The 57,671-nt window shown below is 57.6% G+C and carries 50 protein-coding genes, 1 pseudogene and 1 riboswitch; of the genes and pseudogenes, 30 read left to right on the top strand and 21 right to left on the bottom strand.

Annotated elements, in window-relative coordinates; translation table 11 throughout:
- Window positions 1-70: 70 nt before the first annotated feature.
- The 11 genes from AC2FLJ_RS13180 to AC2FLJ_RS13130 all read left to right on the top strand — a co-directional run bounded on the left by AC2FLJ_RS13180 (window position 71) and on the right by AC2FLJ_RS13130 (window position 12,329).
- Window positions 71-904, top strand: a complete 834-nt coding sequence (locus AC2FLJ_RS13180) for an FAD binding domain-containing protein (RefSeq protein WP_496698030.1) — start codon at window positions 71-73, stop codon at window positions 902-904.
- A complete protein-coding gene (locus AC2FLJ_RS13175) occupies window positions 897-3,647 on the top strand; it encodes a molybdopterin-dependent oxidoreductase (RefSeq protein WP_496706183.1) in 2,751 nt (916 codons plus the stop codon). The genes AC2FLJ_RS13180 and AC2FLJ_RS13175 overlap by 8 nt, the downstream gene beginning before the upstream one ends.
- On the top strand, window positions 3,637-5,130 hold the full coding sequence (locus AC2FLJ_RS13170; protein WP_496706181.1) for a 6-hydroxynicotinate reductase: 1,494 nt from the start codon (window positions 3,637-3,639) through the stop codon (window positions 5,128-5,130). The genes AC2FLJ_RS13175 and AC2FLJ_RS13170 overlap by 11 nt, the downstream gene beginning before the upstream one ends.
- A gap of 6 nt (window positions 5,131-5,136) precedes the next feature.
- Window positions 5,137-6,000: a UPF0280 family protein gene (locus AC2FLJ_RS13165; protein ID WP_496698036.1), complete on the top strand. Its 864-nt coding sequence runs from the start codon at window positions 5,137-5,139 to the stop codon at window positions 5,998-6,000.
- Window positions 5,993-6,574 carry an amino acid synthesis family protein gene (locus AC2FLJ_RS13160; protein WP_496698038.1) on the top strand — a complete coding sequence of 194 codons (582 nt, stop codon included), beginning with the start codon at window positions 5,993-5,995 and terminating at the stop codon, window positions 6,572-6,574. Before AC2FLJ_RS13165 ends, AC2FLJ_RS13160 begins: the two co-directional genes overlap by 8 nt.
- Window positions 6,571-7,152 carry an amino acid synthesis family protein gene (locus AC2FLJ_RS13155; RefSeq protein WP_496698040.1) on the top strand — a complete coding sequence of 194 codons (582 nt, stop codon included), beginning with the start codon at window positions 6,571-6,573 and terminating at the stop codon, window positions 7,150-7,152. Before AC2FLJ_RS13160 ends, AC2FLJ_RS13155 begins: the two co-directional genes overlap by 4 nt.
- Window positions 7,153-7,240: 88 nt before the next feature.
- Window positions 7,241-8,455, top strand: a complete 1,215-nt coding sequence (locus AC2FLJ_RS13150) for an ABC transporter substrate-binding protein (RefSeq protein ID WP_496698042.1) — start codon at window positions 7,241-7,243, stop codon at window positions 8,453-8,455.
- A gap of 67 nt (window positions 8,456-8,522) precedes the next feature.
- Window positions 8,523-10,367 carry an ABC transporter permease gene (locus tag AC2FLJ_RS13145; protein WP_282119305.1) on the top strand — a complete coding sequence of 615 codons (1,845 nt, stop codon included), beginning with the start codon at window positions 8,523-8,525 and terminating at the stop codon, window positions 10,365-10,367.
- Window positions 10,364-11,137 carry an ABC transporter ATP-binding protein gene (locus AC2FLJ_RS13140; protein ID WP_496706178.1) on the top strand — a complete coding sequence of 258 codons (774 nt, stop codon included), beginning with the start codon at window positions 10,364-10,366 and terminating at the stop codon, window positions 11,135-11,137. The genes AC2FLJ_RS13145 and AC2FLJ_RS13140 overlap by 4 nt, the downstream gene beginning before the upstream one ends.
- Window positions 11,130-11,831 (top strand): ABC transporter ATP-binding protein, encoded by a 702-nt coding sequence (locus AC2FLJ_RS13135; protein WP_496706176.1) that lies wholly within the window; start codon window positions 11,130-11,132, stop codon window positions 11,829-11,831. Before AC2FLJ_RS13140 ends, AC2FLJ_RS13135 begins: the two co-directional genes overlap by 8 nt.
- Before the next feature lie 72 nt (window positions 11,832-11,903).
- Window positions 11,904-12,329 carry a MarR family winged helix-turn-helix transcriptional regulator gene (locus AC2FLJ_RS13130; protein ID WP_109311142.1) on the top strand — a complete coding sequence of 142 codons (426 nt, stop codon included), beginning with the start codon at window positions 11,904-11,906 and terminating at the stop codon, window positions 12,327-12,329.
- On the opposite strand, the gene AC2FLJ_RS13125 is transcribed toward AC2FLJ_RS13130, so the two are convergent.
- Window positions 12,324-13,436: a CaiB/BaiF CoA transferase family protein gene (locus AC2FLJ_RS13125; RefSeq protein ID WP_496706174.1), complete on the bottom strand. Its 1,113-nt coding sequence runs from the start codon at window positions 13,434-13,436 to the stop codon at window positions 12,324-12,326. The two genes, AC2FLJ_RS13130 and AC2FLJ_RS13125, sit on opposite strands and share 6 nt — an antisense overlap.
- A 268-nt stretch (window positions 13,437-13,704) precedes the next feature.
- Here AC2FLJ_RS13125 and fdxA point away from each other — a divergent pair, with 268 nt between their 5' ends.
- Together fdxA and AC2FLJ_RS13115 are read left to right on the top strand one after the other, a co-directional pair.
- Complete coding sequence (gene fdxA / locus AC2FLJ_RS13120) at window positions 13,705-14,034, top strand: ferredoxin FdxA (protein WP_496706172.1); 330 nt, start codon at window positions 13,705-13,707, stop codon at window positions 14,032-14,034.
- Window positions 14,035-14,043: 9 nt separating this feature from the next.
- Window positions 14,044-14,850: a ferredoxin--NADP reductase gene (locus AC2FLJ_RS13115; RefSeq protein ID WP_496706170.1), complete on the top strand. Its 807-nt coding sequence runs from the start codon at window positions 14,044-14,046 to the stop codon at window positions 14,848-14,850.
- Between the two features lie 76 nt (window positions 14,851-14,926).
- Here AC2FLJ_RS13115 and AC2FLJ_RS13110 read toward each other — a convergent pair whose 3' ends face one another.
- Window positions 14,927-15,697 (bottom strand): crotonase/enoyl-CoA hydratase family protein, encoded by a 771-nt coding sequence (locus AC2FLJ_RS13110; RefSeq protein ID WP_496706168.1) that lies wholly within the window; start codon window positions 15,695-15,697, stop codon window positions 14,927-14,929.
- A 9-nt stretch (window positions 15,698-15,706) separates the two neighbouring features.
- Window positions 15,707-16,468 (bottom strand): SDR family NAD(P)-dependent oxidoreductase, encoded by a 762-nt coding sequence (locus tag AC2FLJ_RS13105; RefSeq protein WP_496698055.1) that lies wholly within the window; start codon window positions 16,466-16,468, stop codon window positions 15,707-15,709.
- 208 nt (window positions 16,469-16,676) lie between these two features.
- Between AC2FLJ_RS13105 and AC2FLJ_RS13100 the strand changes: the two genes are divergently transcribed.
- Genes AC2FLJ_RS13100 through AC2FLJ_RS13085 form a run of 4 tightly spaced genes read left to right on the top strand, consistent with a single transcriptional unit; the run spans window position 16,677 to window position 21,736 of the window.
- Window positions 16,677-18,521 carry a feruloyl-CoA synthase gene (locus tag AC2FLJ_RS13100; RefSeq protein WP_496706167.1) on the top strand — a complete coding sequence of 615 codons (1,845 nt, stop codon included), beginning with the start codon at window positions 16,677-16,679 and terminating at the stop codon, window positions 18,519-18,521.
- Entirely contained in the window at window positions 18,518-20,146 is a 1,629-nt protein-coding gene (locus AC2FLJ_RS13095; RefSeq protein ID WP_496706165.1) for an acyl-CoA dehydrogenase family protein, read from the top strand. The genes AC2FLJ_RS13100 and AC2FLJ_RS13095 overlap by 4 nt, the downstream gene beginning before the upstream one ends.
- 16 nt (window positions 20,147-20,162) lie before the next feature.
- The gene (locus AC2FLJ_RS13090; RefSeq protein WP_496706163.1) at window positions 20,163-20,576 is read left to right on the top strand and encodes a Zn-ribbon domain-containing OB-fold protein; all 414 of its coding nucleotides are present in this window, start codon (window positions 20,163-20,165) and stop codon (window positions 20,574-20,576) included.
- Between the two features lie 11 nt (window positions 20,577-20,587).
- A complete protein-coding gene (locus tag AC2FLJ_RS13085) occupies window positions 20,588-21,736 on the top strand; it encodes an acetyl-CoA acetyltransferase (protein ID WP_496706161.1) in 1,149 nt (382 codons plus the stop codon).
- A gap of 208 nt (window positions 21,737-21,944) precedes the next feature.
- Here AC2FLJ_RS13085 and AC2FLJ_RS13080 read toward each other — a convergent pair whose 3' ends face one another.
- From AC2FLJ_RS13080 to AC2FLJ_RS13030, 11 genes and pseudogenes are all read right to left on the bottom strand, one after another.
- Complete coding sequence (locus AC2FLJ_RS13080) at window positions 21,945-23,114, bottom strand: amidohydrolase family protein (RefSeq protein WP_496706159.1); 1,170 nt, start codon at window positions 23,112-23,114, stop codon at window positions 21,945-21,947.
- A gap of 285 nt (window positions 23,115-23,399) precedes the next feature.
- Complete coding sequence (locus AC2FLJ_RS13075) at window positions 23,400-23,549, bottom strand: hypothetical protein (RefSeq protein ID WP_282119293.1); 150 nt, start codon at window positions 23,547-23,549, stop codon at window positions 23,400-23,402.
- 70 nt (window positions 23,550-23,619) lie between these two features.
- Window positions 23,620-23,979: an LLM class flavin-dependent oxidoreductase gene (locus tag AC2FLJ_RS13070; RefSeq protein ID WP_496706158.1), complete on the bottom strand. Its 360-nt coding sequence runs from the start codon at window positions 23,977-23,979 to the stop codon at window positions 23,620-23,622.
- A 254-nt stretch (window positions 23,980-24,233) separates the two neighbouring features.
- Entirely contained in the window at window positions 24,234-26,003 is a 1,770-nt protein-coding gene (locus AC2FLJ_RS13065; RefSeq protein ID WP_496698067.1) for an acyl-CoA dehydrogenase family protein, read from the bottom strand.
- 12 nt (window positions 26,004-26,015) lie between these two features.
- Window positions 26,016-28,313, bottom strand: coding sequence for a 3-hydroxyacyl-CoA dehydrogenase/enoyl-CoA hydratase family protein (locus AC2FLJ_RS13060; protein ID WP_496706156.1), 2,298 nt, complete (start codon window positions 28,311-28,313; stop codon window positions 26,016-26,018).
- On the bottom strand, window positions 28,314-29,495 hold the full coding sequence (locus tag AC2FLJ_RS13055; protein WP_496706154.1) for an acetyl-CoA C-acyltransferase: 1,182 nt from the start codon (window positions 29,493-29,495) through the stop codon (window positions 28,314-28,316).
- A 23-nt stretch (window positions 29,496-29,518) separates the two neighbouring features.
- Entirely contained in the window at window positions 29,519-31,168 is a 1,650-nt protein-coding gene (locus tag AC2FLJ_RS13050) for a long-chain-fatty-acid--CoA ligase (RefSeq protein ID WP_496706152.1), read from the bottom strand.
- Window positions 31,169-31,206: 38 nt separating this feature from the next.
- Window positions 31,207-32,595, bottom strand: coding sequence for an amidase family protein (locus AC2FLJ_RS13045; protein WP_496706150.1), 1,389 nt, complete (start codon window positions 32,593-32,595; stop codon window positions 31,207-31,209).
- Between the two features lie 26 nt (window positions 32,596-32,621).
- On the bottom strand, window positions 32,622-32,999 hold the full coding sequence (locus tag AC2FLJ_RS13040; protein WP_496698077.1) for a nuclear transport factor 2 family protein: 378 nt from the start codon (window positions 32,997-32,999) through the stop codon (window positions 32,622-32,624).
- Window positions 33,000-33,053: 54 nt separating this feature from the next.
- Window positions 33,054-33,695: pseudogene (gene ribB / locus AC2FLJ_RS13035) on the bottom strand (3,4-dihydroxy-2-butanone-4-phosphate synthase); the annotation flags it as partial.
- Window positions 33,696-33,705: 10 nt separating this feature from the next.
- Window positions 33,706-34,839 (bottom strand): LLM class flavin-dependent oxidoreductase, encoded by a 1,134-nt coding sequence (locus AC2FLJ_RS13030; RefSeq protein ID WP_496706148.1) that lies wholly within the window; start codon window positions 34,837-34,839, stop codon window positions 33,706-33,708.
- A gap of 179 nt (window positions 34,840-35,018) precedes the next feature.
- Here AC2FLJ_RS13030 and AC2FLJ_RS13025 point away from each other — a divergent pair, with 179 nt between their 5' ends.
- From AC2FLJ_RS13025 to AC2FLJ_RS13005, 5 genes are all read left to right on the top strand, one after another.
- Window positions 35,019-35,990 carry a TetR/AcrR family transcriptional regulator gene (locus AC2FLJ_RS13025; protein WP_282169633.1) on the top strand — a complete coding sequence of 324 codons (972 nt, stop codon included), beginning with the start codon at window positions 35,019-35,021 and terminating at the stop codon, window positions 35,988-35,990.
- Window positions 35,991-36,252: 262 nt separating this feature from the next.
- Window positions 36,253-38,349 (top strand): hydantoinase/oxoprolinase family protein, encoded by a 2,097-nt coding sequence (locus AC2FLJ_RS13020; RefSeq protein ID WP_496706146.1) that lies wholly within the window; start codon window positions 36,253-36,255, stop codon window positions 38,347-38,349.
- Window positions 38,349-40,001: a hydantoinase B/oxoprolinase family protein gene (locus tag AC2FLJ_RS13015; RefSeq protein WP_496698084.1), complete on the top strand. Its 1,653-nt coding sequence runs from the start codon at window positions 38,349-38,351 to the stop codon at window positions 39,999-40,001. The genes AC2FLJ_RS13020 and AC2FLJ_RS13015 overlap by 1 nt, the downstream gene beginning before the upstream one ends.
- On the top strand, window positions 39,998-41,065 hold the full coding sequence (locus AC2FLJ_RS13010; protein WP_496706144.1) for a pyridoxal phosphate-dependent aminotransferase: 1,068 nt from the start codon (window positions 39,998-40,000) through the stop codon (window positions 41,063-41,065). Before AC2FLJ_RS13015 ends, AC2FLJ_RS13010 begins: the two co-directional genes overlap by 4 nt.
- On the top strand, window positions 41,062-41,799 hold the full coding sequence (locus AC2FLJ_RS13005) for a maleate cis-trans isomerase family protein (protein WP_496698087.1): 738 nt from the start codon (window positions 41,062-41,064) through the stop codon (window positions 41,797-41,799). The genes AC2FLJ_RS13010 and AC2FLJ_RS13005 overlap by 4 nt, the downstream gene beginning before the upstream one ends.
- Window positions 41,800-41,864: 65 nt before the next feature.
- On the opposite strand, the gene AC2FLJ_RS13000 is transcribed toward AC2FLJ_RS13005, so the two are convergent.
- Genes AC2FLJ_RS13000 through AC2FLJ_RS12990 form a run of 3 tightly spaced genes read right to left on the bottom strand, consistent with a single transcriptional unit; the run spans window position 41,865 to window position 43,929 of the window.
- The gene (locus AC2FLJ_RS13000) at window positions 41,865-42,662 is read right to left on the bottom strand and encodes an iron chelate uptake ABC transporter family permease subunit (protein WP_058272042.1); all 798 of its coding nucleotides are present in this window, start codon (window positions 42,660-42,662) and stop codon (window positions 41,865-41,867) included.
- Window positions 42,662-43,414, bottom strand: a complete 753-nt coding sequence (locus tag AC2FLJ_RS12995) for a metal ABC transporter ATP-binding protein (RefSeq protein ID WP_282169639.1) — start codon at window positions 43,412-43,414, stop codon at window positions 42,662-42,664. The genes AC2FLJ_RS13000 and AC2FLJ_RS12995 overlap by 1 nt, the downstream gene beginning before the upstream one ends.
- A gap of 2 nt (window positions 43,415-43,416) precedes the next feature.
- A complete protein-coding gene (locus AC2FLJ_RS12990; RefSeq protein WP_496706142.1) occupies window positions 43,417-43,929 on the bottom strand; it encodes a Fur family transcriptional regulator in 513 nt (170 codons plus the stop codon).
- 56 nt (window positions 43,930-43,985) lie between these two features.
- Here AC2FLJ_RS12990 and AC2FLJ_RS12985 point away from each other — a divergent pair, with 56 nt between their 5' ends.
- On the top strand, window positions 43,986-44,963 hold the full coding sequence (locus AC2FLJ_RS12985; RefSeq protein ID WP_496706140.1) for a zinc ABC transporter substrate-binding protein: 978 nt from the start codon (window positions 43,986-43,988) through the stop codon (window positions 44,961-44,963).
- A gap of 237 nt (window positions 44,964-45,200) precedes the next feature.
- Here AC2FLJ_RS12985 and AC2FLJ_RS12980 read toward each other — a convergent pair whose 3' ends face one another.
- Window positions 45,201-45,986 carry a HalD/BesD family halogenase gene (locus AC2FLJ_RS12980; protein ID WP_496706138.1) on the bottom strand — a complete coding sequence of 262 codons (786 nt, stop codon included), beginning with the start codon at window positions 45,984-45,986 and terminating at the stop codon, window positions 45,201-45,203.
- Between the two features lie 476 nt (window positions 45,987-46,462).
- Between AC2FLJ_RS12980 and AC2FLJ_RS12975 the strand changes: the two genes are divergently transcribed.
- From AC2FLJ_RS12975 to AC2FLJ_RS12945, 7 genes are all read left to right on the top strand, one after another.
- Window positions 46,463-47,227, top strand: a complete 765-nt coding sequence (locus AC2FLJ_RS12975; RefSeq protein ID WP_496706136.1) for an enoyl-CoA hydratase — start codon at window positions 46,463-46,465, stop codon at window positions 47,225-47,227.
- Window positions 47,228-47,545: 318 nt separating this feature from the next.
- Window positions 47,546-48,034: a CBS domain-containing protein gene (locus tag AC2FLJ_RS12970; protein ID WP_496706134.1), complete on the top strand. Its 489-nt coding sequence runs from the start codon at window positions 47,546-47,548 to the stop codon at window positions 48,032-48,034.
- Window positions 48,035-48,058: 24 nt separating this feature from the next.
- Window positions 48,059-49,423, top strand: coding sequence for an ArsB/NhaD family transporter (locus tag AC2FLJ_RS12965; protein WP_113788495.1), 1,365 nt, complete (start codon window positions 48,059-48,061; stop codon window positions 49,421-49,423).
- 138 nt (window positions 49,424-49,561) lie between these two features.
- Window positions 49,562-49,667: riboswitch (TPP riboswitch) on the top strand.
- Between the two features lie 33 nt (window positions 49,668-49,700).
- The gene (gene thiB, locus AC2FLJ_RS12960; RefSeq protein ID WP_496706131.1) at window positions 49,701-50,681 is read left to right on the top strand and encodes a thiamine ABC transporter substrate binding subunit; all 981 of its coding nucleotides are present in this window, start codon (window positions 49,701-49,703) and stop codon (window positions 50,679-50,681) included.
- A complete protein-coding gene (locus AC2FLJ_RS12955; RefSeq protein WP_496706129.1) occupies window positions 50,657-52,204 on the top strand; it encodes a thiamine/thiamine pyrophosphate ABC transporter permease ThiP in 1,548 nt (515 codons plus the stop codon). The genes thiB and AC2FLJ_RS12955 overlap by 25 nt, the downstream gene beginning before the upstream one ends.
- On the top strand, window positions 52,191-52,883 hold the full coding sequence (locus AC2FLJ_RS12950) for a thiamine ABC transporter ATP-binding protein (RefSeq protein ID WP_496698098.1): 693 nt from the start codon (window positions 52,191-52,193) through the stop codon (window positions 52,881-52,883). The genes AC2FLJ_RS12955 and AC2FLJ_RS12950 overlap by 14 nt, the downstream gene beginning before the upstream one ends.
- A gap of 102 nt (window positions 52,884-52,985) precedes the next feature.
- Window positions 52,986-54,818, top strand: a complete 1,833-nt coding sequence (locus tag AC2FLJ_RS12945; RefSeq protein WP_496706126.1) for an adenylate/guanylate cyclase domain-containing protein — start codon at window positions 52,986-52,988, stop codon at window positions 54,816-54,818.
- 31 nt (window positions 54,819-54,849) lie between these two features.
- On the opposite strand, the gene AC2FLJ_RS12940 is transcribed toward AC2FLJ_RS12945, so the two are convergent.
- The 3 genes from AC2FLJ_RS12940 to AC2FLJ_RS12930 all read right to left on the bottom strand — a co-directional run.
- Window positions 54,850-55,815: a GlxA family transcriptional regulator gene (locus AC2FLJ_RS12940; protein WP_282169647.1), complete on the bottom strand. Its 966-nt coding sequence runs from the start codon at window positions 55,813-55,815 to the stop codon at window positions 54,850-54,852.
- Between the two features lie 250 nt (window positions 55,816-56,065).
- Complete coding sequence (locus AC2FLJ_RS12935) at window positions 56,066-57,043, bottom strand: HpcH/HpaI aldolase/citrate lyase family protein (protein WP_282119228.1); 978 nt, start codon at window positions 57,041-57,043, stop codon at window positions 56,066-56,068.
- Between the two features lie 19 nt (window positions 57,044-57,062).
- Window positions 57,063-57,671, bottom strand: a 609-nt coding sequence (locus AC2FLJ_RS12930; protein ID WP_496706124.1) for a PLP-dependent aminotransferase family protein, incomplete at its 5' end; no start/stop codon positions are given.

Genomic DNA, 57,671 nt, shown 5'->3' with positions numbered 1-57,671 from the left:
GTTGACATTTTTTTTGTTCGCGTAATATCATTTGTGTACTAACGAGAAATTTCTCATCAGGATAGACACTTTGCGGTATCTTTCTCCCAACACGCTCGATGATGCATTTGACTTGCTGACCAGCAATGATCTGACGGTTGTCGCTGGCGGCACTGACTTTTTCCCATCCCGGCAGCGTCATGAGCTGCACACCGACATATTGGACGTCACACGCATCAATGGTCTTTCGGGCATCCAACTTGTGGATGACCGTTGGAGAATCGGAGCCACAACAAGCTGGACAGACATTGCCCGGGCCAATCTGCCCGTAGCATTTAAGGGCCTGCAAATGGCAGCGCGGGAAGTCGGTAGCCTGCAGATCCAGAACAGCGGCACGATTGCAGGGAACCTGTGCAATGCCTCGCCTGCCGCTGACGGCGTGCCACCGCTGCTGACGCTGGAGGCTAGCGTTGAGCTTGGCTCGGCCCGTGGCTTTCGCGAGGTTCCGCTGTCAAAGTTCATCACTGGCGTGCGCAAAACGGCGCTGTCCGGCGATGAGATTGTGACGGCGATCTACCTGCCCGATCCGCCCAAAGGGACTGTTGGACATTTCGAAAAACTCGGCGCGCGACGATACCTTGTGATCTCGATCACGATGACTTCTGTCATCATCGGCCTCGATGAAAACCGCCGGATCAACTATGCGCGCGTCGCCGTGGGGGCTGCGTCAGCCGTGGCACAAAGGCTGGTACAGCTCGAAGCCGATTTGATCGGGAAATCCCCTGAAACGGTTGAAGTTTCATCAGAGCATTTGGCACCGCTTAGCCCCATTGATGACGTCCGCGGGGACGCCGCATTCCGACTGGACGCGGTGGCAGAACAATGTGTCCGGGCAATCGCAGAGGCGGGACAACATCATGGATAAACGCGCTGATGAAATCACGACCGAATTCACCCTGAATGGCCACCCCGTCAGCGCGGTGCCGCGCGTGGGTGAGCGCCTGTCGGAAATGCTGCGCGAGCGGCTGTCAGCACGCGACGTCAAGATCGGATGCAATGCCGGCGACTGCGGTGCTTGCACCGTTCTGGTCGATGGTGATCCGGTCTGTGCCTGCCTGGTTCCGGCGCAACAGGCTGCTGGGCGGTCTGTGGAAACGGTGTCCGGGCTGACGCAAGATGACCAGATTGCCAAACGTCTGGCAGAAAGCTTTCAAAACCACGGTGCGGCGCAGTGCGGTTTCTGCACGCCGGGCATGATGACCGCTGCCGTCGCATTGCTGCGCGAGACTCCTGAGCCAAACAATGAGCAGGTCCAGGATGCCCTAGGCGGCGTTTTGTGCCGCTGCACCGGGTATCGCAAGATTATCGATGCCGTTGTTGCCGCTGGTGCGCCTGCTTTGCCCGAAGCATCATTGGGACACGCGGGCGAAGCCATCTGGCGCGTGGATGGGCACGACAAGGTCACAGGCACAGAGCTTTTTGGCGATGATGTTGCCCCGGCAGGTACATTGGAAATCTATGTCATCCGTTCCCCTTACCACCGTGCCAGGTTTACACTTGGCGATCTGGACACTTGGGCCAATAAGACCCCTGGGATCGAAGCAGTCCTGACTGCGGCCGACATTCCCGGGCGCAACAACTTTGGCGTTATTCCCGACTTTGCCGACCAACCTGTATTCGCGGAGACCGAGGCTCGGTTCCGTGGCGAGGCTGTCGCCGCCATCATTGGTCTGCCCGAGATTCTGGCAACATTCGATCCAGCAGATTTTCCAGTAACGTGGGAAGAAAGACCCGCAGCGCTGGATTCACCGGACGCCATGACACCCCTAGCCGCGCAGCTACACCCAGATCGCGACGGCAACGTTATGTGTGCCGGTTTCGTGAAATGCGGAACACCAGAAACCGCGTTGGATAACGCAGATGTTGTGGTCGAAGGCCATTTCCGCTCGGGCTTTGTCGAACATGGGTATATCGAGCCTGAGGCCGGGTTCGCCGAGATCGTGAACGGGCGGGTCGAAGTCCATGCCTGCACGCAAGCCCCGGTGATGGATCTGGACGCGCTGGAGATCATTCTGGGGATGCCGCGCGATCAGATCCGTATTGCCCCGACCGGGGTCGGCGGCGGGTTCGGTTCAAAACTCGATATCTCGGTGCAGCCTTATCTGGCACTTGCCGCGCTCAAAACCGGCAAGCCGGTGCGACTGACCTATTCCCGAACCGAGTCGATGCAGTCCACCACCAAACGCCACCCTTCCGACCTGCAGGTCAAGATCGGGGCAACCAAAGACGGTCGTATCAGTGGGATGACTTTTGATGGGCTGTTCAACACAGGCGCCTATGCCAGCTGGGGTCCGACCGTGGCCAACCGGGTTCCTGTTCATGCCTCGGGGCCGTACAAAATCACCGACTACCGCGCCGAAGCCAAAGGCATCCATACGCATTGCCCGCCATCGGGCGCATTCCGCGGCTTTGGCGTTCCACAATCAGCCATCGCGCAGGAATGCCTGTTCGACGAGTTGGCGGACAAGCTAGGCATCGACGCGCTTGATTTCCGCATCAACAATGCGCTGGAGAATGGGGTCCCCACCGTTTGCGGGCAGGTCTTCGATCAGAGTGTTGGCATTCGCGCCTGCCTCGAAGCGCTGCGTCCCGCGTGGGCTGAAGAAAACAAAGCAGCTCAGGCACACAACGAACAAAACAATACCTTGATGCGCGGCGTTGGGCTGGCGGCAGGCTGGTACGGGTGCGGCAACACTTCGTTGCCCAACCCGTCGACGATCAAATCGGGTATCCGGTCAGATGGCAGTGTGGTCCTGCACCAAGGAGCGATGGATATCGGCCAAGGGGCAAACACCGTCATCACGCAGATCTTTGCCACGGCGCTTGGTGTCCCGGTTGCGCAGATCGAAATCATCGGGGCCGATACGGATGTCACGCCAGACGCGGGCAAAACTTCGGCCTCACGTCAGACCTATGTCTCTGGCAGCGCTTCACGTCTGTCGGGCGAAGCGATGCGGGCGCAGATTCTGTCCCGCGTGAACGCCGGGCCTGATGCTGTGATCACCCTGAACGCAGGCGCAATTGCTGTGGATGATAACGGACAGCAGCACACGATCGACCTGACCACGCTGGAACCGGACGCCGAAGGGTATGTTCTGCGTTCCGAAGAAACCTATGACCCGCCCACAAAACCGTTGGACGAAAACGGTCAAGGGATACCTTATGCTCAGTTTGGTTATGCTGCGCATCTGGCTGTTGTCGAGGTGGACACAAAACTTGGCACGGTGAAACCGATCAAATTCGTGGCCGCCCATGACGTCGGCAAAGCGATTAACCCGATGCTGGTCGAGGGTCAGGTGCAGGGCGGTATCGCGCAGGGTCTTGGCATGGCACTGATGGAAGAATACCTGCCCGGCCTTACCGAGAACCTGCACGACTATCTGATCCCGACCATTGGAGACATCCCCCCGATCGAAACCCTCATCATCGAGGAAGAGGATGCCCACGGCCCCTACGGTGCCAAGGGACTGGGAGAGCACGTTCTGATCCCGTCGGCCCCGGCCCTTTTCAATGCAATCAATCGCGCCTGCGGCGTTCGGCTGACGCAAGGTCCTGCCACGCCTGCAAAGATGCGCGCAGCAATCAAGGAACTGAAAGATGGCAACTGAACGCGCCACACCAGAGAAAATTCGCTGCGATGCCTGCCCGGTGATGTGCTACATCGCGGACGGTAAAATCGGGGCCTGCGACCGCTATGCCAATCATGGTGGCGACCTAGTCCGTTTGGATGCGTTGACGATCATCGAAAGCACTGAGGACACGCGCCTTGTCCCGTTCCTGAAAGACGGTAAAGACCCCGAAGACTGGGACGGCGACATCGTGCAAGGCAAGCGGCCCTTTGTGACCGCCGTCGGTGCGGGCACGACCTACCCCGACTACAAACCTGCGCCCTTTATCGTCAGCCAGGACGTGGAAGGCGTGGATATGGTTACTGTCGTGACCGAGGGGATTTTCTCGTATTGCGGTGTCAAAGTGAAGATCGACACCGATCGCCATATTGGTCACGAGCGCGATGTCGTCCGCGTGGACGGTGAGCCCGTCGGGCATGTGATGACCTCGGAATACGGGTCCAAGATGTTGTCGCTGGGTGGGGTCGAGCATCTGACCGGCGGTTCAAAGAAAGAGGGGCGGATCACTTGCGACGCCCTACTGCGGCTGTGCAATCGCGAGGCCGTTGAAATGGTGATCGGCGATGAGGGGCACGAAACGACGATTGTGGTTCAGGCCGGTAAAGCGCCCATCATTAATGGGGTCGAAGAGAAACTGATGCGGGTGGGCTGCGGCTCGGCAACGATCGGAATGTTCGCCAAGCAGTGGATTGAACATGTGGATGACGTGGTGGTGGTCGACGACCACATTACCGGCGTTCTGTCCGAGCATCAGGCAGGCAAACTGCTGGATGTCGAACCAACGGGCATCAAGATCAATGGTCGTCGTTCCACCCCGGGTCGCTATTTTCAGGTCGCAGAGCCTGGCACCGGCTGGGGCGGTACGGATATCGAGGATCCGCTAAAAATTCTGGGCGACTTCAATCCAAAATTCGCGCGTAAAGGTATGAGCCTGTTGATGGTATCCACCACTGGTGAGCAATATGGCTATTTTGAACTGGATGCCGAGCTGAAACCTCAGCCCGTCGAGATTCCCCCGGCGCTGAAGGCGTCTGCTGAGCTGATTGCCGAAAACTGCGAACCTTCGGTCTGCTCGGTTCTGTTCATGGGCGGCGCAGGCGGCAGCCTGCGGGCAGGTGTCACGGAAAACCCGGTGCGGCTGACAAAATCGGTCAAGGACTCGCTGACCTTTGTATCCTGCGGCGGGGCCGAGGCTTACGTTTGGCCTGGCGGCGGCATCACCGTGATGGTCGACGTTCTGGGCATGCCCACCGGATCGTTCGGGTACGTGCCAACACCAGCGCTGGTCGCCCCCATCGAGTTCACGATGCGTGTCAGCGACTATGGCACGCTGGGCGGACACATGGATGAGATCAAGCCGGTTTCCGAGGTTGTCTCGGACGAAACCCGCAAGGTGGATCAGTTCGAAAACCAACCCGACCCGATGTCTTCGAAAAATTATCGCTGGGCCAAAGGAGCATAAGGCCGGATGCACCCCACCTCTGCCATATTGCCCTGCGGCCGCAGATTGCATCTGCAACACGGACCGATCGACCTGATCGTCGAGGCAGATGGCGCGCAAGATATCGCATTCGAAGCTGCCCAGTTCCGGTTCCAATCCTTGCTGCAGGGCTTGGTGGATGAACTGGGGTTGCTGAAAATGCCCATGACCGCTGAATGCGCCCGCCCTCAAGGACGGGTAGCGCGCCGCATGGATGAGGCTGCGCGCCCTCATTCCAACGTGTTTGTTACACGCATGGCCGCCGTTGCCGGAGCTGTCGCGGACGAAGTACTGGCGGCCATGCTTCACGCCACACCTCTGGATCGCGCGTTGGTCAACAATGGCGGAGATATTGCTGTTTATCTGGGCTCGGGTCAGGACTATCGCATCGCAATGAGCGGGCTTAACGGATGCGATCTGGGCCGCATTGCTATCCGTGCAAGCGACAAGATTGGCGGCATTGCCACGTCGGGTCGCGGCGGGCGCAGCTTGAGCCTTGGCATCGCCGACAGCGTTACAGTGTTGGCCAGCAACGCAGCAATGGCCGATGTGGCAGCGACGCTGATCGCCAATGCGGTTGATCTGCCCGGGCATCCGGCCATCCGGCGCCTTCCGGCCAATCAACTACGCGATGACAGCGATTTGGGCGACCTGCCCGTTCCGGTTTCTGTCGGCCAACTCTCTGCCCAAGATATTCAAGATGCCCTGTCACACGGCCTGAATACTGCCGAGACCTTGCTTGGACGCGGTTTGATCTCTGCCGCCCATCTGTCTCTTGGCTCCCACTCCCGCCAGACGGGCGCGTCTCGACTGGTGATCTCAACCACTCAAAAGGTTCCACAATATGCCTGACGTTCAACTGCGAAAAAAGCTGTTTTCGCTTGAAGAAATTTATCACGAAGGCGGACCGATGTCCGACGCGCCGCTGGTGCGGGTGGCTGCAATGGCCGTTATCGCCAACCCGTTTGCAGGGCGGTACGAACCCGAAATTCAGGGCTTTATGGAAGACCTCAAACCTCTGGGTCTGGAAATGGCACAAGCCCTGATCGACATGCTGGGCGGTCCGGAAAACGTCCAAGGCTATGGCAAAGGTTCTTTGGTTGGTGAAGGCGGCGAGCTGGAACACGGCGCACTGTGGCACGCCCCCGGCGGCTATGCGATGCGCCAGTTGCTAGGCACGGCAAACGCGATTGTGCCCTCATCCAAAAAAGTCGGTGGCGTGGGTGCGCGGCTGGATGTGCCGATCACGCATATCAACGCCTCATATGTGCGCAGCCATTTCGACAGCATGGAGGTGGGTTGCAATGACGCCCCGCGCGCAGGCGAGCTGGCTTTCTCGCTGGTCATGACAACCGGGCCGCGGGTGCATTCGCGCTCGGGCGGGCTTGAGGCGTGGGACATCAAAGGAGAGGACGGCCTAAGATGACAAAGATCCGCAAAATCGCAGTCAACGTTGAAGAAACCCATATCGAGGCAGGGCGCCCGATCTCGCCCGCCACACGCAAGGCGGTGGCAATGGCCGTGATCGAAAACCCCTTTGCCGGGCAATATGTCGAGGATCTGACACCGCTGATGGAAACTGGTGCTGAGTTGGGCGCTTTGCTGGGCCGCCGCTGCGTCGAGGCCCTTAACATCACACCGGAACAGGCCGAAAGCTACGGCAAATCGGCGATGGTCGGTGAGAATGGCGAGCTGGAACATGCCGCCGCCATCCTGCACCCCAAGTTGGGCGCGCCACTGCGCAAAGAGGTCGAAAAGGGCGCTGCCTTGGTGCCTTCTTCGAAGAAGATGGGCAGTCCTGGGCAGGTACTGGACGTACCGCTTGGTCACAAGGACGCGGCCTATGTGCGCAGCCATTTTGACGGCATCGAAGTGCAGTTGAACGACGCGCCCCGCGCGAATGAGATTATGGTGGCAGTTGCGGTCACCGACAGCGGACGACCGCTGCCGCGTGTAGGCGGACTGACGAATGAGGAGGCAGAAGGCAAAGACGGGCTGCGCTGAATGTAGCAGCTGCGCTCTTTAGGGCTGACAACACATTGAGAAGCCGGGATAACTGGCCGTGAACAATGATCATTGGGAGGAATTTGAAATGAATCTGATCAGACGCACGGTACTGGGCGCGCTTGCGGCGCTGCCCTTCACCGGTTTGACGGCTGGGGTCAGTCTGGCCCAGGACACAATCGTTTTGGGTGAAGTAAACAGCTATACCCGTCTGCCCGCCTTTACCGAGCCCTATAAGAAAGGTTGGCAACTGGCGGTCGAACAGATCAATGCCGCAGGCGGGATCGATGGCAAGCAACTGGAAGTGATCAGCCGGGATGATACCGGTGATCCAGCCACCGCAATTCGGATCGCCGAGGAACTGGTCTCAAAAGATGGTGCAGTTCTGATCTTTGGCACCTTCCTGTCCAATATCGGTCTCGCCGTTTCCGATTTTGCCAAGCAGAAAGAAGTCCTGTTCATCGCGTCCGAGCCCCTGTCCGACGCGATTGTCTGGTCCAAAGGCAACAAATACACCTATCGTCTGCGCCCCTCGACCCACATGCAGGCCGCGATGCTGGCCGAACAGGCCGCCAAGCTCGACGCCGTGAAATGGGCGACTGTCGCGCCGAACTACGCCTATGGGCAGGATGCGGTGAAGGCCTTCAAATCCGAACTGACCAAATTGCGCCCCGATGTAGAATTTGTCGAAGAACAATGGCCACCGCTGTTCAAGATCGACGCGGGTTCCACCGTACGCGCACTTGAGGCCTCGAAACCGGATGCGATTTACAACGTGACCTTCGGCGGCGATCTGGCCAAATTTGTTCGCGAAGGTTCGCTGCGGTTCCTGTTCGAGGATCGCGACGTGGCATCATTGCTGACCGGAGAACCGGAATACCTCGACCCGCTGGGGGCTGAGGCTCCTGAGGGTTGGATCGTCACCGGATACCCCTCGACCGACATCGCAACGGACGAGCACCAGGCCTTTGCTGAAGCCTATATCGAGAAGTTCGGCGAAGCGCCCAAAACCGGCTCTATCGTTGGATATAACTCGATCCTCGCCATCGCCGCAGCACTAGAAAAGGCCGATTCCACAGACACTGACGCCCTGCTGGCCGCGATGGAGGGCCTGACCGTCGACAGCAGCCCGACCGGCCCTTTCACCTTCCGTGCGGCTGACCATCAGTCCACGATGGGCGCCTATGTCGGCAAGACGGGAACAGTCGACGGCAAACCGACTATGGTCGATTGGTCCTATGCCGACGGGGCTGATTACTTGCCCAGCGAAGACGACGCAGCAGCCTTGCGTCCGGCGGAATAAGCCGAATTAGGCGGGGCAATAGCTGCCCCGCCCCACAAAAAGAACACGAACAAGGGACGGTGGCCCGATGGGGTTCTATTTTGCACAGCTACTGACTGGATTGGCGAACGCTTCCTCGCTTTTCCTGATCGCATCCGGGCTTTCGATCATCTTCGGCGTCACGCGGATCGTGAACTTTGCGCATGGCTCGTTCTACATGGTCGGCGCCTATCTCGCTTACACGCTGGTCACACTCTGGAGCGGCAGCATCCTTGGCTTTTGGGTCAGCGTCATTTTGGCCGCTATGATCGTCGGAGTGATCGGCCTGATCATCGAACTCACTATCCTGCGCCGCATTTACCACGCCCCCGAGCTGTTCCAACTGGTCGCAACGTTTGGCGTCGTATTGATCTTTCAGGATGGCACGCTGGCGATCTGGGGCGCAGAGGACCTTTTGGGCCCGCGCGCGCCGGGATTGGATAGCGCAGTTCGCATCATGGGTGAACCAATTCCCGAATATGACCTCGCCTTGATCGCTATCGGGCCGGTCGTATTGCTGGCCATCTGGCTGCTGTTTCACAAAACGCGATGGGGTGTTCTGGTGCGTGCCGCGACCCAAGACCGCGAGATGGTCGGGGCGCTAGGCGTCAACCAAGCCTGGTTGTTTTCGGCAGCATTCGTATTGGGCTCGTTCTTGGCTGGATTGGGTGGCGCACTGCAAATCCCGCGCGAGGCGGTATCGCTGCAGATGGATCTGTCCATCATCGGTGAGGCTTTCGTCGTGGTTGTCATTGGCGGTATGGGCAGCGTGTCCGGCGCGTTTGTAGCGGCGGTTCTGATCTCGGTCCTGAACGCTTTTGCAATCCTGATCTTCCCGCAAATCTCAATCGTTTTACCCTTCGTCATTATGGCGATTGTCCTGATCTTCCGGCCCCATGGCTTGTTCGGCAAACCCGGCAGCGAAAAGGGCGCGCCGGAAGAACCGGACCAACCACTGGCGCTGATGGATCAGAAATCAGCAATGGTGCTGATGGCCGCGCTGCTGGTGCTGGCGCTTAGCCCCTTGTTCACTGCTGATTTCACTTCGGTCCTGATGGTCGATGTGATGGTCGCGACGTTATTTGCCGTATCGCTGCATTTTATGATGGGTGTTGGCGGCATGGTCAGCTTTGGGCACGCCGCTTATTTCGGCGTTGGCGCCTATGGCGCGGCGATGGCGGTCAAATTCCTTGGCCTCGGCATGATCTCGGCTATGCTTTTCGGCCCGGTTTGCGCGGCCATAGCAGCGCTGTTCTTCGGCTGGTTCTGTGTCCGGCTGTCGGGCGTTTACCTCGCCATGTTGACCTTGGCCGCAGCCCAGATCCTATGGGGTGTCACGTTCCAATGGCAGGAATTCACCGGCGGGGATGATGGCATCCTTGGCGTATGGCCTGCCAAATGGGCCAGCTCCGACAAGGTTTATTTCTACATCGCCTTCGTCCTATGTATCGGCGGGATATGGGCTTTGCGTCGTGTGGCCTTCTCTCCATTCGGCTATATCCTGCGCGGCATACGCGACAGCCAGACCCGGGCTGAATCGATCGGCATCGATACCCGGTTTCATCAATGGATGGGCTTTGTGCTGGCGGGTGGCTTTGCCGGTTTGGCCGGGGTCGTCTTTGCATTTTCAAAGGGCAGCGTCTTTCCTGACAGCCTCGGCATCGCGCTGAGCATCGACGGTCTGATCATGGTTCTTCTGGGTGGCATTCACGCGCTGGCGGGTCCGATCCTTGGGGCCGGTGCCTTTGTCCTGATCGAAGATTGGGTCACGCGGTTAGACTACTGGCGCTTTATCTTCGGGGCCATCATTCTAATCGTTGTCCTAGTGGCACCTGACGGGATTGCGGGCGGTGTCCAGCGCCTGCTGCGCGGCTTGAAAGGAGGCCGGGCATGACCAACGTTCTCGAAGTCCGTAACCTGTCCAAATCCTTTGGCGGCGTGCAGGCCGTGAAGGATGTGAATTTCGATCTGAAGGAAGGGGAATTCCTTGCCCTGATCGGTCCCAACGGCGCGGGCAAAACCACATGTTTCAACATGCTGAATGGCTACCTAAAACCGAATACAGGTTCCGTATCCTTGCGCGGCCAGGCCCTGATCGGCCACCCGCCGCGCAAGATATGGCGTATGGGTGTCGGTCGAACGTTCCAGATTACGGCAACCTTCCTGTCGATGACCGTTGTGGAAAATGTCCAGATGGCGCTGATCTCGTATCACCGCTGGGTGTTTGACCTGTTTTCACGCGCAACGCGGATGTATGTGGACGAGGCAATGGCGCTGCTGGAACTGGTCTCGATGCAGGACCAGGCCGGACGGGCATGTTCGGAATTGGCTTATGGCGATCTAAAAAGGCTGGAACTGGCGATTGCCCTGGCGCATGAGCCCGCCCTACTGCTGATGGACGAACCGACGGCGGGCATGGCACCGTCCGAACGGCTAGCCCTGATGGCGTTGACCGCGGAAATCGTGGCCAAAGGCGGCGTGAGTGTGGTGTTCACCGAACATGACATGGACGTCGTTTTTGCCCACGCCCATCGTATTCTGGTCCTGAACCGGGGTGAGTTGATCGCCGAAGGCACAGGGTCTGAAATCCGCACCAACCCATTGGTCCAAGAGGTATATCTGGGCGGCGGCTCAGTCTTTGAAGCGGAGAGCGCCCATGCTTGATGTCAAAAACCTTGGGGCCTGGTACGGCCGTGCGCAAATCCTCAACGGTGTTTCGCTGAGCGTCGGCGAAAACGAGGTGGTTGCGCTGATGGGCCGGAACGGCGCGGGCAAATCGACCACCATGAAGTCCATCATGGGATTGGTGCGTCACATCAATGGCACCATCCGCTATGCCGAACGCGAGGTTCAGGGGAATACCCCTCATGCGATCTGTCGCCTTGGCATGGGTTATGTCCCCGAAGACCGTCGGATTTTCGGGGATCTGACCATCGAAGAAAACCTCGAAGTCGGACGCCGCGAACCACGTCCAGATGCACCCGAATGGACACAGGAACACTTGTTCGAGCTGTTCCCAAATCTGGCTGAGCGTCGCAAGAACCTGGGCAAACAGCTTTCGGGTGGGGAACAACAGATGCTGACCATTGCCCGTACATTGATGGGCAATCCCAAGCTGGTCCTGTTGGACGAACCATCAGAAGGGATTGCCCCCGTCATTGTGGAACAAATGGCCCGCGTGATTGCGGAACTGAAACGAGAGGGGCTGTCGGTGCTGATCAGCGAACAGAACCTACACTTTGCGCGGATCGTGTCGGACAGGGCTTATATCATCGAAAAAGGCGAAATGCGGTTTGAAGGCAGCTTTGCTGACCTCGACGAAAACCCAGAAATTTCAAACACCTATCTTGCCGTCTAATACCTTAGTCTTGTGGGAAGGACTAGGCTTTGTTTATTATAGTACAAACAATTGAATCAGGCGGGAGCCGTCATGACGGAATCGATTGAAAGCTATGCGCTTGACGACCAGGTCGGCTATCTTTTGCGGCTGGCCAATCAGCGCCACGCGTCGATTTTCCAGTCACACACCTTGGACGGCCTGACGCCCACGCAGTTTGCCGCGCTGATCCGTATTGCCGATTTGGGCAAGTGCTCTCAAAACCGGTTGGGGCGGCTGGCGGCAATGGATGTTGCGACGATCAAAGGGGTCGTTGATCGCTTGCGTCAAAAAGGATTTGCGGTTGTCGAGCCCGATCCGGACGACAAGCGACGCACACTGATTTCGCTATCCCCCGAAGGCGAGGCCATGGTCGCGCGGATGAAAGATGTCGGTCAGCAGATCACCAACGAAACACTCAAGCCGCTGACGGCCGCTGAACAGCGCAACCTTATCCGTATTCTGCGAAAAATCTCATGATTTGACGGGCTGTTTGGCCGACGCCTTGTCCAACTGCAATTCAGACCGGGAAAACTGGATCGGAGTGCGCAAACCGGGCACGCCCTCCGGGTTGATCTGCATCTGGCGATGCTGAATCTGCGGGTCGCTTAGTGCCTCGTGCACTGAATTGATCGGGCCACCGGGCACGCCATGTTGTTCAAGGGCCGCCAACAGATCGACCTTGGTCCATTTCAGACAGGAACTCGTCAGCAATTCAGTCAACGCAGCGCGATTTTCCACACGGTCCGCATTGGACATGAATCGGGTATCGTCGATCAACCCCGACAGGCCCAGTATTTCGCACAGGCTTGCATATTGCCGGTCGTTTCCACAGGCGATGATGATGTGCCCATCCGCCACCGGAAACACTTGATAAGGCACGATATTGGGATGGGCGTTACCCAGTCGCGTTGGGCACACACCCGAGGCCAGATAATTCATCGCCTGATTGGCCAGAACGCCCGTCATGCAATCCAGCAGGCTCAGATCCACGTGTTGTCCCTGCCCCGAACGCTCTCGTTCAGCAAGTGCAGCCTGAATGCCGATTACCCCGTAGAGGCCTGTGAAGATATCTGCAAAGGCGACGCCGATCTTTTGCGGCTCTCCCTCGGGGTCGCCTGTCAGGTCCATGATCCCGCTCATACCCTGGATAAGAAAATCGTACCCCGCCCGATGGGCATAGGGCCCATCCTGACCGAACCCAGTGACGGATGCGTAAACAAGTCCGGGGTTGATCTGTTTGACGCTATCATAATCCAGGCCGAATTTCTTCAACCCGCCGACCTTGAAGTTTTCGATCAGCACATCCGCATCGCGGATCAGATCCAGCAACTTGGCCCGATCACCCGCATCCCGGAAATCCAATGCGATACTGTCCTTGCCCCGATTGGCCGCGTGGAAATAAGCGGCTGTCTTATCGCCATCGCGTTCGATAAACGGAGGGCCCCATTTTCGCGTATCATCCCCCTCGGGGCTTTCGACTTTGAGCACATCCGCCCCCAGATCAGCCAATGTCTGCCCGATCCAGGGCCCGGCCAGAATGCGGGCCAGTTCGATCACTTTCAGTCCGTGCAAGGGGGTGCTCATGGGTTGAACCTTTCAAAACTCTGCTACGATCGGCCAACTTGTGTCCGGGATCGAATCCTGCATCTCCCCAACAGCATAAGTCCGATGTTTCGACAACCCGCTTGTCAGTCATGCCACCCTGCCGAAGCGCAGTATTTTCGTTAGTACACTAACTTTTTTCACATTTGGGTCAAGAGTCCGACTCAGGAAGATTTCATTCGTACAGAAACGTATTGACAGGCATGCACTTCTCACAATACTCATTTGCATACTAACGATTAGGCGCTCCATGACTTACGTCGTCACCGAAAACTGCATCAACTGCAAATTCACCGATTGCGTGGAGGTTTGCCCAGTGGATTGTTTCTACGAAGGGGAAAGTACACTGGTCATCCATCCGGACGAATGCATCGACTGCGGCGTGTGTGAACCGGAATGCCCCGCCGACGCAATCCGCCCGGACACCGAGGATGGGATGGAAAAGTGGGTCCAACTAAACGGCAAATACGCAGAGGCTTGGCCCGTCATCACCGAAAAGAAAGACCCGATGCCTGCCGCGGACGACTGGAACGGCAAAGAAGGCAAGCTTGCGCTCTTGTCGGATGCCCCGGCAGAATAGGAGACTCATATGTCGCTGGATTCTACGACCAAAACTGAATTCCCCATTCCGGCGGGCGTGCTCGCCCAAACCGTTACCGAAGTGAAGCACTATACCGACCGGCTGTTCAAATTCCGCATCACGCGCCCGGCTTCATTCCGGTTTCGGTCAGGTGAGTTTGTGATGATTGGTTTGCCGAACGCGGAAAAACCCGTGTACCGCGCCTATTCCATCGCATCACCCAGCTGGGACGAAGAGATCGAGTTCTATTCGATCAAGGTCCCCGACGGCCCGTTGACCGAACACCTGCAGAAAATTCGCGAAGGTGATACGGTTTTGATGCGCAAAAAGCCCACAGGCACGCTGGTCAATGACGCGCTGTTGCCGGGTAAACGGCTTTGGATGTTTTCGACCGGAACCGGCGTTGCGCCCTTTGCGTCGCTGATCCGCGACCCTGAAACCTATGAGAAGTTCGACGAAGTAGTCCTGACCCATACCTGTCGGGAAAAAGGCGAGCTGGACTATGGCAAGGAACTGGTTGCGGCGCTCAAATCCGATCCGCTGGTTGGCGAGATGGCACAGAATTTGCGGCACTATTGCACCCTCACGCGTGAGGACTATCCGTTCAAAGGTCGGATCACCGATCTTATGGCATCGGGCAAAGTGTTCGATGATTTGGACCTGCCGCTAATCTCACCAGAAACAGATCGCGGAATGATCTGCGGCTCGATGGCGATGCTGCAGGATACCAAGGCCGCGCTGGAAGGGTTCGGCCTGGAAGAGGGCGCGAACAACAAACCTGCAACTTTTGTGGTCGAACGCGCCTTTGTCGATTGACCAACCGGGGCTCTGCCCCGCCCTACACCGGGATCTGGTGAAACGCTCTCACACCAGATCCCGCGTGTCTCGGGACTTACTGATTGTCCCGCTTTCCTGTCTTGTTCAGAAACGCCTCCATCCCGGCCCGCGCTTCGGGTGAGGATTGGGCAATCGCAGCAGCCAGGCTTTCGGTAAAGAAGCCATCACTGGCCGACATGTCATTGATGCGCGTGATCGCCTGCATCATCATGTAATTTGACAGTGGCGCATTCTCGGTCACACGCCAGGCCAGCTCCATCGCTTTGTCAAACACGGATCCGTCCGGCTCAACATAATGCGCCAGCCCCAGTTGCAACCCTTCGTCCGAGCCATAGCGGCGACCGGTCAGCATCATCTCCATCATCCGGCTGGCCCCGAGAATCCGGCCAACACGTACCGTTGCGCCGCCACCCACAAAGATCGCGCGGCGTCCTTCGGGCAGCTCATAGAATGTGTCCTGCTGCGAGACGCGGATATGCGCGGTCATTGCCAGTTCCATCCCGCCGCCCAGCACACCGCCGTTCATTGCGGCCACAACCGGAACCCGGCCGTATTCGATCTTGTCGAAAATCCGGTGCCACAGGCGACATTCATGCATCGCCCCTGCGGCGTCGCGCATCGAATGTTCCAACAGGTCCAGCCCGGCACAGAAATGCTGACTGGAACTGCGGATCACAACGGCGCCGATCTCATCGGGAAGGGTGTCGAAATAGTGCTCGATCTCGAACAGCAGCCCGTGATTGATCGCATTGAACTTGGCAGGTCGGTCCAGCGTCAGGATACCGACCGGGCCGTCTGTCTCTGGGGTGATATGTGTATATTCCATTGCAAAGCCTTACTTGGGTTCCAGACGGATCGCGCCGTCCAGACGCACGCATTCACCGTTCAGCATGGTGTTTTTGATCATGTGCCCTGCCAAGCGCGCAAACTCAGCCGGCCGTCCAAGACGCGACGGGAAGGGAACCTTGGCCCCCAGACTGTCCTGAATCTCTTGCGGCAGCAAATCCATCATCGGAGTCGAGAAGATACCCGGTGCAATCGCCATGACCCGAACGCCCGAGCGCGCAAATTCCCGCGCCGCAGGCAAGGTCAAGCTGGCGACCCCACCTTTCGAGGCAGAATAGGCCGCTTGTCCGATCTGCCCCTCAAAAGCCGCCGCCGACGCGGTGTTGATGATAATCCCCCGCTCGTTATCCTCAAGCGGTTCATTTTGCATGATCCGCTCAGCCGCCAGGCGCATGACATTAAAGGTGCCGATCAGGTTGATCTGGACCGTTCTGGCGAACCCGTCCAGCGCCGCCGGGCCGTTGCGCCCTACGATCCGTTCGCCATGTGTGACGCCGGCGCAATTGACGACAACACGGGGTAAACCATTGGCCGCAATTGCCGTGTCCAGCGCCGCAGAAACCTGGGCTTCATTGGTGACGTCGCAAGGCGCGGCAATTGCCCCCAGTCGCATTACGGCCTCGTCCAGCTTGTCGCCGGGCAAGTCGAACAGGGTCACTTTCGCCCCGCATGATGCAAGATACTCGGCCGTCGCAAACCCCAACCCCGAGGCACCGCCAGTCACGATTGCGGATGCGTTTTCGATTTTCATTACATGTCTCCCTGTGCGCCCCGAACGCCATGACGCAACGAAATCAGGCTTCGGTCTTGCGCGATTTCCTAATGCGTCATACCCGTTGAATTGGTATTTAGTGAACGATCAATATTACATTTGCATACTAACATTTTTTTGGATAGCCTGATTTTCAAAATATGCATCATGTCGCGCCCAGTGCGACCCGATGACAGGGAGAGGAAAAATGAGCATTTCAGCCCGGCAAAAAGAACACGACTTGGGGCATCTCAAAAAATTCGCCCCTTCACAGGTGTTACGAGAAGATCTGGGCGATGGCGCTTTTGTTTTACGCAGCCCCTACCTGCTGGATATGGACGTAAAATGTGTTTCCGAATATTTGGAACGCTGGGCCGAAGAAGCACCTGATCGCCTTTTTCTGGCAGAACGTGGGCCAGACGGTGAATGGATCAGCGTCACCTATTCCGAGGCTTTGGCGCAAACCCGCTCACTGGCTGCGTTTCTTCTGAGCATGGGGCTGGCTCAAGACCGCCCACTTTTGATTCTGTCAGGCAATTCGGTCCGGCACGGTCTGCTGATGCTGGCTGCTATGCATGTGGGCATTCCGGTGGTGCCGGTTTCTGTTCCTTACTCTCTGGTCGACGAGTCGCTGGCCAAACTGCGCCATATCGTCAGGACCACAAATCCCGGTATGGCCTATGCCGATGATGCCAAGGGCTTTGCCCATGCTTTTGAGTTTCTCGCCTCGGAAGGCATCGAACAGCTGTCGGACAATGGCGCACTGACCTTTGAGCACGCCCTAGAAGCCACAGCTGGCGAACCGGTTGCCCAAGCGCGTGCCACGATTGACCATGACACGCCGGCCAAGATCCTGTTCACTTCTGGCTCAACCGGGTTGCCCAAGGGTGTGATCGTTACGCAGCGCATGATGTTGGCCACTCAAGAAGCCGTGGTGCAGATTTGGCCGTTTCTGGAAAGCGCCCCACCTGTCGTGGTTGATTGGCTGCCCTGGAACCATACATTCGGCGGCAATTTCAACTTCAACATGATGCTGCGCAACGGCGGTAGCTTTTATGTCGATGATGGCAAACCCGTGCTGGGCGAGATTGAAAAGACAATTCGCAACGTGCGCGACGTATCACCCACTCTGTTCTTCAACGTCCCGCGCGGCTTTGACATGCTTTTGCCGGTCCTGCGCGAGGACGCAGTCTTTCGCAACGCTTTTTTCAAGCGGCTTGATCTGATCTTTTTCTCTGGTGCGGGGCTACCCGACCATCTTTGGGAAAGTCTGGAACAATTGGGCGTGCAGGAACGGGGCGGGAAAATCCCGTTTGTAAGCGCCTGGGGCCTGACTGAGGCGATGATGGCCACATGTGTGCACTTCCCCATCGAAAAGGCAGGAGTCATCGGGGTGCCGGGTCCGGGATCCGAGCTGAAGTTTCTGCCCAATGGTGGCAAGTTGGAAATGCGGGTCCGCGGACCGCATGTGACAACAGGTTATCTGAACAACGCCGAAAAAACCGCCGAGGCGTTTGACGAGGAAGGGTACTTCCTGACTGGCGACGCGGGCCGCCTGCAAGATCCTGATGACCCATCAAAGGGCATCGTATTCGATGGCCGCATCTCTGAGAACTTCAAACTGATGACTGGCACTTGGGTCGCCGTCGGCAACTTACGTGTTGCGTTACTGCAGGCCCTTAGCCCGATTGCCTCGGATGCGGTCATTACCGGCCATGACCGGACCGAAATTGGTGCGCTGCTGTTCCTGAACATAGATGAATGCAAAACCCTGACCGGACGGGGCGACACATTGGCGGATTACGCCGATGATCCGACTGTGCGCGCCTTCATTGCCGAACGTTTGGCTGCATACAATGCCGACCAAACCGGCAGCGCCACACGCGTGAAGCGCGTTCGCATCGAACACGACGCCCCGTCAGTTGAAAAGAACGAGATCACCGACAAAGGCTATATTAATCAACGCCTTGCGCTAGAGCTTCGGGCTGACGCGGTCACTGGCTTGTACGATGGAGCCGCGGATGTGATCGTACCAGGAAAGGCCGCCACATGATCGACTACACCGCCTCTGAAGCCGAGATTGCATTCGTCCTCAAGCATATCGGTCGGCCCGAGCGGCTGCCCGGTTGGAGCGACGATCTGGCCGAGACTGTAATCCCAGCCTTAGGCCGCTTCATCAACACCGAAATTGCGCCTTTGGACATGATTGGCGAGGCACAAGGCGCACGTCTGGAAAATGGCCGTGTGCGGATGCCACCAGGCATGGTTGCCGCCTATAAGCGCTATGCCGATGCCGGTTGGCCGGGCCTGTGCGCACCTGAAGAATATGGCGGGCAAGAATTGCCACACATTCTGGGTGCGGTTCTGGCGGACATGCTGGCTGGCGCGTGTATTTCCTATGAGATGGTGCTGAGCCTGGCGCAAGGCTGCATTCGAACTCTGAATGCCTCGGGCAATGACGATCAAAAGGCGCGGCTGTTGCCGCAGCTGGTGTCCGGTGAATGGATGGCATCGATGTGCCTGACCGAACCGGATGCGGGGTCAGATCTGGGTCGGATCAAAACAACCGCTACGCCCGATGGTGATGACTATGTGCTCAGCGGAACAAAAATCTTCATTTCGGGCGGTGACCACGACTATACCGACAACGTTTTGCATCTGGTGCTCGCGCGCACTCCGGATGCGGCACCGGGGGTCAGGGGTCTCAGCCTGTTCGCCTGCCCTGCCGTGTTACCCGATGGGACACGTAACCGGGTTCAGACCGTGCGGATCGAAGAAAAGATGGGGATGCATGCCTCGCCCACCTGTCAGATGGCGTTCGACGGCGCAAAGGCCGAATTGTTGGGCCAGGAAGGCCAAGGTTTGGCCGCCATGTTCACCATGATGAATGCCGAGCGTCTGGATGTGGCCCTCCAGGCCGTGGGCCAAATGGACGTGGCCTTTCAGCGTTCGCGTTTGCATGCCGCAGGTCGGCGCCAAGGCACGACATCAGAAGGCACGGCGCTGATCACCGAACACGGTGACGTTCAGCGGATGTTGCTAGATATCTACGCCTATGCGCTGGGGTGCCGGGCGATGGTCTATCGCACTTTTGTGGATATGGATTTGGGCACCGATCAGGGGTTGCTGGATATCCTTACTCCGACCTGCAAGGCCTTTGCGACCGACGCAGTCAACGCGGCCTCAAGCAAAGCGGTACAAATCCACGGCGGCTATGGATTCTGCAAGGAATACCGCGTTGAACAGATCATGCGCGACAGCCGCATCATGGCGATTTACGAAGGCACTAACGGCGTTCTGGCGACCGGAGTGGCCCGCCGCGCGATCCGCGCAAATGGCGGTGCGGCGGCGCAGGCTTTTAGCGATTTGGCCTCAACGGGCCCCAGCTCGGTCGAGCTGGCCGATGCGATCGACGCCTGGGAATCCGCAACCCAAGCCATGCAAAGCTATACAGATATCGGTCCGTCGGTCTCGGACTATATGCGGCTGACCGGGCTAGTATATTTTGGTCGCGTCTGGGCGGATCTCGAGGCTGCCGCAGACAACGCCCCGGAACCCGATTTGTTGCGCGCCACTGCGGCCCATGTCCGGGCGCGCGTACTGCCCGAAGCCGGTTTGCTGCGGCGCCGCATCCTTAATCCAGAACCCACGCATTCTGCGGCGATCTTTGCCGCGTGAACATCAAGGACGACACATGACTGACTTTACTCTTCCCGAAGCCAGCCCACAGGCCGACGCGGCATTCCGTGCCGGTCTGGCCGCTGGAAAATTTCTGATCCAGCGCTCAAAAACCACCGGTGAATACAACTTCTACCCACGCGCCCTGTCCCCTACGACCGGAGCAGACGATCTGGAATGGGTCGAAGCCTCGGGCCGCGGCACTGTCTTCGCCTCGACCATCATCCGACGTCCAGCAAAATACGGCGGTGACATCAACAACGTGCTGATTGATCTGGACGAAGGTCCGCGCATGTTCAGCCGCATTGTGGACGTGGACAACGAAGCGATCACCATCGGTATGAAAGTACAGGCCGTTGTCATGACCCCCGACTTCGGACCCAACGCAAAATCCGGCGAAGCCGCCGTGTTCTTCAAGCCCGCGGAATAAGGAATTCAATCATGGCACATGCACTTCGCGGCAAATCCGCAATCGTTGGCAAAGGCTATTGGGGTTTGGGCAAAACGCCCAATACCTCACCAATGGAACTGATCGCCAAAGCTACGCAGAACGCGCTGACCGATGCAGGGATGGACCTCTCCGAGATCGACGGCGTCTGTGGCGGAACATTCTACCACTTCTTCCCCACCCTCTCGATCGCCGAGTATTTGGGCATCAAACCGAAATGGGCGAATTCTGACATGGTGGGCGGCTCGTCCTTCATGTCCTATCTGGTCGAAGCGACCATGGCGATTCAGGCGGGCTTGTGTAAGAACGTGCTGATCTGCTACGGCTCGAACGCGAAATCCGCGCGCGATCTCAACGGGTTGATCGAAACCCCGCAATGGGAACGCGCATATGAACCAATGGTGCCGGTACCGGGATATGCCTTCACCGCGCAACGCTATATGCACGAGTTCAACGTACCCAAAGAGCATTTCGGGCATGTTGCCATCTCGGCCCGGAAATGGGCCCAGCTGAACCCCGATGCGACAATGCAGGATGACCTGACGATGGAGGAGTATCTGAACTCGCCCATGGTTGCCGATCCACTGGCGGTTCTGGATTGTTGCCTGATGTCGGATGGCGGTGCCGCGATCATCGTGGCCTCGGCCGACCGCGCCAAGGATTATCAGGAAAAGCCCGCCTATTTCCTGGGTGGCGGCAACGCGATTTCCCATCGCGAGATCAGTCAGGCCGCCACGCTGACCACCACCTGTGCCACCGAAAGTTCGAAACGTGCGTTCGAGATGGCCGGCGTCACTACCAAAGACGTTGACGTCGTCGAGCTTTATGACGCCTTCACGATTAACACGCTGCTGTTCCTCGAAGACATGGGCTTTGTGAAGAAAGGTGAGGCCGGGGCCTTTGTGGCCGATGGCAACATCGCGCCGGGCGGCTCGCTGCCGGTTAACACCAATGGCGGTGGGCTAAGCTGTGTTCACCCCGGCATGTACGGCCTGTTCTGCTTGATCGAGGCGGCTACCCAGATACGGGGCGACGGCGGCAATCGTCAGATCGATGATGTTAATATTGCGATTGCCCATGGCAACGGCGGCACGTTCTCGAACGAGTTCACGACCGTTCTGGGCAGCGAAGCGGCGCTTTAAACGATCAAGGGGGGGGGGCCAAATCCGCCCCCCCAAAACTTGTGATTTTGCCAAAACGATAAAACGCAACCTGCCGTAGACGTACCCTCGGCAAGGGGCATTTAGCGTCAGTAGCAGACAATCCAAGTTCGTACTGTTGGTAAAGCCCTAAGCCCGACCGCCAATCTGGCGGCCGGGCTTAGGCTTCAAACCTACGTTTCCCGTGCCTTTAAAGTACAGGTACGCGCGCTGCAGGAGGGGTCGAGCGCGACCGTCCGGTACGCATCTTACCATCGATCATAACAGCCCCAACTCCGGGGATGTTACCGACGGCCATGCCTTCCAAAACGTTCTTACCGTCCGATCCTTCAGGGCGGTCCATGAACACCAAATCGGCTGGGCGGCCTGGTGCGACGATCCCTTGTGCAAGATCCCGTCTCTTTGCCACGTTTCCGGTGCCACAACACCACGCCTGTTCGGCAGGCAATCCGCCAATACTGGCCAGCAGAGTTGCCATTCGCAGCATTCCGTTCGGCTGTACGCCGGACCCCGCTGGGGCATCTGTTCCAATCAGAAAATCGGCAAGGCGACCGTCGGCCAGAGCGCCTTCCAGTGTCACAAGTACCGATTTCTCGTTGCCATTGTGTACCGCTTCAAGCGCTCCTTTCGCGTGACGGCAAAGCTCTCGGATTTCATCCTGAGAAATTGAGGTTGGTCCGCCATTGATATGACTGACTACGTCCGGTTGCGCCTCTAGCACATCTGCTGCTCGAACATCGTGAGAGCCCGCAATCGAAGGGCCGCCAGTATGCATAATGGTTTCTATTCCCAATTCCCGACACCAGCCGGTGACGCGGGCCGCGTCGGGACCTTTGGCAACTGTCCCAAGGCCGATCTCTCCAATATGCCGGATACCGGCCGCCTTTATTGCCGCATAGAAATCGCGATCAAAATCAAGTTCGGGCACTGGCGCTCCTGCCAAAACCTTGGCACCGGACGGGCGGAAATTTGAATAGCAACGTTGTGCCACCATCGCCAAAGCCTTGACGCCTTCGGCATCCTTGGGGCGACCAGGCAGATGTACTTCGCCGGCGGAAACAAAGCTTGTGACGCCGCCGTTAACATTCATTTCGATCCAGCCAATCTGGCTTTGGCGCGGGGTCCAATCGCCGAAAACCGGGTGGCAATGGCCATCAATCAGGCCCGGTGCGACCGCACAACCAGAGGCGTCAATGACGCGATCCGCGTCGCCGGCCTCAAGGCCCACAATCACTCCGTCTTCGATGAGAAGGCAATCACTGTCGGCAATAGGCGATTCCAGATCACCGGTCAGAAGCAGACCGATGTTACGGATTAGTGTGCGACCCTGTTCCGGTGTGTCTTTTGGTGCGTCAGCCATCTGATCCCCCATTTAGCGTGTGATTTCCGGTTCATATTTGGATCAAAAAAGCACGCCAAGAAATCGTTCGGCCGTCGTGCTTTCTTCATCCATTTTCATTAGTATACAAGCGATATTAGAACGCCTGTGTCAAGACCTTCTAACTGGCACTACGCCGGGATTGGCTACCCTTGAGCGGCTGATTGACCAGAGCCGACCAATCCTCGCCTGTTAGTAAGAAACCTGCATTCGGCAAGCCACCGACTAGTACCGCGGCTTGGGCGTTGTTGCCCCTATTGCCGCGGGTCAGGAAAACGCCGTGATGACTTTGGCGTAGTTGTTCATGATCTCAAGATCTTCATCCTGCGTGAAGTAACCGACGTGATGCCAGACGACGAATTCCTTGGTCCCGTGTTTCTCTTTCAACGCACCAACCTGATCGATCACCTGGTACACGGCGCCTTTCCAGACCCGCCACATCGGCACATAATATGGCGGGGCGTTAGGGGCGAAAATGAACAATTCCTCAAAAACGCGGTAGTGCTGCCCGGCCTGCGCTTCGGTCGATCCGATGGTCAGATTGGATTGTGATGATATAAAGATGCCACGCCAGTGTATTCAGCCAGCGCGGCGTGTTGTCCCAACCAAAACCACAGAACAGTCGGCCACCGGGCACGTGATCGATCGTTGCCAGATCCTCGGCCAGACGCATCGGGTGATGCGCCGTCAGCGCCATACCCACCTGCCCCACCATCGGGTTTTTGGTGTTTGCAGCGATGTGCATATTCCACAAAGGCGGATTGGTCGTGGTTTCGATCCCTTCCATCTGAAAATGATGCTCGGTCATGCAAAACCCGGCATACCCGTTTTCGTCGGCAAATCTCATCTACTCGGTTGTCCGTTCTAACAGCGTTTCATACCGATCCGGGTCCGAGCCGGGCAGAACGACATCTTCGCCCTTTGAATGCATATAAAGTTGTACAAGGTTGTGGGTTTTCAAGACTATACCTGCCTTTAGTGCCCATTCCCGAAATTCTACTGCTGACCGCTCAACGGAGCTCGATTTGGGTCAAGAAACGCAAAAAGGGCGCCCTGTTTCCAGAACGCCCTTTAGCACCGCTGTCTGTGAAAAAGGAGGGGTTACAGACAGCGATCAGCCCGACATACAACGCTGGGTTCACCGGCCTGCATGATCAATTCGTTGCTGACAGCACGGGGCAATGCCCGCGCCATAAAGGCGCGCGCTGCATCCACCCGATCCGCATAGTACTCTGGCGATTGAGCGCCCGCTGCAGCCTTGGCCACCCGTGCAATCCGTGCAGACATCCAGGCCGATACACTGAGGGCTACAATTTCAAGATAGTCACAGGCCCCGGACAGCACGTCACCTTGCGCTGTGCCCAGCACCCAATCCGTCGAACGTCCAAGCCGGGATGCCGCATCGCGCAAGCTTTTCTCTAAGTCAGAGAGGTCGTTGCCCAATTTGCCCGCCTCGTCCAGCATATCGGCCACCAGACCCTTGATGACGGCACCATTGTCGCCGCGCACCTTGCGCATAACCAGATCGCGGGCCTGAACGGCATTGGTACCTTCGTAGATTTCGGTGATCCGCACATCACGCACCAACTGTTCGATGCCATAATCTTTGATGAAGCCATGCCCGCCATGCATCTGCACAGCCTCATTCGCCATTCGCGATCCCATGTCCGAAAGGTAGGACTTGATGACCGGCGTCAGTAGCGAAAGGCGCGCGTCTGCAACTTTGCGCTGCTCGGGCGTTGCGGCACGATGAACTTCATCCAACAGGCCCGCTCCGAAATAAGCCAGCGCACGGGCAGCGTCCATTTCGCCCTGGGCGGTCAGCAGGCGGCGGCGTACGTCCGCATGGGCAATCAGCGGATCCGCAGGACCGTTCGGGTTCAAAGGTTCCCCGTCTGCGCGACCCTGACGGCGTTCGTGGGCATATGCCGACGCGGTTTGTACAGCGGCCTCAGCTACGCCCAACCCTTGCAGGCCGACCGACAGGCGCGCGGCGTTCATCATTACGAACATTGCGGCCAGACCTTTACCCTCGTCGCCGACGATCCAGGCCTTGGTGTCCTCGAACGAAATGGCGCAGGTGGGTGAGCCGTGGATACCCATCTTGTTCTCGATCCCGGCAATGGTGATCGTGTTCTGCTCGTCCGTCGTGTTGTTATCTGTATCCAGCATGTATTTCGGCGCCAAAAACAGGGACAGTCCACGCGGTCCAGGCTCAGCGCCCTCGACCCGTGCGAGGATCAGATGGGCGACATTTTCCGACATGTCATGGTCGCCCCAGGTGATGAAGATCTTGTTGCCGGTGATGGCATAAGATCCGTCATCATTTCGAACGGCCTTGGTGCGGATCAGGCCCAGATCGGTGCCGCAATGCGGCTCGGTCAGGTTCATGGTCCCGGCCCAGTTGCCGGACGTCAGCTGAGGGCAGTAGACCGCCTTTTGTTCGTCCGAGCCATAGGCCATCAAAGCTTCGACAACGCCAAAGTTCAGTTCGTGGATCAGGGCAAAAGCCAGATTGGTTCCGGCCATCCCTTCACGCAGGGCAGCATGCAGGACGAAGGGCAGTTGTTGGCCGCCATATTCTTCTTCCAGCGCCAGCGCGTTCCAGCCGTCTTCGCAGAATACCTTGTAGGCATCGCCAAAACCGGGCGCGGCATAGACTTTACCATCTTCAAGCCGTGCGCCCGGGCTGTCGCCCGCCTCATTGCACGTTGCCAGATTGTCGCGCACAAAGCCGTTGATCGCGTCAACGACCGCAAAGAACGTATCTTTGTCGCAATGCTCATACCCAGGCAGTGCCAGCGTCTTGTCGAGGTCAAGAACCTCGTCCAACAGAAAAGTAATGTCCCGCTGCGGGAGTTGATAGTCCATACCTATGGTCCCTCAGTTTTTAAGCGGCTTGCCGGTCGTCATGGTGTGGCGCATCCGTTCGAGTGTCTTATCCTGTCGGATCAAGCGCATCATGCCTTCGGCTTCCAGCCTGTGCAGCGCTTCTTCATCCAGAACGCCGCCCTCACCCCCGGCCAGTACGTGCGCCGTTTCACACGCAATCTCGACCGTGTAGGGCGCGTCTGGCATAGCCTCGGCCAGTGCGGCCAGCTTTGGCTCCAACGCGGCGTTGATAGCTGCGGCATCCAGTGTGATCTCAGCCTTGGGCGCGGGTTTGTACCCGTCGACCAACGCCAGAGCCGCCACCTTGGCTTCGGCCAAAAGGCGGTCGCGGTTCATCACCACGCCATCGGTTTTCCGCAAGTAACCCGCATGCTGCGCCATAGGGGCAGAGCCGGTCATCAAAGCGACTGAAATCACGTCGAACGCAGCCTCGGCCCCTTGGACGGCATCACCAAGTTCCGCAGCCTTGAGCAGCAACAGCGCGGTTGTTCCGCCCCATGCGGGCAGCAGACCAACATTGGCCTCGACCAATCCGATATTGCTTTCCAAAGCGGCCATAACCCGATCCGAATGCATTAGGATTTCGCAGCCGCCGCCAAGGGCAAGCCCACAGGCGGCCGAGACAACCGGGAACGGCGCGTACTTGATCTTGCGCATCGTGGCCTGACCGATGGCCAATTGCTCTTCGACTAGAACCAATTCCCCCGCATCAGCACGATCCAGCGCTTTTTTCAGGTTTGCGCCCACCGAAAAGTGGTTGCCGTCCGACCCGATGACCATCGCTTTGAAATCTCGGGCCACGACGTCCAGTGCTTCGCTCACACCTGTCATCACCTGATCGTCCAAAGCCGCATTAGGTGCGGTGATCGTCAGCAGAGCGACACCATCACCCATATCGCGCAGCACAACAGCATCGGCCTGGAACACAGGAGCAACCGTCAGATCAGATGCAAAGATCACCCCGGGCCCACGCGGCACATCTGCCTGTTCGCCCGAAGGCAACAGCACCTTACGGTCACGGCCCTGACCTGAATAAATCCCGCCGCGTTCAGCGGCCAGCGCCAGCAAGGGCGGCACATCCTGACCCTCGGCCTTCAAGCGAGCCACAATCTTGTCCGCACCAATCTTGTCGATCAACTTGAATGGGCCCATGCGCCAATTGTATCCCAGCTCCATCGCTGCATCGATATCCGCCGGGTTGGCGGTAATCTCGGGCACGCAGTAAACTGCGTAAGACAAAGTCGGCCCCATTACAGCCCAGGCATAATCAGCCAACCGATCACCGGCCTGATCAATGAAGTCGGCACCAAAGCTTTTGGCCAATTCCGGACCCTTAGCCTGCGCACGATACTCTAGCGTTGCCAGATCAACGGTTTCGGCGACTGGTTTGCCATTTTTGTCCTTGGATCTGCGATAGAAACCCGCACCAACCTTACGACCGGCCAAACCCTTGGCAGCCATCTGATCGAACAACTCCAGACCGTCGGTATGGAATTGCTGCGGATCATCAGCCTCAAGCAGATTGCGCATAGACAGGCGCGATTTGCCCATCAGGTCGATGCCGATCAGGTCCATCAACGCGAATACACCCGTTCCGGGCACGCCGAAGGGACGGGCCAGCACTGTATCAGCCTCTTCGATAGTGATGCCACGCGCCACGGCCTCGCGGGCGGCGGCGTTCATCCACAGTCCGCCCAGACGATTAGCGATGAACCCGGGGCGGTCGTTACAGGGAACGACAGTTTTGCCGAGGCGTTCATCGCTGAACGCACGTGCACGTTCCGCAGCAACCGGATCTGTGTCCGGTCCGGTCACAAGTTCAATCAGGCGCATAAAGCGCGGCGGGTTGAAGAAATGCACAATGATGAACCGCTTGCGCAGGCTGTTATCCATCTGGCTGACCAAATCGGCCAACGGAATGGTCGAGGTGTTCGAGCTCAGTAGTGCATCGTCGCGAAGGAAAGGCGCAATTTTCGCATAGAGCGCGTGTTTGATGGTGAGGTCTTCCAGAACGACCTCGACCACCCAATCACAGGTCGAAAGCTGATCCAGATCATCATCCAGATTGCCCGCTGTCAGCCGGGCCGCATAGGCCGGGTCGGCCAGTTGCGGCGCGCGGCCCTTGGTCATGCGTGCAACGGCACCTTTGGCCAACATCGAGCGGTCTTCGGCATCCTTTGGGACGATGTCCAGCAAAACGACTTCGGCACCGGCATTGGCGAAATGGGCGGCAATGCCTGCCCCCATCACGCCCGAGCCGATGACAGCAACTTTGTTGATCGCAGTCATTTAGAGAACCTCGAACAGACCAGCAGCACCCATGCCGCCGCCGATGCACATAGTGGCAACGATGTACTTCGCGCCGCGTTTCTTGCCCTCGATCAGCGCGTGACCGACCATACGCGTGCCCGACATACCATAGGGGTGGCCCACGGAAATCGCGCCGCCATCGACGTTCAGGATCTCATTCGGGATGCCCAGCTTGTCACGGCAATACAGCGCTTGCGATGCAAAGGCCTCGTTCAATTCCCAAAGGCCGATATCGTCCATCTTGAGGCCATTACGTTCCAGCAATGTCGGCACTGCAAACACCGGGCCGATACCCATCTCATCGGGCTCACAACCCGCGACGACATAGCCCATATAGCGACCCAGCGGCGCAAGCCCGCGCTTTTCAGCCAGTTTCTCTTCCACCACGACCTGCGCCGAGCCACCGTCGGACAATTGCGAGGCGTTGCCAGCCGTGATCCATTTGTCCTCACCCATCACTGGGGTAAGACCCTGCAGGCTTTCCAGCGTGGTCGAAGGACGGTTGCACTCGTCCTGCGTCAGCGTGACCTCTTCATAGGTGATCTCGCCAGTTTCCTTGTTCTTGTTTGCCTTGGTGACCGTGATTGGCACGATCTCGTCATCAAACTTGCCCGCAGCCTGCGCCGCGGCGGTGCGCTGCTGCGATTGCAGGGCAAACGCATCCTGCGCTTCGCGGCTGATACCATAGCGTTCGGCCACAGTATCGGCGGTCTGGATCATCGGATCGTAGAACCCACGAATGTTCTGCGCGATCCAGTCCTCTTTCAGGCGATAGGTGTTATCGCGACCCATCACCAGCGAAATGCTTTCTACTCCGCCGCCAACGACAACGTCACAGCCGTCCACCATGACCCGAGAACAGGCGCGCGTCAGGGCCTCAAGACCGGACGAGCAGAACCGATTGATGGTCTGGCCCGATGCGGTCACGGGCAGACCGGCGCGCATGGCGACCTGACGACCCAGATTTCCGCCGTTTGCACCTTCGGGGACGGCATTGCCGATGATCACGTCCTCAATTTCAGACGGGTCAACACCGGCGCGTTTGACCGCCTCGGCGACGGCATGGCCACCATAAACGGCGGGGTGAGTGTCGTTGAAAGCACCACGAAAGGCTTTGCCAATTGCAGTACGGGCGGTCGAGACGATTACAGCAGAACGCATTAGATTGATCCTTGAAGGAAATATTAAATGTCAGTGGGCAGCTTGTAGTCGGCGTATTGCTCACGCAGATGCAGCTTTGAAATTTTGCCGGTCGCGGTGTGCGGAAGCTCGGCCTGGAACACCACGTCGTCGGGCGTCCACCATTTGGCGATCTGGCCGTCATACAGCGCCAGAATGTCCTCGCGGCTGACATCCGATCCCTCACGCTTGACAGCAACGATCAACGGGCGTTCATCCCATTTACGGTGTTTGGCGGCGATACAGGCAGCCTCCAGAATATCCGGGTGGCTCATGGCGATGTTCTCCAGATCGATCGAGGAAATCCACTCGCCGCCCGATTTGACGACATCCTTGGTTCGGTCGGTCAGGCGCAGATAGCCTTTCGGGTCGATCGCCGCGACATCTCCGGTGATGAACCAACCGTCCTCGGTAAAGGCATCAGCACCGGCCCCGCCCCAATAGCTTTCAGCAACCCAGTGACCGCGAACCTGCAACATGCCAGAGGCGACGCCGTCATGCGGCAACAACTCACCTTCGTCATTAACGATGCGCATCTCGACCCCATAAAGCGCACGGCCCTGTTTGGTTTTCAGCGCAAGGCGGTCGTCGATTGGCAGTTTATCCTCGCCCCATTTGGGCACCGAAAGCGTCCCGACCGGGCTCAGCTCGGTCATGCCCCAGCCATGCACCACGTCGATCCCGTGGCCTTTTTCGATCTGCTCGATCAGAGACAGTGGCGCAGCGGAACCTCCCATCATAGCGCGTTTGACCGTTTTTAGCGTGGCGCCCTGCTGATCCAGATATTCGAACAAACCTAGCCAGACAGTCGGCACACCCGAGATCATCGTGACCTCTTCGTCGTCCATAAGTTCGCGCAGCGGGGCCGGATCCATGCCCGGTCCAGGCATAACCAGTTTGGTGCCGTTCATCAGGGCCGCATACGGAATACCCCAGGCACAGGCGTGGAACATCGGCACCACGGGCAAAGTGGCGTCACGCGAGCTGAGCGCCAGCCAGTCGCCGCCGGACACGCCCATGGCGTGCAGCACGGTCCCACGATGGGAATACAAAACGCCTTTGGGATTGCCAGTTGTACCAGATGTGTAGCACAGCGCCATGGCCGCGCTCTCATCCAGTTCGGGCCAGTCATAAACCTCGGGCTTGCCCGCGATCAGAGATTCGTAGTCACTGATCGGGGTCTTCATCTGCGGCACCTGATCCAGGCCAGTCAGGCTGAACCAGCCCTGAACGCTGGGGCAGCGGGCCGAGACAGCATCGATCAGCGGTGCAAAAGTCGTGTCGAAGAACATATGCGTATCTTCGGCGTCGTTGATAATAAACGCGATCTGATCGGGATGCAGGCGCGGATTGATCGTGTGGCAAATCGCACCGATGCAAGCCAATGCATAATAGAGTTCCAGATGCCGATTGTTGTTCCAGGCCAGCGTCGCGACGCGGTCACCCGGCCCCACACCCAGTTCGGTCAAAGCGTGAGCCAGTTGCTGGGTCCGTCGCCCCATATCCGCAAAGCTGTAGCGATCAATCGTCATGTCCGAGTTGCGCCAGACAATCTCCGCCTCGGGGTGCGCACGCATGCCATGACGGAAAATGCTAGTCACCGTCAGTGGCATCGTCATGATCTGACCGGGAATCGTCGTTTTTTCTGCGCTCATTTTTTGCCTCTTAATGTGTTTTTCTGCATCTGCGCCCGTCACAGAGGCGCAGGCGGCATTTCTCCAATGTCCAGTTCGATCCGCCACGACATTTGCAAAACGCCCAGATCGTCAAAGCGGCGTCCGACCAGTTGAATACCGATCGGCAACCCGTTGCGGTCTAGTCCGACCGGAATGCTGGATGCCGGTTGCTCAGTGAGGTTGAACAGGAAGGTATTGGCCCAGCTTTCGAACGGCTTATCGGGGTCAGACCCCGGCAGGTCGGCAGCAAAGGCGGTGTCCGGTGTCGATGGCAGCAGGACAAAATCATGGCCGTCAATCAGCGCCAACGCACGTTCGCGTAACGCCTGCGTGTGATCGAAGTTCCGCTGATGCTCAACAGCGGACAATGCGCGTGCATTGTTGGTCCAGTCGCGGATATAGGGCGTTTTCGCCTGTTCGGCCACGGGTTGGCGCATCAGTTCGGACAGGGTACGTATTTTGTAGAACGCCTCGGCGGGTCCCCAGTCCGCTCGACTGAACGGTGCGGTTTCAAGATAGGTGACCTGAACGCCCATATCCCGCAAAACCTGTGCCGTCCGTTCCAGCGCTGCCTCAACATCTTCCGCCACCGGTTCGCCCAAGCCCAGCTCGGGGATAACCAGTACCGACATGCCTTTGCGGTCGCCGCGCGTCAGGCGCGAGACATAGTTCACACCGTCCCGTGCCAAAGCCGCGAAATCGCGCGTATCCTCTCCGGTCAGAACATTCATATGCAGCGCGACGTCGCCAAAATTGCGGGCCAACGGCCCTGCCGTGATCGCCGGGCTGTTGCAGACGTAATAGGGCACTCGCCCCTGGCTGGGCTTCAGCCCGGCCAGGCCGCAATACGAGGCTGGCAGACGGATGGATCCCACGATGTCGGTGCCGATCGAAACCGGCTCGATCCCGGCGGCAACACTAGCCGACGCGCCCGAAGATGATGCGCCTGTCGTGCGCGATACATCCCATGGATTGCGGGTAACCCCGTGCTTTGAGCTCACTCCGCCTGCAAGAATGCCATAATCGCACATAGTATTTTTGCCCAGGATCACGGAACCGGCCTCGCGCATGCGTGCGACTGTGGGATGATCGGTTGTGCTGACCGATGCCTCACCTGCCGCCGAGCCGCGATAGGCGGGCATACCGATGCAATCCATTGCGTCCTTGACTGTTGTCGGCACGCCATCCAGCGGACCCATTGGTATGTTGCCGTGCCAACGTTTCTCGGACGCCCGGGCCGCTTCAAGCGCGCCCTCGGCATCCACGTGGTAAATCGCATTGATCCTAGGATTTACCGACTCAATACGGGCCAGCGCAGCCTGCGTGACCTCGACCGGAGACAGCTCTAGCCGGGCAAAGGCTTGCACCATGGCACGCGCCGAAAGTTGGGAATTTGGGGCGGTCATTCGGGGACTCGATCAGATAAAGGGGATCAGTCTTGGTTGCGCTGGACGTAATAGACCTTGGCCGCAATCTTCCAGCCCTCGCCTGTGCGGACCAGCGACAGGTAGTCGATGAAGTATCGGGGTTGCACGGCGCAGTCGATCTTGACAAAGGCTGTATTCGGCCCTGATTGATCGATCGAGATTGTGTGCCCGTAGACAGGATAGCCTTTGGATTTCGGGCTTTCGCGACCGCCGATGACCTCTTTGTATTTCTCCAGCGTCATGTGGATATAGCTGCCATCCTCGTTGGCGCAGCAAAGATCACATTCAGGCAGAAACATCTGGTCGGTCTTGCTGATGTCTCCGTCATGCAGGTTTTCGATATACGCCTGCATCAGGGTTTCGATCTCGGCAAATGCGGTCATAGGATATCCTCGGTCATGAGTGTCTTGAAACGCAGGTGGTATTGGCTGTCAGGCGGCCTTGTTGGAAAGCAGGTCCTGGCGAAACCGTTTGAGGTCTTCGATCGTGCCGACCTTAAGGCCGTGCCGGGCCCCAAATTCCAGCAGATCCGGCAGGCGCGCCATTTCACCATCATCATTCATGATTTCGCAGATCACGCCGGAATCCCCCCGCCCGGACAGGCGGGCCAGATCAACAGCGGCTTCGGTGTGACCTTCGCGTTCCAGCACGCCGTGCGGTTTCGCCACCAATGGGAACAGATGCCCGGGCGAAACCAGATCTGCCGAAGAGCCGCTGTCGGAAGCCAAAAGTGCGACGGTCCGCGCCCGGTCGCTGGCGGAAATGCCGGTGGTCGCGCCTTCTTTTGCGTCCACTGAAATGGTGAACGCCGTATGATGTGGATCCGTGTTCAACGCTGTCATGGGACCAAGGCTGAACTGCTCGGCCCGCTCGGGCGGAATGGCCATGCAGATCAAGCCCCGACCAAAGCGTGCCATGAAATTCACCGCGGCCGCATCCGCGCAGGCCGCTGGGATCACCAGATCGCCCTCGTTCTCGCGGTTTTCATCGTCGACAAGAATTACCATACGGCCTTGTTCGCAATCCGTAATGATCTCTTCGATGGGTGACAGCTGATAAACTTCATGCAGATCGAACACGGTCTTCCCCTTATCCGTTCAGAGGCTTGATGACGCCTTCGGCAAATTCGATCAGAGCTTCCTGCTCGATCTCGTCGCCAAAGTAGTTCACGTGGTGCCAGACAAAGAATTCGTCGATCTGATAGCGCTCGGCCAGTTCACCGACCTGGTCCAGAACCTGTTGACGCGAGCCGTCCCAGACGCGGCCCAATGGGACGTGATAGGGCGGCGCGTCGTAGGCCGAGAACCACAGGTTGTCGAACATTTCGCGGTACTGTTTGGTTTTGGCCGGTGTCTTGCCCATCATCAGATGCGCACCCAGAGCCAGAACGTCGTTGTTGGTGGTTTGAGGCAGCCCGTTTTCATGCGCGGCCTTCAGGCAGTTCTCAAGAATCACCGGCATGAATTCTTCTTTGTCGGCGGTCACGAAGGACACCATCTTGGCCCCTTCCGACGCCCAGAACGTGGCAGTTTCCATCGAATACGAGAACGGCGCATATACTTTTGGGTGCGGCTTTTGCAGCGGCCGGGGAACGATGCCCGATTTGCGCAGGATCTTGTTGCTATCAACCGGGCTGTCACCGCCCCAGAGTTTGGTCGGATTGAACTCCCACTCGACATTCGACGGGAAGCTCCAGAACTCGCCCTGATGTTCGGTCAGGTCATCGGTCCACAGCGATTTGATCAGACGCCAGTTTTCGTACAGCGCGCGACGGTTACGCTGGTCGGCCTCGGACTTGTCGGATTCAGCCGAGGTGATGTCCAGGTGCTGCCCCATGGTCGCTGTCCAGCGCGGCGTGTTCCCGCGCGAGAACCCTGCGAAGACACGGCCGCCGGTCATGTGGTCCAGCATGGCGATGTCTTCGGCAGTCTTGATCGGGTTCATCGCGGTCAGGTTCATCCCCAACTGACCAACTTTGAAGTTCTTGGTGTGCTGGGCGATGTACATGTTCCAGAACAGCGGGTTCGTGGTGCATTCAACGCCTTCGACCTGCATGTGGTGCTCAGTCAGGCAGAAGCCGTCATAACCAAGCTCCTCAGCAAGGACCATCTGATCACGCATCGTGTGCATCATCTTGTTGAACCGCGCAGGGTCACGTCCAGCAAGCTGAGTGTCCTCGCCATGCTGGCGTGCGAATGGAATGGCGAGAATCTTGAACTTCATGCAGGCGTCTCTCGGCGTGTGATTGAACGTTCACTAACTCTCCCATACGGCCGGCAATTTCGTCAAGCCCCGAATTGTTTTTCCCTACGTCGCAACGACACTGCGACGATTTCCAACTGGACAACACATAGGGATTTCAACATGTTGCCCTCAGGTAGGGTCCTATGGAGGCAAGCCACGTGTTTTTGTATTCCGCTGCGCAAGTTGATGAATTTATTAATAAATCGCAGCTAGATGGCGTGTGCGTTGCGCTGGCGATTGATGCTGCACGCGAGGAGCTCAAACGCCTCGGCGACACTTTGCATCCAACACTGGTCAACACCTCGGCCACGAATCTGGCAACCCCGGGACAGGGGCAAATCGAGGCCCAGGCCATGCGCATGTCGCCTGAAGATTCGCTGCTGACCTCATACCGTGTCTCGATCGTTCAGGCCGGGCACAATCCCGGTGAAGCCGCCACGCTGATGGAAGTGACCTGCACGTTCTCAGTCGAAGCGCAACTGGCGGAAACGCCAAAATCCACTCAGGCAGAAAAGCCGCCCCGCGCCCTGTCCGACACCGCCGAGGAACGGCGGCGACAGATCTTTGAAGGCGCGTGCAAGGTGATAGCCAAGCATGGGTTCGGCAATGCTTCGATGCGCGAGATTGCCAAAACATCCGGGCTGTCGGTTCCGCTGATGTACAAGTACATCAAGGACAAGGATGACATACTTCACCTGATCACCACGATGTGCATGCAGGACATCATCGACTTTTTCGATACCGGAGAACTGTTCACCGGCCCCGCCGATCAAAACCTTGAAAAAGCGGTTGACCGGTACATCGACTACATTGGTGAAAACCGCCGCTACATCAATCTGGTCTATTCGGAAACACGGTCCATGTCTGCCGAGAACCGCGCGCGTGTATTTGATATGGAGCGTGAATTCATGGGCCGCTGGAAAGGCATTCTGGATAAAGGGGTCGAGCAGAAAGTGTTCCGCCCCATGAACACAGAACTAATGGCCAATTATCTGTATTTCCTTTGTAATGTCTGGTCACTCCGGCATTGGAGCATCGGAAAGTTCCCGGAAAGCGAGATCCGGACCAGTCTGAAGGCGCTTATCATGGATGGGGTTTTGGTCAGGGCTGCTCCCTCCAAGAAATCCTGAGCGAACCATCAACCACTCTGGGTGTTTGATGCACAAACGCTTAGGCAATCAAGTCGCACATCTCTGTCGCTTCCGGGCGATTTGGTCGCAAACCAACTTGCGACACGTCTTGGGCGTGTCAAACTGAGTATATGACACCGCTCTGTAGTCCTAACCCTCTGGATCGCCGCGCAACCGGTTGTGACCTTGTCGTGAGTGGATGATGGCTGGCGCTCTGCGCCCATTGCCTTCTGCCCAGACAACGGACAATTCGGACACTCTCATGACATCTCAAACCTTACGCCTAGCCATTGATATCGGCGGCACCTTTACCGATACGGTACTCGTCTCGGACGATGAGACCATTTTGGCTTCGACCAAGACGCTCACGACGCACAAAAATCCCGCAGATGGCGCGATGGAGGGCGCAAGACGTGTCATGGCGGAGTCCGGCCGGTCGTTGAATGAGGTGACAGGTTTCATCCACGGAACGACACTGGCGACCAATGCATTGATCGAACGTCGAGGCGCTGTTGTGGCGACCGTGACGACCGAAGGTTTTCGCGACATTCTGGAAATCGCGTATGAGCGGCGATATGCGCAATATGACATCAACCTGGAAAAGCCGGACCTGCTGGTCCAACGCGAACGGGCGCTGACCATTCGCGAACGGATGGATGCCGGAGGGGATGTGCTGATCCCGCTGGACACTGGTTCGATAGACGCGCTGTTGGCCGAGCTGGATGCCACCGGCGCGGAAGCGGTCGCAATCTGTTTGATGCATGCCTACGCCAACCCGTCGCACGAACGCAGGTTGCGCGACATTCTGGCGGAAAAACGCCCCAGCCTGACAGTTTCAATTTCCTCTGATGTAAGCCCAGAGGCGCGAGAGTTTGACCGGCTTTGCACTACGGTCGCCAATGCCTACATCCAGCCGCTAATGGAAAGCTATCTGGCGCGCTTTGCCTCACGGTTCCAGACAGAAGGCGTGACCTGTCCGATCCTGATGATGACGGCCAGTGGCGGAATGTGCACCGTTCAGACGGCCTCACGATTTCCGATCCGGCTGGTCGAAAGCGGGCCGGCGGGCGGAGCAATTTTGGCCGCACGGATCGCAGCGCGGGCCGGGATTGACGAGGTTCTATCTTTCGACATGGGCGGGACGACTGCGAAGCTCTGCCTGATTGACAATGCGCGGCCTCAAACCTCGCGCCAATTCGAAATCGCGCGGGCCGCGCGGTTCATCAAGGGATCGGGCATGCCAGTACGTATCCCAGTGGTCGAAATGATCGAAATCGGCGCAGGCGGCGGCTCAATCGCCGGGGTTGACCGTCTGAGACGGTTGACCGTGGGTCCAAAATCGGCCGGGTCAGAACCCGGTCCGGCGGCCTTTGGGCGGGGCGGCACCGAGCCAACCGTGACTGACAGCGACATCACCCTGGGCTATATCGTGCCGGACACATTTGCCGAAGGGTTTATCAAGATTGACCCCGCAGCGTCTGAAGCTGCGCTGAACCGGGTCATCGCCGCGCGTCTGAACACGAACGCCACAGCGGCGGCGGACGGCGTCAGTCGCATCGTCGATGAAAGCATGGCCAGCGCGGGTCGGATGCATGCGGTGGAATCAGGCAAGGACCTTGGTTCCCGTACGATGATCGCCTTTGGCGGTAATGGCCCCCTGCACGCAAGCCGTGTGGCCCGATCCGCCGGGGTCCGTCGCATCGTGATCCCGCCCGATCCGGGCGTCGGATCCGCAGTCGGGTTTCTGTTTGCTCCGGTCAGTTTTGAGATCGTCAGATCAAGTTATTCTCTACTTGAATCCCTGGATCTGGAGCGGGTCAACGCCCTGTTTTCCGACATGATCAACGGGGCAAGCCGTGTGGTTGCCCAAGGCGCAGGTGATGCACCCACCGAAACGCAACGCACGGCCTTCATGCGCTACAATGGTCAGGGCCACGAGATCGAGATTGCTCTGCCCGATCGCAATTTAACTTTCGAAGACATAGAGCCGCTGACTGATGCGTTCGAGGCGGAATACGGTAAACAATTCTCGCGTCCCGTGCCGGGAATGCAAATCGAGATCCTGAACTGGGCTGTCCGCGTCGCAACCCCAGATGCGGATGTTCCAGATTTGCCGGAAACACCGTCTCTGACAACGATCACACCAGCCCAGACCCGCCCCATCTCCTGCGATGTAGATGGTCAGATAAAGCAGGCTGGTTTTGTGTCACGCGACAGCCTGAGCCCGGGCGACCGGGTTTGCGGCCCTGCGCTGATCACGGAACCGCAGACGACGACTTTGGTCTCATCAGACTTCTCGGCGTATTTAGATGCCATTGGAAACCTCATCCTTATCCAAGATCAGAAAGGAGGTGTATGATGACTGCCGATCAGTCCCCCGCCCGCCTGCAAGTCATGTGGAACCGCTTGCTTGCGGTGGTCGAAGAACAAGGCCAAACCCTGATCCGCGCCGCATTCTCACCCATTGTGCGCGAATGCGGCGACATCTCTGCCGGGATTTTTGACGCCGGGGGTCGGATGCTGGCACAGGCAGTTACCGGAACGCCCGGACACATCAACACGATGGCCGAAGCCGTGATGCATCTGCGCGGTCATTTCCCGGTTCAGAACATGAGGCCCGGTGATATCTACATGACCAATGATCCTTGGCTGGCTTCGGGACACCTCAACGACTTTTTGCTGATGATGCCCGCATTCAAAAACGGCAAAGTCGTCGGCTTTACTTCATGCACTTCGCATCTTGTGGATCTGGGCGGCCTTGGAATGGGCCCCGAAGGGTCAGATATCTATGATGAGGGCCTGCTGATCCCACCCTGCAAACTGGTCGAACAAGGCGTCCCGAACGCCTTGCTTTTGGACATTGTCCGCGCCAACAGCCGCGAGCCTATTGCTAATGAGGGCGACATATATGCACTGGTCGCTTGCTGCGAAGCGGGCGTGAACCGCCTGCTCGATATGATGGATGAGTTCGGAATCGACGATCTGGATCAACTGGGCAGCTACATCATCGACACCTCGCGCCGCGGCACGCTTGAAGCCATCGCTGAAGTGCCCGCAGGCACCTATAGAAACCTTCTGAGGATGGACGGTTATGAAAAAGAACTGGAACTGCACGCGACCTTGACGGTCAGCAAAACGGGCATGCATGTGGATTTCACGGGAACGTCGGGTTGTTCGGGCAAGGGTATCAATGTGCCGCTGAACTATGCGACCGCCTATACAGTCTTCGCCCTGCGCTGCATCGTCGGGTCTGACATCCCCAACAACGCCGGATCGTTGGAGCCGTTTACAGTGGACGGCCCAAAAGGCTGCATCCTCAATGCACAACGCCCCGCCCCGGTGGCAATGCGGCACACGCTAGGACAGGTAACACCAGATCTGGTGCTTGGATGCCTGCATCAGGCCCTGCCAGATCAGGTCCCCGCCGAGGGCGCGTCCTGCATGTTCGATCTGCCGATGCGGCACGCACCCGAAGTGGCGCGTGATGGAGGTCGGGAATTCGCGGTTGAACCTGTGCATAATGGCGGCACCGGCGCTCGGCCACACGCGGATGGCTTGTCTGCCACAGCCTACCCTTCGGGCGTGTTCGGATCTCAGGTCGAGATCACGGAAAGCGTGGCCCCGGTCACAATCTGGAAACGCGAACTACGCCAGGATTCAGGAGGTGCAGGCAAGTATCGCGGCGGTCTCGGCCAACGGATCGAGATGACCTCGGCCAATGGCGCACCCTTCCTCGTTTTCCTGTCGGTTGAGCGCCTCAAATTCCCCGCCCTCGGACGCATGGGTGGAAAACCCGGCGCACCCGGTCGTATTCGTTTCCGCGATGGCGAAAATGATATCCCGGGCAAAGGAGAACTGCGCGTTGAAGCTGACGACTACCTGGTCTTTGAAACCCCCGGGGGCGGTGGTTTTGGCGATCCGGCCGAGCGGGACCCGCAGGCAATCTCCCTAGACCTCAAGCGCGGGCTGATCAGCGCAAAAGGCGCAAAATCCTTTGGGGGCACATCATGATCCGCCCGGTTCCCCACATAAGTGCAATGGCGGCCTATGCGCTGGCCGACCTTGGCGGCGAAAACACTATCTCGTTGGCCCAGAACGAAAGCGCCTTTCCCGCAAGTCCCGCAGCCATCAAGGCGGGTCGTGACGCACTGGCCGATCTGCAATTGTATCCTGATCCGGAATGGTCGGAGCTGCGCACAGCAATTGCAGATGTGCATGGGCTCAATCCGGCACGGGTGCTGTGCGGAGCAGGCTCGATGGAGCTGATCGGCTGTTTGATCCGCGCCTATGCCGGGCGCGGTGATCGGGTCCTTGGCACGGATTACGGATATGCGTTTGTCGCCTCAGCAGCAGCTCAGGTTCAGGCCGATTACGTTAAGGCGCGGGAAGTGGATCTGACCGTATCCGTCGACGATATCATCGCTGTGGTCACACCTGAAACGCGGATCGTCTTTGTCTGCAACCCTGGCAACCCGACCGGCACCCTGATCCCCAATTCCGAAATCCTTCGTCTGCGCGATGAACTGCCCACCGATGTTCTACTGGTCGTCGATCAGGCTTATGCTGAGTTTTCCGATCACATAGATGATCCGGCCGACATATTCGCGCTGAGCGATCGAGGGGACACCGTGATCATGCGCACCTTTTCCAAGGCCTATGGCCTGGCAGGCGCGCGTGTAGGATGGGGATACTTCCCGCCCGAGATTGCGGCTGAACTGCGCAAATTGCTTAATCCAAACAATATTTCCATCGCTTCACAGGCGGCGGCAACTGCAGCGATCCGCGATCAGGCGCATATGCAAAATGTGGTTGCCCGCACGACTGAAATCCGTGAACGATTTGCCGCGGAATGTCGTGCGTTGGGCCTAATCGTTCCTCAAAGCCACACAAACTTTGTGCTATTGCGCTTTGCCTCAACGCTGGATGCGCAACGGGCAGACGCGGCGCTGCGGGCGGACGACCTACTAATGCGCGGCATGGGAGGATACGGCTTAACCGACTGCCTGCGCGCCACAATCTGCGAGACGCCGATCATGGATCGGTGCCTGACCGCCCTGAAGGGAGCATTGAAGTGACCGAAACACGAACCGCAGCCAAAATCGGTGTTCTGGTACCTTTCACCAACACCAACCTCGAACCGGATATGGAGTTGTTGAGGCCGCCCAACACTACAGTCCATTTTCAACGTATGGGCGGGTATGACGTGGATGAAATCCCCGGCTCGGATCAGATGGCGGGGTTGGGTGCATCGGATATCACTCACGACCTGCGGATGATCTCGGGCATACGCCCCGATGTGGTATTGTATGGCTGCACCTCGGCGACGCTGACCCACGGACCGTCTTTTGATGCAGAGCTGGCCCAGCAGATCAAGGCGGGCTCGGGTGCAGTTTCGCTGACCGCTGCAGGGGCGTTGATCGCTGGGATCAAAGCAGTCAGCGCAACAAAGGTCGGTTTTTCATCGCCCTATTTGGGCGAGATCAATGAACAGGCGATGGACTTCATGCTCCGCAATGGCATTAAGACTGTCAAATGTGTCGATGTCGGCCGCGAACTTGGCAACTATGGGCAAGGTGAACTGACCCCGGGTGAGGTGTTCGACCTGGCGTGCAGAGCTGATCACCCGGACGCGCAGGCGATCGTCCTAAGCTGCACAGACATGCGCTCGGTCGAGGCGATTGAACGGATTGAGGCCGCGCTGAACAAACCCGTCATTACCTCCAATCAAGCGATGGTCTATGGATTGCTGAAAGCGCTGAATCTACCGCGTCACGAAACGTTACCTGGGCGTCTGTTCCACACTCTTTGATCAACAGCGTAGTCAAGTGGCACTTCTACGCCCCTCTTACATAAGCTGCCGTTCTTAGGCGACTGTCAGGAGTTGGTATGACGCTGCCAACCAAGCAGGCTGAAACAGGCAAACAAAATGGCGGCAACACAGACAATCGAGGGCCCGGCCGGCGTGTCGAAGACATAAGCAGCCCGCAACCCTGCCACAGCCGACGTCGCCCCGATTGCCGCTGCAATCAGGGCCATCGTTTCCGGTGACCGCGCCAGATTACGCGCCGCAGCGGCTGGTATGATGAGCATCGCCGCTATCAACAGAACACCCACAACTTTGATGGCGACTGCCACCGTGATGGCCAATGCAAGCGTCAATATCAGTTGTTCGCGCTTGGGATCGAACCCGCTGGCATAGGCCAGTTCCTCGTTCAACGTCGCCGTCAACAGCTGGGACCAACGCCAGGCAATCAAAATTACGACCAGTGCAGCGCCGCCCCAGATGACGGCCAGATCCGAACGGGAAACGGCCAGAATATCTCCAAACAGATAGGCCATCAAATCAATCCGGACACCGGAGAGGAATGAAACCGCCACAAGGCCAAAAGCCAGAGCGGAATGTGCCATGACACCCAGCAACGTATCCATTGCGTACCCACGACCTGCCAACAGCGTCACGGTCAGCGCCATCAACAAGGCGACGGCCAGCGCACCTGTAAAAACCGACATCTGAAACGTTAGCGACAAGGCCACGCCGAGAATGGCTGCGTGCGCTGTGGCATCGCCGAAATAGGCCATACGGCGCCACACTACAAAACACCCCAACGGCGCCGCAGCAAAGGCCACGCCTACACCGGCCAGCGTGGCTCGGGTCATGAAATCATCAAGCATTATTCTGCGGCTTCCTGTGAATCTGTTCCATGGTCATGATGATGATCGTGGTTGTGATCATGATCATGGCGGTAAAGGGCAAGCGCTCCACCTGTTCCGGTTCCGAACAACGCGCGGTATTCGGGGGCCGAGGCCACAACCGCAGGTGAGCCCTCGCAACAGACATGGCCGTTCAGGCAGATCACCCGGTCCGAGGCGCTCATCACCACGTGGAGCTCGTGGCTTATCATGATGATAGCGCACCCTGTTTCCTGACGCACGTCTTCGATCTGGCGATAAAACGCAGCCGAACCAGGCTGGTCCAACCCTTGCGTGGCCTCATCCAGCAACAGGATTTCGGGTCGGTTGATCAAGGCCCGCGCCAGCAGCACGCGCTGGAATTGTCCGCCCGAAAGCTGTGACATCTGGCGCTTGAGCAGATCGGGCACACCGGCCGTTTCCAGCGCAGTCGCGCAATCCTTCTTTGACGCGCGATGGGTCAGCCGCATAAACCGTTCGACGGTGATCGGCAGGGTCGGATCGATATGCAGCTTTTGCGGGACGTAGCCAATTCTCAGCCCCAGCTTTCGCTTTACCTGCCCGGCAGACGGTTTGATTGCACCGATTATGGCGCGCAGCAGGCTTGTCTTACCCGATCCGTTAGGGCCGACGATGGTCACAATTTCACCAGGTTCGACACCCATGTTGATGTGCCGTAACACGGTATTGGCCCCATAGCTAACGCTGAGGTCTTCTACGGTAATCAGGTTCATTTCTACGCCTTTTTGGTGCAGTCGGGGCAAACGCCTTCGGCTTCTACAACGGTCCGCTCGATCTCGAAACCCACTGCCCGCGCGGCTGCGCCCAGCTCTCCCTTCGCGGGTGTTGAATGTGTTTCGGCCACAGCATCACATTTCCTGCAAATCATGAAGGCCGGAGAATGCGTTGCCCCGGGATGTGCGCAGGCGACAAATGCGTTCAACCGTTCGATTTTGTGGACAAACCCGTTCTCGACAAGAAAATCGAGGGCGCGGTAAGCCACTGGTGGCTGCGATCCGAAGCCTTCGTCGCGCAATCGATCAAGAATTGTATAAGCACCCAAGGCCCGATGTTCCTGCAGCAGCATCTCCAAAACCTTGCGCCGCACGGGAGTCAGCCGCAGACCTTCTTCTTTGCACCGGGTCTCGGCAACGGTCAGGCTACTTTCGACGCAGTGCGCGTGGTCGTGCTTTTGGAATCCGACAAGGGCGGAGTCTTCAGCAGGTGCAGGTCTCATCTCACTTGTCATGTTATTCCATATCATATATGCCACTCGCAACGTTATAAAATCACATAGAGGGTTTGATGTCCAGAAAGCTTCTTCCTGTTTCGGTCACGGCTGCGTTGATGGGGGGCACAGCGATGGCCGATGTCCCAAATGTTGCCGTTGATATTGCTCCGGTGCACTCATTGGTGGCGCGCGTGATGGAAGGTGTTGGCGCACCGAACCTGATCGTACAAGTCGGCGCGTCCCCGCATGAATACAACCTCCGCCCTTCCGAGGCGGCTGCCCTGCAGAATGCGGATTTGGTATTCTGGATGGGCGAGGACCTGACCCCATGGATGGAAGGCGCAGTCGAGAACCTGACCAACGGAGCGACAGTCACCCCCCTGCTCGAAACGGATGGCACCGTCCTACTGGATTTCCGCGAGAACGCGCTGTTTGAAGCGCATGATCATGGCGATGAAGATCACGCTGAAGAGGAGGACCATGACGATCATGGTCACGAGGATCATGCTGAACACGACGACCACCATGACCACGCGCATGGCGATCATGATCCGCATGCCTGGCTTTCGCCCAAAAACGCCGACACCTGGCTGAACGTGATTGCCGCGCAGCTTTCCGCAGCGGACCCGGAAAATGCGGGTGCATATTTCGCAAACGCGGCGGCTGCCCGCGAAGAGATGGCATCCCTTTCTGCTGAAGTGAGTGCCACTCTGGAACCTGTACGCGGCAGTAACTTCATCGTTTTCCACGATGCTTATCATTATTTCGAGAACGCCTTCGACTTCCCCGCGTCGGGTGCGATTTCGCTTAGTGACGCGTCAGATCCAAGCCCGGCGCGGATTTCTGAGATTCAGGGGCGCATTCGCGAAGAAGGGATCAATTGTGTTCTGTCAGAGCCGCAATTCAACCCAGGCATCGTCGCCACTGTCTTGGTCGGAACCGAAGCGAATACCGGTGTGATAGATCCACTAGGTTCTGATCTTGAACCCGGGGCTAAGCTGTACCCGCAAATGATCCGGAACATCGCAAAAACATTGGCGGAATGCCTATGACCTGACAGGGCAGCCCGTTTTGGCATGGAAATCCAGAGCGGGCTGAACATCGCCGGGGGCACAAAGGTTTCTCGGAAACTTGGTTTTTTCGTTTCGGTGCTCGCGGCATTCGCCCGTTTGGAAACTCAGCCAGATTTCTTCTAGAGTTCCCAACAGAACGACGCAGTCAGAGGCTGTAGCGGTGTCGGGATCAACGATCCGGACACTAGTTACGGGTCAGGCATGCGCAATCCCGGCTCACGACGCGCGCCCGTAAAACCCGATGCGTTCTTCGTGTGTGAACTGAACGTTTGGCCGATCATAAAAGGAAAACACGGCAATCATACGGTCGCGGTCGCCTTGAACAGGCGAGACGCGGTGCGCCGTGTTTTTGCCTTTGAAGATGTTCAAAGTCCCCGGCTGCAGTTTCATGAGCGTGGGCTTGCGCCGGCCTTCCAGCAATTCAGCCACCCCATCGTAATTCGGGTTGTCATCACTACGCAGGTCTTTTTCGTACTCAAATTCACATCCCGCAGACGGCGCTTGCAACAGCAGCGTTGTGGTGAATTCGGACCTGTCGAAATGCCAGTTCAGGGCCTGCCCGGCTGAGTAAGCCATGACGTTCACGCGGGCCAGCGGATCATCCATCACAAAAAGCTTTGGCTTTTTCATGACCGCAGCCAGAAACTGCGCAAATGGCGGCCAATCGTAGAGGCGGATCACAATGGCCTGCCCCAACTGATCGGCACAAATCGTTCTGTTAGACGTCTCAAATTGGGTCAGGGCCGGATGGTCGCTGCCGAGGCCCTCGATAGACGTCCTGAAATAGATGTTGTGCCGCCGCGCGTGGACAAAAGCCTCTTCGGCAAAAACCGGTTGCAGCTCAGACACCGCCGATTCCAGCGCACTGTCGCGAACAAAGCCAGGCAGGTTAAATAGTCCATTCTCAGAAAGATCGGCTTTGCAGCGTTCGATCAGGCTGTGCCAGGCCGTGCTGCCCGGCTGGTCCAGTGGATACAAATCCAAGTTTAAGACATCACGCATCTTCGACCCTCCCTTCCTGTTATCCTGAGCAGGGCTTGAAACAGGGTTTTATAAATGGATAGCCTTTTTGGAGAGCATAAGAAATTCAAAAACTCTGACCGAAAACGGATTGCCCGGCGGAAAGCGCCTATTCCTGAGGGCGCTTGTTCAGTAGAAATGACGGCGATGGATTTAAAGTCGGAGACCCTCATCAGGATGAGCATGTCGCCGATCCCTTTGCGGCGGGGTTACCGGATAGCTTACGCAAAAAGACGTAGATCTCCACCAGATGTAATAAAAATTCGTAACTGCGCTGCAAAGTTAAGGCACCACTGAATTCAGCAGTGGGGATCAGTCTGGCACACTCGCCCGGCGACGTGAGGTAACCGCCCTGATTTGTTGACGCAGGCTATTTGCCCGCATACGAACTTGCCCACATGCAGGAAACCCACAGCCGACGCGGCACAAATTCCGCCGGACATCCAAGGAATAACGCCATGAGCGAACATATCATCGTCAGCACTCAGGATCGCGTCACCACAGTCACGATTTCTCGCACAGACAAGAAAAACGCGATCACTTTTGCCATGTATACCGCGATAGCTGAAGCCATCGAAGAATACGGTCAAACCGATCAAGCCCGGGCGCTGGTCATCACTGGTGAAGGCGATATGTTCACAGCCGGGAATGACCTGCAGGATTTTATGACAGGTGGTCTTCCGGCGGGTGACGCTGAAAATCCGATTATTCGGTTCCTGAATGCGATCCGGGATTGTCCGAAACCCCTGATCGCCGCGGTCAACGGTTCTGCAATTGGTGTTGGCCTGACCATGCTGCTGCACTGCGATCTGGTCTATTCCGCGAACAGCGCTACATTCAGCGCTCCATTTGTCCAACTGGGTCTTGTGCCCGAGGCCGGTTCTTCGATGTTGTTGCCAGCGTCCCTCGGTATGGCTGTCGCCAATGACGTCTTGCTGGCGGGGCGGGTTCTGACGGCATCCGAGGCCCTGAACCACGGGTTGGTCGCGCGCGTCTTTGCCGACGATGAGTTGATGAACGAAGTCCAGGAGATCGCCAAAGCCATTGCAGCCTCATCCCCGGTAGCGCTCAAACAGTCAAAGGCCCTGATCCGCAATCAGCGTGACGAAGTGGCCGGACACATGGCCGCGGAAATCAAGATTTTTGCCGCGCAGCTACAATCCCCGGACTTCGCCGAAAGCGTTGCGGCCAAACTGCAAAAACGCGCACCGAATTACAGCTGACCCGCGCTTGAGCTATTACGGCTTTCCACGCTTCGAAGGCAAAACCGGTTGTTTCGGAAACGCAAGCTGAGGCACAAAACGCCGCTGACGCAAACCCAAGCTGAAACCAACCTTCTGTTATTGGCCTACATGGCGAATAACAGAAGGATATCGACTTAATTTCATTACCGGGCTGGTCAATTCCGCCCGGCAATGGAATCAGTGCGCATCAACAAATTTTGATTCGCCCTGACACGCTTTAACAAGCCGAAAAAGGGCGTGCCCTGTGGCTGTTGGATGGCGTTTCACCCGATAGCCGCGTGAAGTCAGAGGAAAAGCATGGGCCTAACCTGCTATGACGTGATGGTACCGCCTGAGGTACAAAAGACCATTCTGCCGGATGAAAGCATCGCCACGGCTTTCAACATCATCAGAGGCAGCCGGGCACGGTTTCTGCCTGTCGTGGCCGAAGACGGAACGTATGTTGGTGTCTTTACTGCCCCAACGCTGCTGAAACTGATCCTGCCGAAAGCGGCGACAATCGGTCTGAATGATGATGCGTCGCGCGTCGCGATCGACTCGCTCAGCTTCATGAACCTGACGCGGGAAGATTTCGAACAACAGATGGAGCGACTGAAGACCGAAAAGGTTCGCGACAACATGTCGAGGCCCTCGAACATCCCCGTTGCTGCACCCGACACGCCAGTGATGGAAGGTATCTTCCTGATCTACAAATACAAACGGCACGTGATCCTTGTTGAGCCCGAAACCAACCGTTTTGTTGGCACCGTAAGCGCTAACTCGCTTTTGGATCGCGCACTCAGCTAACCCTATACAAACCGGACTAAAACCTTGGCTACGCATTCGACGTCACACGGAGAGGCCGCTCTCTCTGTTCCACAACTATTGGGCATTGATCCGCTTTGGATCGCGACCGGAATTCTGATTTTGGTTTATGCGGTCCTGATCACAGAAAAGGTCAACCGCGCCATTTTGACGATGCTAGGCGCGTCCCTGATGGTCCTGTTTGGCATCATCAATCAGGAACAGGCCGTGGCGGGTGTGGACGCCAACACTCTGGCACTGCTTATCGGCATGATGGTCATCGTGGGGATCACCAGCAAATGCGGATTGTTCCAATACGTAGCGATCAAGGCCGCAAAAGCGGTGAAAGCCAATCCAACCGGCATCCTCATCATGCTGACGCTGATTACGGCGGTGTTCTCGGCCCTGCTGGACAACGTAACGACCGTTTTGCTGATCGCCCCGATTACGCTGCTGATCACTGAAGCCCTGGAAACGCGTGTGTTCCCGTTCTTTGTCGCCGAGATCCTGGCCTCGAATGTGGGCGGAACAGCGACGCTGATTGGTGACCCGCCCAACATCATCATTGGCTCGGCCGCAGGGCTGAGCTTCAACGATTTCGTGGTGAACCTGGCGCCTATCTCGGCCATATGTCTGGTTGTCCTGACCGGCATCATTTACCTTATGAACCGCAAGGAACTTGCCCGCATTCCGAAATCGGCCAGCGATCGGATTATGGGGTTCAACGAATCCGAAGCGGTTACTGATGTTGTTTTGATGATCAAGTCTCTGGCCGTTTTGGCTCTGGTTTTGCTGGGGTTCACGCTGGGACACAGCTACGGCATTCAGCCGGGTACGTCAGCGTTAGCCGGTGCAGGCCTGTTGATGCTGCTGGCCTATGGCCACCAAAGCGGTGAAGAACAATCCGAGTCGGTTCACCACATTTTTGGTGAAGTTGAATGGGTCACAATCTTTTTCTTCGGTGGGCTGTTCGTCATTGTTGCCGGTGTTGAACATGTTGGCCTCTTGGCATTCTTTGGTGAGAAAGTGCTGGAGCTGACCCAAGGCGACATGATGTGGACCGCGTTCTTCATCTTCTGGGCCTCTGGCATCCTGTCGGCCATTCTGGACAACATCCCGTTTGTGGCAACGATGATCCCTCTGATCGAATCCACCGCGGATACATTTGGCGGCGAAGACGCGATTGAACCCCTTTGGTGGTCGCTGGCGCTTGGGGCCTGTCTGGGCGGCAACGGCACATTGTTGGGGGCAAGCGCCAACCTTACGGTGGCTGCTTTTGCGGAAAAGGCCAAGCAGCCCATCGGCTTCATCGCCTTCGCCAAAATTGCATTCCCGATCATGATCCTGACCCTGATGATCGCGAACGTTTATATTTGGCTGCGTTACTTCTGACCCTATGGCCCTTTGAACCAAACGCAATACAGGTTCAAAGGGCGTCGGACGCCGGACAGGTTTACTTGCCCGCATACGACACGCACCGCTCTGAGGCACCGAATTTTGTTGTCTTTCTGGCCAATCCCCCCTAGTGACGGCCTCACCTCGGGGAGCACGGCCTGCCGCGCTGAGATGCTTATAAAGCGAACCCGTAGAACCTGAACCGGCTAGAACCGGCGGAGGGAAGGGTTTCGGTTTCATCCATCCTTACCCTCTCGCCGCAATGGAGGATGACATGAAACATCTGCTAATTGCTGCGGGACTTCTGAGTGCAACTACGGCCATCGCCGCCGACAAGCCTCAGCTTACCGTTTACACCTATGACAGCTTTGTATCCGACTGGGGCCCCGGCCCGCAGGTCAAAGAAGCTTTTGAAGCGGTCTGCGACTGCGAGCTGAACCTCGTGGGCGTCGAAGATGGTGCCGCACTTTTGTCGCGTGTCCGGCTTGAGGGTGAAAACTCTGACGCCGACGTCGTGCTTGGTCTGGATACCAACCTGATTGCAGCGGCCCGGGAAACCGGCCTGTTTGCGCCCAATTCCGTTTCTGCCGACTTCGCGCTGCCGATCGAATGGACCGATGACACGTTCACACCGTATGACTGGGGCTACTTCGCCTTCGTTCACAAAGCGGATGCGACCGCGCCTGCGAACTTCCGGGAGCTGGCGGACAGCGACACCAAAATCATCATCCAGGACCCTCGCTCGTCCACGCCCGGTCTGGGTCTGCTGATGTGGGTTAAAGCGGCGTATGGTGATGATGCACCCGAAATCTGGACTGGTCTTTCCGACAATATCGTGACGGTCACAAAAGGCTGGTCCGAAGCGTACGGCCTGTTCCTTGAGGGCGAGTCGGACATGGTTCTCAGCTATACGACATCTCCGGCCTATCACCTGATTGCCGAGGACGATGGCAGCAAGGCTGCGTCCGCTTTTGACGAGGGCAACTATCTGCAAGTTGAGGTTGCGGCAAAGCTGGCCGCGACGGATCAGGCCGAATTGGCGGATCAGTTTTTGCAGTTCATGGTCTCGGATGCGTTCCAGCAAATTATACCGACAACCAACTGGATGTACCCGGCCGTAACCCCGGCAGAAGGTTTGCCTGCAGGGTTCGACACCCTGACAGTGCCGGCAAAGTCGCTGCTGTTCTCCCCCGATGAAGCCGCCGCCGTGCGGGATCAGGCCCTGGCAGAATGGCAGAACGCGCTCAGCCAGTAAGCCCATGGCCCGGTATCGGTGCGGCAGCTCTGGTCGCCGCGCTAATCCTGGGCACTCTTACGGCGGTTGCACTGCGTGCTGAAACCAGCGGCGGGTTCAGTCCCGCTGACTGGGCTGCGCTGCGCTTCACGCTGACCCAGGCCACGCTGTCCGCATTGTTCAGCGTGGTGTTGGCCGTGCCGGTTGCGCGGGCTTTGGCACGTCGGAGGTTCCCCGGCCGACGGGCTTTAATTGCGCTTTTGGGTGCGCCCTTCATCCTGCCGGTCATCGTTGCCATTCTGGGTCTGCTGCAAGTCTTTGGCCGGTCGGGATGGATCTCGGACTTCCTTGGCATTTTCGGCCTGCCGCCCATACGCATCTACGGCTTGCATGGGGTCGTACTGGCGCATGTTTTCTTCAACCTACCCCTGGCCACACGCCTTGTGTTGCAAGCCTGGCAGGAAATTCCGGCAGAACGGTTTCGCATGGCCGCACAACTGGGCTGCAATGGTATGGCCATGTTTCGACTGATCGAGATGCCCATGCTCAAACGGACCCTGCCCGGGGTTCTGGCGGTAATCTTCGCCATCTGCCTGACCAGCTTCGCCGTCGCCCTGACCTTGGGCGGAGGGCCACGGGCTACAACAATCGAACTGGCAATCTATCAGGCTTTTACCTACGATTTCGACTTGGGTCGCGCCGCCCTGTTATCCGCCCTGCAACTTGCCCTGACAGCTGCGACCGCTTTGGTGGCGCTGAAGTTTTCGCGCGGGGACGGTTTTGGAACAGGTCTCGATCGCGCCTTGCGCCGCTGGGATGGGGGTGCGCCGACGATAGATGTATTCTGGATCGTCGCAGCGGCCGTCTTTTTGCTACTGCCTTTAGCATCGGTCGTAATTTCGGGAGTTGCCGGGTTGTTTGACTTGCCCGCAATCGTTTTTCGGGCTGCGCTGATCTCGGTCCTTGTTGCTGCGGCAAGTACTGCAGTCCTACTATTGCTAGCTTTGCCTATGGCCACCGCCGTCGCGAGCGGCCGGTACGGGCTTGTGGAACTCAGTGGCATTTTGGGTTTGGCGGCATCACCATTGGTCATCGGTACGGGCCTGTTCATCTTAATCCGGCCTTTGGCAAACCCGACGACATTGGCTCTGCCTGTCACTGCTTTGGTAAATGCTGCGATGGCCCTGCCCTTTGCTTTACGCATTCTGGTCCCCGCCGCGCGCGACATAACCGCCAGGCACGGACGTCTCGCGCTTTCATTGGATATGACAAAATGGACGTTTTTCACGCGCATCTTGCTACCGCGCATGCGTCCGCAGATTGGGTTCGCCGCTGGTCTTGGGGCGGCTCTGTCAATGGGTGATCTGGGTGTGATCGCTCTGTTCGCCGATCCGCAGATCGCGACCCTGCCCTTGCAAATCTACCGCTTGATGGGTGCCTATCAGATGCAGGCTGCTGCCGGCGGGGCATTACTGCTGTTGCTGCTGTCCATGGGCGCATTCTGGCTATTGGACCGAGGAGGGCGCTGGCATGCTGAAGCTTGACGACTGCGTGATTGAAAACGGGAATTTCACCCTAAACGCCGATATCCAGATCGAGGTTGGCAACAGCATTGCCATTGTCGGCCCGTCCGGGGCGGGCAAGTCCACATTGTTGGAGACTATCGCTGGATTTCGGGATCTGAAAAAGGGTCAGATCTTTTGGGGTGGTCAGCAGATTTCCAACTTGCATCCCGGCAAGCGCCCTATGGCGATGCTGTTTCAAGACGGAAACCTGTTTCCGCATCTGACGGCTGAACAAAACATCGCCCTGGGCCTGCGCCCAAACGGTCGGTTGTCCGCAGACGAGGGTGCACAGGTTCAGTCCGCTCTGGGCCGGGTTTCTTTGCATGGTATGGGCGCGCGCAAACCCTCGGAACTGTCCGGAGGACAGCAAAGCCGGGTTGCCCTGGCCCGCGTACTTGTGCAGCGGCGCGAACTGTTGCTTTTGGACGAACCGTTTGCCGCCCTTGGGCCAGCCTTGAAAGCCGAGATGCTGGATTTGGTGGCCGATCTGGTGGCCGAAACCCAAACGACCCTGTTGATGGTCAGCCACGATCCGCAGGATGCACGCCGTATTGCCGACCAAACCGTACTTGTTACAGACGAAACGGTGCATGCCCCCGTTCAGACAACGGAACTCTTTGACAACCCGCCGCCAAGCCTGCGTGCGTATCTTGGCTAGCGGCGATCCCGTCTCAGACGTCAACGAGACGTTGTAACGGGTCGCCAAGCTAAATATCGTTCAAAGATGGTCAACGAAGACAAGCATACGCAGCACACTGGCGTGATCGACAAAAGCGCCCGGGCGCAAAGCAACCGCCAGACAAGGTTAAAAATCCGGATTTCTACTCTGCTGGCGCTGACCATTGGCGGACTGGTGGCAATATCGGCTGGCGCAGTTCTGTTGGTTTCGACTTATGCCAATTTTCAGAACACGACGGAACTGTTGAATACGTCTGCCGCGATGATCGTCGAATCCATCGAAGACGATATCTTTAGCCTGACGACACCGATCGAGGAACTGGCGCAATCCCTACAAGAAGACGCAAGCACGGGTGAAGTCGATCTGCACGACACCGATTTTCTGAAAGCCTACTTCAAAGGCGTGGTGGCTTCGGTCCCATATCTGACAGATCTTGCCATCGTGTATCCTGACGGCAGTCTGTTCATTTCAACACATATCACGGATGTTGAGGGGCCACGTTTAATAACGTCATACGAGCCTCCGGCTGCAGGCACGCTTCAGTATCTTAAAGATGTTAAAGGCTATGATGGTTTGGTCTGGAACGAACCCTTCTTTGACCAGGGCCGGACACATATCTCAGCGACTGTACCTGCCTATAAAGACGGTATTTTTCTCGGGGCCGTGCTCGTTTCTTCTACCGTTCACCATTTCTCGGGCCTGGTCGACGAGTTAAGCGGGAAATACGGGGCAACCGGTTTTGTTCTGTACGGTGACAACCGCGTTCTGGCCCATCCCAAATTGCTGAACCTGTCTGCAAACACGTTAAGTTCAAACGCCCCCTTGCATTCGGTCGCAGCACTTGATGACGCGGTCATCTCACAAATGCTGATGCAGCCACCCGAGTTTCAGGGCAACGATGGAACATTTGTCGGATATGTGGTCGAGGCGCTGGACGGAGAACACCTGGTTTTGACAAGCATCGTCAGCGGCTTCGGATCTGAGCCGTGGGTGATCGGGCAGTATTCTCCACTGAGCGATTGGAGCAACCAATGGTCCCGGCTGAGTGATGCCGCCCTGGTCAGTCTTGGTTTACTGATCGCTTCGGTCATTGCGGCGCTTGTGTTGGCCAGACGATTGGCGGCACCCATTCACAGGTCGACCGAAGAAGCCATCAAAATCAGCGAGCTGAATCTGAACCAAATCGACCACCTGCCCCCCTCTCGGGTCTCTGAACTGAACCTTCAGGCTGTGGCCTTCAACAAGATGCTCGACGGGCTGCGCTGGTTTCAAACTTATTTGCCCCGAACCCTTGTACGGCAAATGCTAAAGACCGGAGACCCTAACCTTGTGTTGCCGCGCGAAGTCGAACTGACCGTCATGTTTGCCGACATCGTGGGGTTCACACCCGCATCCGAGGCCATGACGCCACAAGCCACGGCAGCAATGCTGAACCGGCATTTCGAGATCCTGAACCGCTGTATAGAAGCCGAGGGCGGAACGCTCGACAAATACATCGGCGACGCCGCGATGGCGTTCTGGGGCGCGCCCCAGGACCAGACGGACCATGCCGAACGCGCCTGCCGGGCTGCAATGGCAATCAAGCGATCTCTGGCTGAGGCTGGCGTCGAGTACGGCGTCAAAATCGCGGTGCACACCGGGCCGCTGATTGTCGGCAATATCGGGGCCGTCGACAGGATGAATTACACGGTGATCGGCGACACGGTGAACACCTGCGCCCGGATCGAGACCCTTGTAGGCGAGCTGCCAAGTGACGAGCAAACCAGAATTTTGATCAGCGATGCCACAGCGCGCCTGATCAGCCCGGCTTTTCATCTGATCGACTGCGGCGAATTCACGGTCAAAGGACGTTCAAGGAAAGTGAATGTCTACCGCCTTTGCGATGCAGATAAGACCCTTCGCCCCTCAGCATAACCTGCCAGGAATTCCAGTGGCCGTATAATGGTCACTCCGTGCGCCGCAGTTGTTTTGGTGTTTTGCCGTATTCGGCCTTGAATGTCTGGGCAAGCGTAGAGGTTGACGCAAAACCGCAGGCTATGGCGATGTCAATAATCGGCATTTGCGAGTTCGAGACCAGAGTAAACGCTTTTTTCAACCTGATCTTTCTATAAAATTTTCCGGGCGACGTGCTCAGGTGCAGCATGAACTGACGCTCTAACTGCCGGGTAGATACGCCCACGCGGCGGGCAAGGCTGGCCGTTGGCAACGGGTGTTCGGTGTTTTCTTCCATGATGCGGATCGCGTTTTGCAGCCGCTTTTCCAGGAAATTCGGGTTCGCGCTCAGACCTTTGGGTTGCTCTTGCGCGTGGCCCCGAACGTCGTTCAGCATCAATTGACAGGCCAGTTCAGCCCTATCTTGAGGCTCAAGAACCTCGGCCAGAATGCCGATGATCGCCTCGGCGGTATGACCGTGCCCGGCGCAAGTCAACACTGCTCCATTTCGGGCAACAAGACTCTCAGAAAGCATGGGATAATCCCCTATCTCACGCAGCAAACCAATGTCGCGCCAATGTGCCGTGACCGGCCCGGATTGTTGCACTGTCGCCTTGATGTATTCGCGTGCCGCGTCCGAAAACAAGGCAACTGGTCGTTTGTGTTTTTGCATTGCCCGGACGCGTCGCAGCCATGTGCTGACATCTCCCAACTGACCGCCCACAACACACAGGCAATCGCTCAGATACTGGTCAGAGATGGCAGGCGTTGCCCGCACAATCAGGTCTGAACTGCTGGACACCAGACCGGGCGTGTCCGACGAAATCTGCCACCGAAAAAGATCGCGGTTGAGAACATCATTTGCCGTCTGCAAAACTGCAATGATGGATGACAGCTCAAGATACGCAAACTCGGCCTGCACGAAGATCTCGAATGTTATTCGCTGTTCAGTCTTTGATCTGTCTGTAGGTGCTAACATTCGATGAGTTCTTGTTGTTCTTTGCCAGCACGTTAGCCCTTTTTTGCAAGAGCCGGTCAGTCTTTGGGGCAGCTGTAAATCAACTGGCGAGGGCTTAGTTTGAACCGATCATCAGATTGAAAGCAAGGTGCAAGTCCGCGCGCAAATCCAAGGTGCCGGTCGCGGCGATAATATGTAGACCACGAGACGTTAAGACCCAATCGCGGGGCCCAAAAGACCCCGCGCCAAGGAATGCTTGTAATACAGATGCTTATGCCGCTGCGATTTGACTAGCCTTTTCGACCAGTACTTCGGCCTGACGGATCGAGGCATAGTCGATCAGGCGACCATCCAGAGACACAGCGCCTTTGCCAGCCGATTCAGCCTCGGACATGGCTACGAGTATGCGCTGTGCTTTGGTGACTTCGGCATCTGATGGCGACATGACCTCATTGGCCAGGACAATCTGGCTGGGGTGGATAGCCCATTTTCCTTCACATCCCAGTACGGCCGCGCGTTTCGCTGCCGCGCGATACCCGTCTGGATCCTGAAAGTCACCGAAGGGCCCGTCGATCGGGCGCAGGCCGTTGGCTCGGGCGGCGACAACCATGCGGGCTAGCGCATAGTGCCACATATCGCCCCAATGCGTCATGCGTCCGCCATCTGCATCCGCATCGGTCAGAACGGAATAGTCGGGGTTTACACCGCCGATGATTGTGGTCCGGGCACGGGTCGATGCCGCATAGTCGGCGACCCCGAAATGCAGGCTTTCGTTGCGTTTGGATGCGGCCGCAATCTCGCTGACGTTCTGCATGCCAAGCGCGGTTTCGATGATGTGTTCGAATCCGATCCGTTTCTTGTAACCTTTGGCGTCCTCGATCTGCGTCACCAGCATGTCGACTGCATATACGTCAGCTGCGGTTCCAACCTTGGGGACCATGATCAGGTCCAGGCGATCACCGGCCTGTTCGACCACATCCACCACATCGCGGTACATGTAGTGCGTGTCCAGCCCGTTGATCCGCACCGACATGGTCTTGTTGCCCCAGTCGATATCGTTCAGCGCTTCGATGATGTTCTTGCGCGCCTGTTCCTTTTCATCAGGCGCGACAGCGTCTTCCAGATCAAGGAAGATAACGTCCACATCCGATTTCGCTGCCTTTTCGAACATTCCGGGCTGGCTGCCCGGAACGGCCAGCTCGCTGCGGTTCAGGCGTGCGGGGGCTTGGTCGATGTTGTGAAAGCTCATGGTTTTGGGATCCTTCGTCTTACAGGTTTGGATAGATCGGGAATTTAGCGCAAAGCTCTGCAACCTCGGCTTTGACCTTGGCTTCAACCGCGCCATTGCCGTCTTCGCCATTGGCGGCCAGACCGTCGACGACTTCGATGATCCAGTCGGCGATTTGGCGGAATTCGATCTCGCCAAAGCCGCGGGTGGTGCCGGCGGGGGAGCCCAGACGGATGCCCGAGGTGATGGTCGGTTTTTCCGGATCAAACGGCACGCCGTTCTTGTTGCAGGTGATGTGCGCCCGGCCCAGAGCCTTGTCGACAATGTTGCCGGTCACGCCCTTGGGTCGTAGATCGACCAGCACCACATGGGTGTCGGTGCCGTGGGTCACCGTGTCCAGACCACCCTTGATCAGCTGGTCTGACAGCGCCTGTGCATTCACGACGACCTGCTTGATGTAATCCTTGAACGCAGGCTGCAGCGCCTCGCCAAAGGCGACTGCCTTGGCCGCGATCACGTGCATCAGCGGGCCGCCCTGAATGCCGGGGAAGATCGCCGAATTCACTTTCTTTGCGATATCTTCATCATTGGTCAGGATCATGCCGCCACGCGGACCGCGCAGGGTTTTGTGCGTGGTGGTGGTTGCCAC

The sequence above is a fragment of the Ruegeria sp. CDSA034 genome (assembly GCF_059612275.1).
The sequence above is the reverse complement of the archived record's forward strand: the minus strand, read 5'-3'. Positions and strand labels throughout refer to the sequence as shown.

Bases quoted from the DNA above. Each gene is read 5' to 3' on its own strand.
- AC2FLJ_RS13055 (WP_496706154.1), bottom strand. From the start codon at position 29,495: ATGCGTTCTGCTGTAATCGTCTCGACCGCCCGTACTGCAATTGGCAAA.
- AC2FLJ_RS13125 (WP_496706174.1), bottom strand. From the start codon at position 13,436: ATGAGCACCCCCTTGCACGGACTGAAAGTGATCGAACTGGCCCGCATT.
- AC2FLJ_RS13130 (WP_109311142.1), top strand. From the start codon at position 11,904: ATGACGGAATCGATTGAAAGCTATGCGCTTGACGACCAGGTCGGCTAT.
- AC2FLJ_RS13170 (WP_496706181.1), top strand. From the start codon at position 3,637: ATGGCAACTGAACGCGCCACACCAGAGAAAATTCGCTGCGATGCCTGC.
- AC2FLJ_RS13010 (WP_496706144.1), top strand. From the start codon at position 39,998: ATGATCCGCCCGGTTCCCCACATAAGTGCAATGGCGGCCTATGCGCTG.
- AC2FLJ_RS13060 (WP_496706156.1), bottom strand. From the start codon at position 28,313: ATGACTGCGATCAACAAAGTTGCTGTCATCGGCTCGGGCGTGATGGGG.
- AC2FLJ_RS12955 (WP_496706129.1), top strand. From the start codon at position 50,657: ATGGCAGAACGCGCTCAGCCAGTAAGCCCATGGCCCGGTATCGGTGCG.
- AC2FLJ_RS13165 (WP_496698036.1), top strand. From the start codon at position 5,137: ATGCACCCCACCTCTGCCATATTGCCCTGCGGCCGCAGATTGCATCTG.
- AC2FLJ_RS12985 (WP_496706140.1), top strand. From the start codon at position 43,986: ATGTCCAGAAAGCTTCTTCCTGTTTCGGTCACGGCTGCGTTGATGGGG.
- AC2FLJ_RS12935 (WP_282119228.1), bottom strand. From the start codon at position 57,043: ATGAGCTTTCACAACATCGACCAAGCCCCCGCACGCCTGAACCGCAGC.
- AC2FLJ_RS13145 (WP_282119305.1), top strand. From the start codon at position 8,523: ATGGGGTTCTATTTTGCACAGCTACTGACTGGATTGGCGAACGCTTCC.
- AC2FLJ_RS13065 (WP_496698067.1), bottom strand. From the start codon at position 26,003: ATGGACTATCAACTCCCGCAGCGGGACATTACTTTTCTGTTGGACGAG.
- AC2FLJ_RS12990 (WP_496706142.1), bottom strand. From the start codon at position 43,929: ATGACAAGTGAGATGAGACCTGCACCTGCTGAAGACTCCGCCCTTGTC.
- AC2FLJ_RS13080 (WP_496706159.1), bottom strand. From the start codon at position 23,114: ATGGCTGACGCACCAAAAGACACACCGGAACAGGGTCGCACACTAATC.
- AC2FLJ_RS13100 (WP_496706167.1), top strand. From the start codon at position 16,677: ATGAGCATTTCAGCCCGGCAAAAAGAACACGACTTGGGGCATCTCAAA.
- AC2FLJ_RS13030 (WP_496706148.1), bottom strand. From the start codon at position 34,839: ATGAAGTTCAAGATTCTCGCCATTCCATTCGCACGCCAGCATGGCGAG.
- AC2FLJ_RS13045 (WP_496706150.1), bottom strand. From the start codon at position 32,595: ATGACCGCCCCAAATTCCCAACTTTCGGCGCGTGCCATGGTGCAAGCC.
- AC2FLJ_RS13160 (WP_496698038.1), top strand. From the start codon at position 5,993: ATGCCTGACGTTCAACTGCGAAAAAAGCTGTTTTCGCTTGAAGAAATT.
- AC2FLJ_RS13040 (WP_496698077.1), bottom strand. From the start codon at position 32,999: ATGACCGCATTTGCCGAGATCGAAACCCTGATGCAGGCGTATATCGAA.
- AC2FLJ_RS13085 (WP_496706161.1), top strand. From the start codon at position 20,588: ATGGCACATGCACTTCGCGGCAAATCCGCAATCGTTGGCAAAGGCTAT.
- AC2FLJ_RS13015 (WP_496698084.1), top strand. From the start codon at position 38,349: ATGACTGCCGATCAGTCCCCCGCCCGCCTGCAAGTCATGTGGAACCGC.
- AC2FLJ_RS13105 (WP_496698055.1), bottom strand. From the start codon at position 16,468: ATGAAAATCGAAAACGCATCCGCAATCGTGACTGGCGGTGCCTCGGGG.
- fdxA (WP_496706172.1), top strand. From the start codon at position 13,705: ATGACTTACGTCGTCACCGAAAACTGCATCAACTGCAAATTCACCGAT.
- AC2FLJ_RS13050 (WP_496706152.1), bottom strand. From the start codon at position 31,168: ATGAGCGCAGAAAAAACGACGATTCCCGGTCAGATCATGACGATGCCA.
- AC2FLJ_RS13020 (WP_496706146.1), top strand. From the start codon at position 36,253: ATGACATCTCAAACCTTACGCCTAGCCATTGATATCGGCGGCACCTTT.
- AC2FLJ_RS12970 (WP_496706134.1), top strand. From the start codon at position 47,546: ATGGGCCTAACCTGCTATGACGTGATGGTACCGCCTGAGGTACAAAAG.
- AC2FLJ_RS12980 (WP_496706138.1), bottom strand. From the start codon at position 45,986: ATGCGTGATGTCTTAAACTTGGATTTGTATCCACTGGACCAGCCGGGC.
- AC2FLJ_RS12975 (WP_496706136.1), top strand. From the start codon at position 46,463: ATGAGCGAACATATCATCGTCAGCACTCAGGATCGCGTCACCACAGTC.
- AC2FLJ_RS12940 (WP_282169647.1), bottom strand. From the start codon at position 55,815: ATGTTAGCACCTACAGACAGATCAAAGACTGAACAGCGAATAACATTC.
- AC2FLJ_RS13140 (WP_496706178.1), top strand. From the start codon at position 10,364: ATGACCAACGTTCTCGAAGTCCGTAACCTGTCCAAATCCTTTGGCGGC.
- AC2FLJ_RS13150 (WP_496698042.1), top strand. From the start codon at position 7,241: ATGAATCTGATCAGACGCACGGTACTGGGCGCGCTTGCGGCGCTGCCC.
- AC2FLJ_RS12995 (WP_282169639.1), bottom strand. From the start codon at position 43,414: ATGAACCTGATTACCGTAGAAGACCTCAGCGTTAGCTATGGGGCCAAT.
- AC2FLJ_RS13095 (WP_496706165.1), top strand. From the start codon at position 18,518: ATGATCGACTACACCGCCTCTGAAGCCGAGATTGCATTCGTCCTCAAG.
- AC2FLJ_RS13110 (WP_496706168.1), bottom strand. From the start codon at position 15,697: ATGGAATATACACATATCACCCCAGAGACAGACGGCCCGGTCGGTATC.
- AC2FLJ_RS13155 (WP_496698040.1), top strand. From the start codon at position 6,571: ATGACAAAGATCCGCAAAATCGCAGTCAACGTTGAAGAAACCCATATC.
- AC2FLJ_RS12950 (WP_496698098.1), top strand. From the start codon at position 52,191: ATGCTGAAGCTTGACGACTGCGTGATTGAAAACGGGAATTTCACCCTA.
- AC2FLJ_RS13135 (WP_496706176.1), top strand. From the start codon at position 11,130: ATGCTTGATGTCAAAAACCTTGGGGCCTGGTACGGCCGTGCGCAAATC.
- AC2FLJ_RS13090 (WP_496706163.1), top strand. From the start codon at position 20,163: ATGACTGACTTTACTCTTCCCGAAGCCAGCCCACAGGCCGACGCGGCA.
- thiB (WP_496706131.1), top strand. From the start codon at position 49,701: ATGAAACATCTGCTAATTGCTGCGGGACTTCTGAGTGCAACTACGGCC.
- AC2FLJ_RS13175 (WP_496706183.1), top strand. From the start codon at position 897: ATGGATAAACGCGCTGATGAAATCACGACCGAATTCACCCTGAATGGC.
- AC2FLJ_RS13115 (WP_496706170.1), top strand. From the start codon at position 14,044: ATGTCGCTGGATTCTACGACCAAAACTGAATTCCCCATTCCGGCGGGC.
- AC2FLJ_RS13000 (WP_058272042.1), bottom strand. From the start codon at position 42,662: ATGCTTGATGATTTCATGACCCGAGCCACGCTGGCCGGTGTAGGCGTG.
- AC2FLJ_RS13070 (WP_496706158.1), bottom strand. From the start codon at position 23,979: ATGAGATTTGCCGACGAAAACGGGTATGCCGGGTTTTGCATGACCGAG.